The organism is Demequina aestuarii (assembly GCF_000975095.1).
GTDB classification, from domain to species: Bacteria; Actinomycetota; Actinomycetes; order Actinomycetales; family Demequinaceae; genus Demequina; species Demequina aestuarii.
Genome location: NZ_BBRD01000001.1, coordinates 52,714 through 108,286, shown reverse-complemented (window position 1 = coordinate 108,286; position 55,573 = coordinate 52,714). Strand labels below are relative to the sequence as shown.

Genomic DNA, 55,573 nt, shown 5'->3' with positions numbered 1-55,573 from the left:
TGCTGTCGCGCCTGCCCATCTCGATGTTCAACATCTCGTTCATCCTGATGGTGCAGATCCAATACGACAGCTACGAGATGGCCGGCCGCGTCGCCGCGATCGGCATCGTCGTGTGGGCCCTGCAGACGGTGCCCACGTCCAGGCTGGTCGACCGGCTCGGCCAGCGCGCGGTGATGCTGCCGCTGCTCGGGCTGCACATCATCGGCGTCACGCTGGGGATCTGGACCGCGATGAACAACGGCGCGGAGTGGATCCTGTGGATCGCCGTCATCGTGGCGTCGTTGTCCGGCCCGCTCGGGTCGTTGACGCGCGCCCGGTGGTCCAACATCTTGGAGACCGACGAGGACATCCACACGGCGTTCGCGCTCGAGGGCGTGCTCGACGAGGTGCTGTTCATCACCGGTCCGGCTCTCGCGACGATCCTGGCGACCACCCTATGGGCGCCAGCCGGTCTGGTCGTGTCGGCGGTCGGCACCGTGGTCGGCCTCACAATCCTGCTCTCGCAGCGCGCCACCGAGCCGCCGGCGCGGGGCCGGACCGGCGGCCGAGGGCTGGGGCTGGGGCTTCCCGGCGCCGTCATCGGGGCGGCGTTCATCACGCTCGGACTCGGAACCATGTTCGGGGCGTTCGACATCTCCACCGTCGGCTTCGCGGAGGAGCAGGGTCACAAGACCCTCTCGGGAGTCCTGCTGGGCATCGTGTCCGCCGGGTCGTTCGTGGGCGGCATCCTGTACGGGTCGCGTCACTGGAAGCTGGCCCTGTGGAAGCGCACCGTGTGGGGCACCGTCGCTCTCGCCATCGGTTTCGGACTGCTGACGCTGTCCACCAGCATGGTGATGTTCGCGCTGATCGGCTTCGTGGCTGGCGCCGCGATCGCACCCACGCTGACCAATGCCGACACCATCGTGCAGCGCGTGGTCAAGCGCGACCAGATCACCGAGGGCATGTCGTGGCTGCGGATCGGCATGGGCGTGGGCGTCGCCTTCGGCGCGTGGATCGCGGGCTACCTCGTCGACAACGTGGGCGCGCATGCCGGGCTGTATCTGGCGGCCGGGTCCGCGACGGCGATGGTGGGCATCGCGCTGCTCGCGTCACCGGTAATCAGGCGAGGCACCGACCGGCCGGATGCTCCCGACGCCCACTCGCCCGCCCTCAAGGACGCTGACGAGTGGGTCGAGCAACCGCCGATCCCGCCGAACCTCTGAGCCACTCAACGCCCGATGCGGCGGTCAGGGCAGTTCGTCAGGGCACCTGTGGCGCTGGCATGAGGTCCGTCCAGTCGTCGACATTCGGCGGTCGGGTGCCCTGAGCTTTCACGTCCTCCGTGTAGCTGCCGAGGTCGGTTCCCCCGTCCGAGACGACGTCCTCCGACACCTCAGCAACACTGCCAGCGGCGGGTTCGACTTCCCAGCGGGTGCCATCGACGCTCGAGCATTCCACAAGGATTGAGTCGCCGTTGGGCCCCAAAGGACGGCAGCTCGACGTCGCGTCGAGCGCCGCGAAGACAGTCCGTGTGAACGAGTCATCACCCAAGTCGTGGGCAATCACGATGTGAGTGCGCGCGATCGTCCCCTGACCACCCTCATGGGGGACCATGACGAGAGCGCGTTCGTCCGCGATCGATACCCAGGCCGAGCCCGCCACGTAGCCGGGAGAGACCGCGCCATCAGTGCCGCGGGCGTAGCGCGCAGCCGCGATGTCGAACAACGTCTCGTTCACCGCGCTCGACTCCCATTCGCCCGTGACGGGTGAGTACCAGGCCACTCCACTCGTCGCGCCGAGGAGGGGGTCGATGTCCACCCACAGCCGCGTGCCGTCCGGCGCGACCGCGCGGGGCAGGAAGTCGAGAGCAAGGCTCTCGTCCTCCACCGAGTGACGCGGTCCGGCGCCATCAGTGAAGTCATCCGTGTCCACCGCTCCCGTGAGCAGGTCGACCTCGGCCACGTCCCGCTCCTCAGAGAAGCCCTGCAGGCGCAGCCATGCCTTGCGGTGGCCCGGATCCCAGTCGACGATCGTCGCGTTGGCCGCGTCCCCCAGGTCCGCGATCCGGAATGCGGCGCCGTCGGGCGCGAGCAGATAGAGCCACTGGACTCCTTCGAAGCCCGGGCTCTTCCCCTCAGGGTGAGTGAACTCCAGCGTCGAGTAGATCGCCGTCGACCATGAGTCGTCGACCCAGTCCCAGAGCCACTCCGGCGCCGCGTAGGCGGTGGGCTCGCCCTCGTCCACCGGATCGGCCGGGGTCAGCGCGTCGAGCTCGGTCGGAGGCCACGTGGCCTCCGACGGCGACGGCGACGGGGAGGGGGCCGGGGACTCGGTGGCGGGCGCCGACGGAGGTGGCGTCGTGGCGGGGTCGGGATCGGATGACTGGCACGCGGCCAGCACCATCGCCGTGACGGCGATGAGGGCGACGGCTGCGGCGTCACGTCGACGACGTCGGTGGCTACCAGTCATGGACAGTCCCATCCGCGAGGCGATTGATCGGTAGGTAGGCAGGGTCATAGGCGTGCTCGCGCGCGGCGTCGCGGTCGATCTCGACGCCCAGACCGATTCTCTCGCCGGGGTGCAGGCGGCCGTCCTCGAAGCGGAACGAGGTGCGGAACACCTCGAGCGTCGCTTCTGAGTGGCGCATGTGCTCCTGGATGCCGAAGTTGTGAAGCGCCAGGTCCAGGTGCAGGTGTGCGGCCTGGCCCACGGGCGACACGTCCGTCGGGCCGTGGAACCCCGTCTTGATGCCGTAGATCGACGCAAAGTCCGCCAGCTTCTTGAGGTGGGTGATGCCTCCCGTGTGAGTGACCGCAGAGCGCACGTAGTCCACCAAGCGCTCGGTGATGAGCGTCTGGTAGTCGTGCACCGAATTGAACACCTCGCCGATGGCCAGCGGCACGGTGGTGTGGTCGCGCACGTAGCGCAGGGCGGTGGGGTCCTCGGCGGGGGTGCAGTCCTCGAGCCAGAACAGGTCGTACGGCTCGAGCGAGCGTCCCAGCTGAGCGGCCTCGCGCGGCGTGAGCCGGTGGTGCGCGTCGTGCAGAAGCGGCAGCTCGGCACCGAACTCGGAGCGCACGGCCTCGAACACGCTGGGCACGTGGCGCAGGTAGGCACGGGTGTCCCACGTCTCCTCGACCGGCCGCGCGCGACCCCCGGCGCCACGGCGTGCGGGCTCATAGTCGTAGCGGTCACCGTCCTCGGCACCGTCGCCATCGCCGGCCGATGCGGCCACGCCGTACACGCTGTCCAGGCCGGGTACTCCGGTCTGGACCCTGATCGCGCGGTAGCCCAGGTCGAGGTGCTCGCGGATCGAGTCGAACAGCTCTTCCGTGTCGCGGCCGGAGGCGTGAGCGTAGGCGAGTGCGCCCATCCGCGAGCGCCCGCCGAGAAGTTGGTAGAGCGGCAATTCCGCGACCTTGGCCTTGATGTCCCACAGCGCCATGTCGACGGCGGCGATCGCGGCCATCGTGACCGGGCCGCGTCGCCAGTACGCGCCGCGATAGAGGTACTGCCAGGTGTCCTCGATGTCCATGGCGTCGCGGCCCTTGAGCAGCGGGATCACATGGTCCGCGAGGTACACCGCGACGGCGAGTTCGCGGCCATTCAGAGTGGCGTCCCCCAGGCCGACCACACCGTCGTCCGTGGTGATCTGCAGGGTGACGAAGTTGCGTCCCGGCGAGGTGACGATGACCTCGGCGGACGCGATGGCGGTGGTAGGCATGCGCCCGACTCTATGGCAGGCGCGCCAGGCCAGACCAACGGTGCCAGGGCCGATGCGAGGAACCCCCATCGTGGCCGCCGACCTCGCCACGATTAGCATCCGCACGCTTCACCGTTGGCGCCTTGCGGTGCTGGCTTGCCGAAGTACAGGTCGTAGCGGGCGGCGTCGGCCGGATGCCCTGCCCACGGCTCGTCGTCGTCGACACGGCTCAGTGCCCCCGACCCGCCAAGCGTGATTCGTGCCTGGAAGCCGCGCTTGCCAGTCTCCTCGCGATAGCCGATCCCCACCATGACGGTGTCGGCACCCTCGAAGGCCGCTGAGTACACCGAGGCATCACGTCCGAGCTCGCGGACGACCGTCTCGGAGATGTGATCGGCATCGAGGTCGTACACAAGGAAGCTCTTTCCATCGCGGGACGCCTCGCCGGCCGCGGAGTCGACAGCGCGCTGCAGCAGCACCCGATTGCCGTCGGCCGTCGTCGTGAAGCCCACGAACTTCGGATCCTCGACGAAGTCATCGGCGGTCGGCTCCTGGTCGACGAGGGCGGTCGCCACCCAGCCGTCGTCATCCGCACCATCGCGCCATCGGTAATACTTGAACCCCGCATCCGACTCAGCGCGCCACAGTTCGTCACCGGCAGCATTCGACATCACGAAGCTGTAGTCGTGCGCGGTCTCGCCGTACACCGCCATCACCAGGTCGTCGACGTCACCAGTGCGAAGATCGACCACCGCCCCTCGACCGGTGTGCTCGTCGCCATCGACGTTGCGCCACCACATCGACGCCGTGCCCTGCTGCTCGCGCCACGACGTGACGCGAGGGCTCGCCCACATCCGCTCGGGGAGCTCGCGCAGTTCGAAGTGCACGTCCTCTGGGCTCACCAGATACAGCACGGCCGGTGGCAGCGGATTCTCGAAGTGACCGATGTTCCACGTCACTGACACCACGTCGAGAGCCCACCCCTCGCCCACCGCTTCCCACACCCAGTCCTCCATCACATGGGCGCGCGGGTACATCGTGGCCTCGCGATCGGCGTCCCCCGGCACGATCGCGCCGCGGTCGGCGGCGAGCGCCGGGTAGGCATCGTCCGCGATCCCGTCGGGGCTGTCGTCGAAGCGCGGGTCCGCGGACGGCTCGGTCGGCGTCATGGGCGAAGGAGAGATCGAAGGCTCTGGTGACGGGTTGTACGGCACACTCGACTCGGGCGACGACGAGAGATTGGGCAGCGCAGGCTCAGCGCGGTTCGTGGTCGTGAGGCCGTATGCACCCACGCCGATCGCACCGATCGCCAGCACGGCTGCCGCCCCCGTCGCGAGAGCTCGCACCTGACGGCGCCGCCGAGCGGACCTCCGCACCCGGGCCACGAGCTCGGGCCCCGTGGAGGGCAGCGACGCACGCACCGCCTCCCGCTCGCTCACCAGCATTCTCTGCAGCTCGTCCATCACCGTCACCTCGCCTCCACCGGGGCGAACGGCGCGCCTGCGTCGCTGTCCGTGCCCAGTGCCGTGTTCAACTTCTTGATGCCGTCATGCACGTAGCGCTTGACGGAGCCGACCGCGATGCCGAGCTCCGCCGCCGTCTCCTCGGCGGAGTGATGTTCCAGGTATCGCAACACCACGCACGCTCGCTCACGGGGCGTGAGCAGGTCGAGTGCGCGTTCGACGTCCGTCTTGTGCTCGGCCAGCAGTTCCGGTCCCGCCGCTGGATCGGACTCATGAGCTCCCACCCGCTGCACAGCCCTGCGCTCGGCGGCCCGGCGGCGAGTTCCGTCGATGAAGCGTGACGAGATCACCCGACGGGTGTAGGTCTCGGCCGCGATGAGCGAGGGGAATGTGCGCAATCGTCCGAACGTCGCGATGAGCGCATCCTGCACCAGGTCCTCGGCCTTCGCCGTGTCGCCCGTGAGCATGCGCGCATACGCCACCAGATGGCGATAGCGCTGCGCCATGAGCTCATCGAGCATCGGCTCCCAACGCGGCATCGTGTGACCCCCTCTTCTTCTCGGTACGTGCGTAGAACGAACTCGGTGTCCTCGCGGTTGGGAACGACTTTCGCGGGAGCCATCTGGCGCGACTGGGACCTTGGTCCTCGGACGGCCCATCGCACCCGCCATAGTCTCGGAGGTGTCGTCAGGTAGCTGGAGAAGCTGCCGACATCGACGTGGCGCAGGCGGCCATCCGGGGACTAGGCCGCCTGCGCCGCTACACGTCCGGGGTTCGGCGCCCCTCCTCCCTCCCCTGGGGCGCCGGGCCCGGATCGTTCTTCGATGAGGCACCGGTACCGTCACTCTCATGGACGACTCCACTGAGGTGCTCGCGGGCGGCAATATGAGCGGCCCCGTTGTACGCATCGGCGATCGAGTGCACCGCATGGCTGGCCCCCAAGCCGCCACCATCCACCGGCTGCTCGCTCACGTGCGCGCGCAGGGCGTCACCTGGGTGCCGCGCGTGCACGGCTTCGACGAGACCGGCCGCGAGGTCCTCGACTTCATCCCCGGCGACGTGGTCCACGACCTTCCCGAGTGGCTGTGGGACGAGACCGTGCTGGCGGCAGCCGCATCGGCCCTCCGCGCGTGGCACGATGCGACGGTCAGCTTTGAACGCACGCCCACGGACGTATGGTGGCAGCCGGCTCGAGAGCCGCAGGAGGTGATCTGCCACGCCGACTTCGCGCCCTACAACCACGTGTTCCGCGATGGCAGCTGGGTGGGTGCCATCGACTTCGACCTGTGCTTCCCGGGGCCGCGAGTGTGGGACCTGGCCTATACCGCGTACCGCTACGTGCCGCTCACTCCGCATACGGCCGATGCGGTCCCCGACGGGGACTCGTGGGGGCGCTCCGAGTTCTCCCACGACCAGCAGCGGCGGCGGCTCGCGGTGTTCCTCGACGCGTACGGGGCCGTCGACGGCACACCCGTGACGACCGCCGCGGTGCTCGCCGCGCTGCCCGAGCGACTCGAGGCGATGGCGGACTGGTGCGACGTTCAGGACAGCGCAGATCTGCGCCGCAACGGCGTGATGTACCGCTCCCACGCACGGTGGGTCGAGACGGGCGCACTCACGACGAACGGAGCCGCCCCTCAGCCCGAGTAACTCTCGGGCGCGCGTTCGCCCCTGGGGTCGATGAGGTAGTTGCCGTCGTCGCACTCGGCGACGACACGGGCGCCGACCATGGGCGCGATCTCCTCGCCGCTCGGACCTCGCGGTGCCCAGCAGGCCTGATCGTCAGGCAACTGGGGCGTCACCTCGGTGACTGTGTTGGCATCGATGTCGTGCCATAGCCACCGAGAGTCACCGAGGGTCCGACCCTCGTCTTCGCTCCAGTCCACGTCAAGCACCTCGTACACCGCGACCGAGAAATCGTCCGCGATCCACGATTCCGCCAGCCGTTCGCCCGTCCGGTCACCCCAGCCGTCGGCCCACTGGCGCTCGAGCCATGCGAACGCGAGACTCTCGATGAAGCCGCCGTTCTGGTCACGGAACATGACCACGTAAGGCGGCGCGAAGTACGAGATTCGCGCCCACACCTCGGCACCACTTGGTGCGTCGCCGACCCGGCGGACGGAGCCCATGCCGTCGTCCGTACGCAGACGCTGCGGGATGTCCGCTCCAGCCCAGTTCGACGCCAGTGAGCCATCCTGCAGGTCCATCTGCACGACTTCGAAGCCATCGCCCCCCTCATGACGCTCCAGCCACGCGATGCGCCGCGCGGGGTCCCAATGCCCCACGTAGATGCCGTAGTCCAGGCGCAAGGGGAAGAGACGCATGATCGTGCCGTCAGGCGCACTCAAGAGCAATGACTGCGCTTCGAGGTCGTACAGGGGCTCACCGACCTGGTGTGTCTCGAGTGTCCATTCCTCGTCCACGTACTGCCAGACCCACGCCTCCATGGCCCGCGCTCGCGGCTCCCCGGGGTGTTGATCGGTGAGATAGGGGGGCCTGTCGGCCTCGGGCACGTCGGACCACGTCTCTGGCTCGGCCGCGCGTGACGCATCGGGAACGGGAGTGGTCGGCGTAGGGGAAGGCTTCGGCGTCTGCACAGCGGTGGTGGAAGGACTTGGCGTGACCGCCGGCTCGGCTCCGTCGACCGCTGTCAAGGAGTAACCGGCGATCGCGAGCGCGGGCACGGCGACGAGCGCGACCGCTCCCACGGCCACCGCCCGGTGCCGACGGCGCGTGCGCACCGACCTGACCGCTGTCGCCGCTGCGCGGTCACGGTCAGCGTGCGACGCGGCCGCCGCTTCGGCCTGCAGGGCCGCATCGAACATCGAGAAGAGATCATCCGCCATGGCTGTGCCTTCCCTCTACCGGAACGGCCGGCATCTCCCGTCGGGGATCGGCCTCCGTCCCCAGCAGTTCGTTGAGCCGCTTCACGCCGTCGGAGACGTAGCGCTTCACCGTGCCTTCTGCGATTCCGAGGGCGTGCGCCGTCTCCGCGGTCGAGAGACGCTCGAGGTACCTGAGCACCACGCACGCACGCTCGCGCGGGGACAACTCCTGAAGGGCACGGGCGAGGTCCGTACGCAGCACCACGTCCTGTTCGGGCCCGGCGATCTCGCTGCCGGTGACGACCTGCAGGTCGGTGGCGAGTCGGCGCTGTCGGACGGACCGGCGCTTCTCGTCGATGAAACGCGACGCGATGGCTCGGCGCACGTAGGCTTCGGCGGCCTCGGTGCCAGGCAGGTGTCGCCCCGAGCTGTAGGTCGCGACGAGCGCCTCTTGCACGAGGTCTTCAGCGTTCGCTCGCTGCCCCGTCAGCAGCTGCGCATACGCCAGCAGGACGTGGTGACGCGACTGGACGAGCCCGTCCAGCTCCCGTTGCCATCGCCTCATGTGCGTGTCTGACTTTCCCTCATACCGTGACCACGTTCCTCACAGCCGATCGGTTGGGGCGAGTCTTGCATGACCTATGCGAGGGACATTGCGCCAGAGTCGATAGCCTCGATCCATGAGCCCCCGGATCGCCATCGTGACCACCGTCGAGATGCCCGTGCCCGACGCCGACGAAGAGCTGCTGCTTCCGCTCATGCCGGAGGCCGAGCTCGTGGCATGGGACGATCCGGGCGTCGACTGGTCCCGATTCGACCTGACGCTGCTGCGCTCGACCTGGAACTACACCGAGCACCTTGAGCACTTCCTCGCGTGGGCCGAGCGGGTGAGCCAGGTGTCACGCCTGATGAACCCGGTCGAGACCATTCGCTGGAACACCGACAAGCGCTACCTCGACGATCTCGCGGCGCAGGGCTTCGCGACCGTTCCGACGGTCTTCGTCGAGCCCGGGCAGGCGGCCGATGCGCGCGCCCTGGAGGCCCACGTCGTCGTCAAGCCCTCGGTGGGCGCCGGGTCGAGCGGCGCGAAGATGTTCCGCGACGACCCGGCCAGCGCATCGGCGCACCTCGATGCCCTGCACGCGGATGGGCGCACCGCGATGATCCAGCCGTACCTGAGCGCGGTGGACACCGCTGGCGAGACGGCGCTGATCTACGTGGGAGGCGAGTTCTCTCACGCCGCGCGCAAGGCGGCCATCCTGTCGAAGGGCATGTCCTGGTCGACGGGGCTCTACGCGGACGAGAAGGTCGTGGGCACCGACGCCACCGCGGCCGAGCGCATGCTCGCCGACCGCATCGTCGCCACCCTGCCCGATCTTGCCTATGCGCGTGTGGACCTGCTGCCCACCGACGCCGGTCCCGTGGTGCTCGAGCTGGAGCTCACCGAGCCGAGCCTCTTCCTCGCGCTGGGCGAGGGCGCCGCGGAGCGGGCGGCGACATCCTTCTGCGCCCTCGCGCTACCCCCGTCACTGTAGGAAGGTCTGTCGCACCCTCGCACTAGCCTGATGCTTGGCTTTCCACGCAACCCCGGAGGTACCACCACATGAGCGCACCGGTCATCGAGGCGCGCGCCCTGCGCAAGACGTACAAGGTGCGCGGCCGCGGCAAAGAGGCTCCGCGCACCGTGGAGGCAGTCAAGGGCGTCGACATCACGATTGACGAGGGCGAGATCGTGGGCTTCCTGGGCCCCAACGGAGCTGGCAAGACCACCACTCTGCGCATGCTCACCACACTGCTCAACCCCAGCGGCGGCACGGCGACCGTCAACGGCCACGACCTCGCCAAGGACCCGGTGAGCGTGCGACGCTCGATCGGGTACGTCGCCCAGATGGGCACCACCGATCCCAGCGCGGTCGCGGGTGAGGAGCTCGTGGACCAGGCCCGGCTGTACGGCATTGACCGCAAGGTCGCCGCCGATCGCGGCAAGGCGCTGCTGAGCGGTCTCGACCTGGACGGTATCTGGGAGCGCAAGTGCGGCACGCTGTCGGGCGGACAGCGGCGCCGCCTGGACATCGCGATGGGGTTGATCCACGAACCGCGCATCGTGTTTCTCGACGAGCCTTCGACAGGCCTGGACCCACAGTCGCGCGCGAACCTGTGGGACCACATCCGCCGCGTGCGCGATGACTTCCATACGACCGTATTCATCACCACTCACTACATGGACGAGGCCGACGCGCTGAGCGACCGCCTGCTGGTGATCGATCACGGGGAGATCGTCGGCAAGGGAACGGCCGAGGAGCTCAAGCGGTCTGTGGGGGGCGACCAGGTGCTGCTCACCTCGACGAGCGCCGATGCGGCGCGCGCCTTGGCGCGCGCGGCCACCGCGATCCTGGGCGACCTTCCCGCAGAAGTGGACGGAGACGAGGTTCGCCTGACCGTTCCGGACGGCGCATCGGCGCTGCCCAAGCTGCTGCGTGAGCTCGGAGCATCGCACGACGTGGAGGGCGTCGCGGTACGCCGTCCCACGCTGGACGACGTGTTCCTGACGATGACCGGGCGCTCGCTGCGCGACGAGGAGAACTGACATGACGATCGCTCGCGACACCTGGATCATCTTCACGCGCGCCATGCGGCTGAGCCTGCGCCAGCCCGTGTGGGTCGTGTTCGGGCTGCTGCAGCCCATCCTGTACCTCGCACTGTTCGGTCCGCTGCTCGAGACCATCGCCGACACCCGCGCCTTTGGCGAGGATGTCGACGCCTGGCAGATCTTCGTCCCCGGTCTGCTCGTGCAGTTGGGACTGTTCGGCGCGAGCTTCGTCGGCTTCGGGCTCATCTCAGAGTGGCGCTCCGGAGTGATCGAGCGCATGCGCGTCACACCTGCGTCACGAGCCTCGCTGCTGCTGGGCCGGGTCATGCGCGACGTGGTGGTGCTGCTGGTGCAGGGAACGATCCTGGTGCTGGTGGCGCTGCTGTTCGGGCTGCGTGCACCGTGGTGGGCGCTCGTCGCGGGCGTGGGGACAGTCGCTCTCCTGGGTGGGTGCTTCGCGTCGCTCAGTTACGCCGTGGCGCTCACGCTGAAGTCAGAGGACTCCTTTGCCCCACTGCTCAACGGCGTGGCGCTGCCGTTGCTGCTGCTGTCCGGAATCCTGCTGCCGATGTCGCTGGCCCCGCGCTGGCTGCAGCTGCTCTCCGACGCCAACCCTCTCAAGCACGTGGTGGAGGGCGTTCGTGCCATGTTCCGCGGAGAGCTCACCGACCCGGTGGCCCTGTGGGGCGTGGCCATCACGGTGGCCCTGGTGCTCTTCGGCATCGCCATCGGCACACGAGTGTTCCGGCGCCAGAGCGCGTAGTACGGAGTCCGGCACCCGGTGTCACGGCTCGACCAGCCCTGCCTCGTAGGCGACGATCACCGCCTGCACGCGATCCCGGACGCCCAGCTTGGCGAGGATCCGGCCCACATGGGTCTTGACCGTCGCCTCCGCGACGAACAATTCGGCGGCGATCTCTGCGTTCGAGTGCCCCGTCGCCACGGCTCGCAGCACCTCGGTCTCTCGTGGCGACAGAGCGTCCAGTCGGGTGTCGCCCGTGGAGGCGGGCGCATCGGCCTTGGGCAGGCGGTCCGCGAACATCTCGAGCATGCGCCGAGTGACGCGGGGCGTCATCACCGCGTCCCCGGAAGCAACGGAGCGGATCGCCTCCACCAGCTCCGCTGGCCGTGCATCCTTGAGGAGGAAACCGCTCGCGCCCGCGCGGAGCGCCCCGAACGCGTACTCGTCCAGGTCGAACGTCGTGAGCACCAGCACCCGGGTCTCGGGGTGCTCCGCGACGATGAGGCGCGTCGCCTCGATGCCGTTCATGCTGGGCATCCGCACGTCCATCAGCACCACGTCGGGGCGCAGCGCCCGCACCTGCGCGACGGCGGTCGTACCGTCTCCCGCCTCTCCGACCACGTCGAGATCGTCCTCACCCGCCAGGACGAGCGAGAAGCCCATGCGCACCAAGGCCTGATCGTCGACCAGGAGAACGCGCAGTCGGGGGGACGTCATGGGGCCTCCTCCACGGGCAGCTCAGCCGTCACGCGCCAGCCGTGGCCCAAGGGACCCGCATCGACGGTGCCGCCCAGGAGCGCCACGCGTTCGCGCATCCCGATGAGACCCAGGCCGGCGCCCTCAGACTCCGCGCCCCGCTCAGCCGCTCCCTGATCGACCACCGTCACGATCCACCGACCCGGTTCGTGACGGATCACCAGGCTCACCCCGGCGGTCCCCGGGGCGTGCCGCAAGACATTGGTGAGCGACTCCTGGACCACCCGGTAGAGCGCCAGGCGCACACCGGTGTGCTCTGGCAGTGCGAGTCCAAGACCCTCGGCGCTCACCGGCAACCCGGCGGCCCGGAATCCCTCGACGACCTCGCGCAGATCACGGCTCTCCCCGGCCGGGCCCATCGGAGCCTCCCCATCCGCCACGGCGCCGAGCACTCGGCGCATGTCGCTCAGCGCCGCGCGCCCCGTGCGCGAAAGCTCACCGAGCGCGACCCGGGCCTGATCGGGCTGACGGTCGAGTGCCACCGACGCGCCGTCGGCGAGTCTCACCATCACGGACACGCTGTGCGCGACCACGTCGTGCACCTCCCGAGCGATGCGGGCGCGTTCCTCGGCCCGCGCCACCTGAGCCTGCCGATCCCGGTCGCGTTCGAGAGCGGCAGCGCGTTCGACGAGGCCTGCCATGCGTTCCCGCCGCAGGCGCACGCTGATCCCGAAAGCGACGCCCACAAGCGCGAGCGTCACGATTCCGAACGTGTTCGTGATCCGTTCGTCCACCAGCGCGATCGACGTGCCGTCGTCTGTCCTGAATGCTGCGGGTGAGTCATCCTGCACGAGCCAGATCGTCACCGTCGCGCCAGCGACCGCCGCCGCTGCCGACCACCATGTCTCCGTGGGCGGCCGCGCCACGGCCAGGGCATACAGCGCGAGCGCAATGCCGAGCTCCGTGCCGCCGAGCTGCCCCACTGTCAGCAGGGACACTCCGGCCATGACCACGAATGCCGCGACGACCCACGTGGGGCGCCTGCGGCGCAGGAGAAGCGCACCTGCACCGGCCGCCGCCACAAGGGCGGCGACCGGTGCGCTGAGCGGGTGATACGGGTCGGGAGCGGCCAGGACGACATTGAGAACGTAGAACGCGGACACGGCGACATCCACCAGCCGCGGATGAGCGCGGAGGTAGCGGCGCACGGGGCCGAGCCGACGGCCGTCCGGCTCGACGACGTGAGCCCGTTCCGCGGTCACCGTGACCTCCCGTTCCGTCGATCAGCTATGCGTCGCGGCGTCGCAGCGACACCATTGCCAACGCGAGCAGTGTCACCGCCCAAGCCACGAGCACCCCGAAACTCACCCACGGGGTCAGGTTCGCGCCGGTGCTGGCCTCGTCGATCATTGCCAGAGTATCGCTGTCGAACAGCACCTTGCTGCCCGCGGTCATCGGCAGGAACGGGCTTACCAGGTCAAACAACTTCAGTGGGACCAACGCGATCACGTTCTCGATCACCAGCAGGAGACCGACCACCAGAGTCAGGCCTGCAGCCGTGTGGCGCAGCAGCGCCCCGATCCCGAGCGCCAGCAACGAGATGGCGACGAGGTACAGCGGCAGCCCCACCAGCATCCGTCCCACGTCCGGGTCCGCGAAGTCGAGCTCGATGCCCAGTGTGCTGTGGAACGGCATGGTGGCGACATAGGAGGCGACCATCGAGACCAGCGTCACCACGGCGATCACACCGCCGAGCACGATGGCCTTGGCCACCAGCACCATCCACCGGCGCGGAACCGTCGCGAGAGTCGTACGGATGGCACCGGTCGAGTACTCGCCACCCATCGCCAGGACGCCGAGAACGGCGACCGCAAGCTGAGCCAGCTGATAGCCGGCGCTCAGGTACTGCGCCACGTTGCCCTGGCCTGGGCCTGCGTCGACGAGCGCGGTCGTCGCACCCCACGCGGCCAACACGCTGACTCCCACGAGCAGCACCACCATGGCTACCAGCGTCCACACAGTGGAGCGCAGTCCTACGAACTTGATCCACTCGGCGACCACGGTGCGCCACAGCGTCACCGGACCTGTCGCCGTGCTCGTCGTCCCCACCGGGGCGGCCTTCTTGGTCAATACTGTCGTGCTCATCGTGATCCACCTTCGTTCTGGGACGCCATGGCGTCGGTCTCGTGCGTGTCCATCGGAGCGGAGCGGAACTCCACGTCCTCGGCGGTGAGCTGCAGGTAGGCGTCCTCGAGCGAACCGGCGATCGCCGTGAGTTCGTGCAGGGCCACCTGCGCATCGGCCGCAGCGTCGCCGACCTGCGCAGCGGAGAGCCCCGTGACCTCGAGGGAGTCGCGGCCGGTGGCGACAACCGTGGCCTGCTGCGAGCGCAGCACGGCCTCGAGTCGCTCCGCGTGAGGGCTCGCGACCCTGACCCGTTCTCCGTGCGCGGCCGCGATCAGGTCGGAGACCGGGGCGTCGGCGAGGACGCGGCCTCGGCCCACCACGATCACGTGATCCGCAGTGAGGGCCATCTCGGCCATCAGGTGCGAGGACAAGAACACGGTCCGGCCCTGGTCCGCGAGTGAACGGGCCAGTCGGCGCACCCACAGCACGCCCTCAGGGTCGAGTCCGTTGACCGGCTCGTCCAGGATCAGGGTCTGGGGATCCCCCAGCAGCGCCGCCGCGATGCCCAGCCGCTGCCCCATTCCTAGGGAGAAGCCGCCCACTCGCTTGTCGGCCACGCTCGCAAGGCCGGCGATGTCGATGACCTCGTCCACGCGGGTACGGCTGATGCCGTGGGTGGCCGCCATCGCCGTGAGATGGCGGCGCGCCGTACGGCCGGGGTGCACCGCCTTGGCGTCCAGCAGCACGCCGATCTCGCGCAGTGGTGCGCCGTGGTCGACGTAGCGGCGGCCGTTGACGGTCACCTCACCCTTGGTGGGCGCATCCAATCCCACCGTCATGCGCATGGTGGTGGACTTGCCCGCTCCGTTGGGCCCCAGGAAGCCGGTGACCCGGCCCGGCTCCACCGTGAACGACATGTCGGCCACCGCAGTCGTGGAGCCGTAACGCTTGGTCAGGCCTTGTGCCTCGATCATGATCTCTCCTCGTGCTCGGTTGCTTTCGAGCGTAGGAAGATCACGCGTGCGCCACGATGGCCCCAGGGTTGATTCTGGAAGCCGCGGGACGTACGACTTTCGGCGTACTGGTCAGCCCGCCGGTGGAGGGTGTGGCCTGGTCAGAAGGCGGCGCTACCGCTCGACTGGAGCCTCGTTGCCATAGGGATCCAGCAGGTACTCCGTGTCGCCGCACAGCGCGACGATGCGGTCGCCCTCGAAGGTCCCGGAGCGCGGCCCGTCCACGGGCCTGCAGTCGTCGCTCGGCACCGCGACCACGACGCCGTCGTCGAACTCCTCGGTGCCGAGGTCCTGCACCACCCACATCTCGTCCGCGAGGCGCTCAGTATCGGGGTCGATGAATACCCCGTGGTAGACGGCACGTTCAGAGGCCGGGTCGAACCACGCCTCGACACCTCGTTCGCGCGAGAGCCCCTGCTGCACCATGCGCCGAACCTGGTCGGAGATGAGGCTCTTCTCCCACTCCGTTCCAGTGCGCCAGAACACTCCGGTCGCGTAGCCGCTCGGATCGAACGAGACCCACAGCTCTCGCTCGTCGCCCATGTCCGCGCGGTACTCGATGTTGACCACGCCGCCGTCGACAAGGTTCGTCGAGCTCACGACGGAGCCCACGAAGTCCTCGGTGCTCTCAAGGGTGAGCAGGTCGTACTCGACCACCTGCTCGAGGTCGGATCTGCCGCCGCGCTCGATCCACGCCACCTGAAGCGCGGGGTCCCAGTGGACCAGGCCCATGTCGAAGTCGGTGCGGAGGTCGGAGATCTTGAACGTGTCCTCAGTGGGGCTCACCAGGTACAGCGCCTGGTAATCCGACAACGATGTGTCGTTGTCGCCCTCGCCCTCACGCACCACCGTGAGCGACCAGTCGTCGTCGACGAGCTCCCACACCCACCCCTCGAGGATCCGCGCGGGCGGCTCGAGCTCGTTCTCTGGACTGGTCATGGGGGGCAGCTCGTACGCGGTGCCCTGAAGCCACTCGGGCCTGCCGTCGTCCACGCCAGCGCCCTCCGCCTCGGGCGACGCCGTCACGTCAGCCGTCGGATCCCCGATGAATCCGTACTCCCCGAGGAGCCAGTACGCCCCGAGCCCTGCGAGCCCCACGACCGCGATCGCGACCACCACTCCCACCGGGAAGCGCCCAGCTTCGTTGCTCCTGCCACCCTTGCTCATGGGCTGATTGTAGGAAGCCCCCGGCACCCCAGGCCGAGGGCGCGCGGCCAGAACTGACTTGCGCGTGCATCGGCCGTTCGCCACAGTGTGGGGATGGCCACTCCCGCCCACACGACTCAGCGCACCAATCCGCTCACCGAACTCACCCTTCCCTCGCTGCGTTCGCGCACCTCGGCGAAGTGGCGGAGGTACAGCTCCGACGTACTGCCGCTGTGGGTCGCGGAGATGGACGTCGCGCCCGCGCCGCCGGTCCGCGAAGCGCTCGAGCGGGCGGTCACGAGCGGTGACCTCGGGTACCCGGCGGGCACGGCCTACACCGAGGCGCTGGCGGGATTCGCGGACGATCGCTGGGGCTGGTCGATCTCCCCCGGGCACATGGCAACGGTCGCGGACGTCATCACCGGCTACGTGGACGTCATCTCGATGCTCACCGAAGCCGGCAGCGACGTCATCGTGAACCCCCCGGTGTACCCGCCGTTCTTCTCCTACCTCAAGGCCGCTGGCCGGAACGTCATCGATGCCCCGCTCGGCGAGGATCTGCGACTCGACTTCTCTGCTCTCGAGGACGCGTTCCGCCGTGCCACCGATGGCGGCCGCCCCGCCGCCTACCTGCTGTGCAGCCCCCACAACCCCACGGGCGTCGCGCACACCCGCACCGAGCTCGAGCAGGTCGCGACGCTCGCCGACCGCTACGGCGTGCGCGTCGTGGCGGACGAGATTCACGCGCCTCTGGTCTACGCCGAGCACGAGTTCGTGCCGTACCTGTCCGTCGCGGGTGCCGAGAACGGCTTCTCCCTGATGGCCGCATCGAAGGCGTGGAACCTCGCCGGGATCCCGGCGGCCATCGTCATCGGCGGCCCCGCCGCGCAGCGCGAACTCGCCTCGTACGCATCGTCCCCCCACCACGGACCCACGCACCTGGGGACCATCGCGCAGACCGCCGCGTACCGGCACGGTGCCGCGTGGCTCGACGATCTGATGGCGGGGCTCGACGCCAACCGCCGGCTGCTGGGGACGCTCATCCATGAGCACCTCGCCGGCGCCGACTACCGGCTGCCAGAGGCCACCTACCTCACGTGGATCGACTGCCGGCCGCTCGAACTCGACGAGGACCCGTCCGCGCACTTCCTCGAGCACGCGCGAGTCGCGCTCAACTCTGGGCCGACGTTCGGCGCGGGCGGCGAGGGCCACGTGAGGCTCAACATCGCGACCCACCCCGACATCATCACGGAGGCCGTGCGCCGCATGGGCGCGTCCACGCACCTCGGCTAGGACGGCCGATGAGCGGAGGGCCGATGCGCGAGCGTCAGTCCTCGAGCGCTCCGTGCTCGGACGCCGGCTTGGTCCATACGAGGGTGTAGCGCCACAGCAGCTTCTGGGAGAAGACGCTGCCGGGCATCAGGCGTGCCGACTCGCGCTTCACGTCCCCATACGTGTGCGGAGGCGGCCACGCGCACGGCGAGTCGTGATGCCAGTAGCCGCGGACCAGCCGCTGGGCCTTGTCCACCACCGAAGCCGCCATCTCGCGCGGGATGTCGCGCCAGGTCGCCTTCGCGAGGCCCACCACGAGGACGGTGCCTCCCGGGGCCGTGAGCTCCTTGAGCCGCTCGAGGCCCTCGCTGATGTCCATGTGGTGCAGCGACGCGATCGCTGACACGACGTCGAACGACTCACGGGGCAGGTCCGCCTCGAAGACGTCTCCCTCGAGGTACGTGACGCGCGTGGTGTCCTGGGCACGGGCACGGCGAATGCTGTCGGCATCCTCGTCGATGCCGGTCACATCAAGGCCGCGAGCCGCGAGGGTGCGGGCGAACAGCCCCTCGCCGCACCCCACGTCCAGAGCGGTGCGTGCCGTCTCTGGAACCTCCTCGACCACCGCGCGCTGGTAGTGGATGTTGAGGTTCCACCGCTTGCCGTCGGCCTTGGGCTCGTCGTCGTCCATGGCGCCCATTGTGGCAGGGGCCATCGGTCTCCCCACCTCGACTCGCGTCGCTCTCGAGGGACATGAGTGCAGGAATCTGCCCCGTTCTGCCACTCATGTCCCGCCAGGGCGCAGCGGAGAGCGGGCCCGCGCACATCGGCCGGTCTCGCGGCGCGCACGTCGAATGACATGGCGACAGGCGAGCACGGGCATACGCTGACGGAGTGACGACGATGCGCATGCCGGTCGCCGAGGTGGTGATCGACGAGGAACTGGTGACGGTGCTGCTCGCTGAGCAGCACCCTGACCTGAGCGATCTCTCGATCGGCGCACGCTCCGAGGGCTGGGACAACGTCACCTATCGGCTCGGTTCGCAGCTCGCCGTGAGGATGCCCCGCCGTGCCTCTGCGGCCGAGATCACCGCGACAGAACTCGACTGGCTCCCGCGCATCGGCCACCACTGGGCGTTCCCTGCCCCGGTGCCGATTCGGGTGGGCGAGCCCGGCGGCGAATACCCGTGGCGCTGGAGCGTCGTGCCGTGGCTCTCCGGCCGACGAGCCTTCGACGCCCCCCTCACGGACGCTGGCGCACGCGACCTGGGAACGGCTCTCGCACAGGTGCACCGGCCCGTGCCGGACGATGCGCCGCTGAACCCCTACCGCTCGGGCAGCCTCGAGGACGTCGCAGAGGTCTTCGATGCGCGCCTGCGGGGCCTGGAGGAGACAGGAGAGCTCGCACTCGAGCACGCCGACGTGCTGCGCTCCATCGTCGAGGCGGCGGCGGACACCGTGGAACCCCCGCGCACCTGGAGCCACCTCGACATCCACGGAGCGAACGTGCTGACCCGCGACGGCAGGCTCGCTGGCCTGCTGGACTGGGGCGATGCGGGTGCAGCCGACCCGGCGACAGACCTCGGCCAGGCCTGCACGCTGGTGGGGTCGGTCCACGTGGAGGCACTGCTGCAGGCGTATGGCACCGCCGACGGGCCGATGCGCGTGGGGGCCGGGAGCCCTGGCCGTCTGCGGGTGGCGGCGCGGGCGGTGGCGTATGCGGTGACGCTGGCCTCCATCGCGGACGAGCCGTATCACTCCGCCGGCCTGCGGTCGCTGCAGGACTGGGTGGAGTCTTCGGCCGTCAGGGCCGCATAGCCGACTCGGCTTCGCGATAGCGTTCAGCCGGTCGCGCGCGCGATCCTTCGAGCGCGTCGGGCACTGCGCTGCCACGTGCGTGCGAGCGCCACCGGTGACGTGGTGAGAAGGTCCACGACCGACTGCTCGAGCGCAGCCTGGATCGCCGCGTCCCGTGCACCAGGCGACAGCTCCTCGCCGTGATCCCCCAGCGCCTCCACCACCGGAGCGATCGAGCTGCCGTCCTCCCACAGGTCGACCACTCGGGGGTCGACATAGGACGCGCGGGCGACGGCGGGGGTGTTGCCCAGCTGAGCGGCCACCTCCCTCATCACTCCCGCCACCGCCTTCCTTCGTTCGGTGGGGCTCATCTCTGCAGCGTCACCGGCACGAGCGAGCGCCTGCGCCGCGATGACGGTCCCGTGCCAGGTGCGGAAGTCCTTGGCCGTCGCATCGGGCTGAACGACCATCTGGATGTAGCCGTTGATGTCATCGCTCGTGATGTCGCGCCACGACACGGGCGTGCCGGCCTCGCGCCATGCCAGAAGCTGGGCGTCGTCGTCGCTGCGGCGCTTGAGAGTGGCGATGGCAGCCTCGGCCTCCGCGTCGCGCACCACCACGTGGCGTCGCTTGCCTGACTTGGCGACGTAGTCGAACTCCACGCCGTCGGACGTGACCCGCGCATGCTCCCGCAGGATCGTCGCGAGACCGTAAGAGCCGTTGTCCGCGGCGTACCCCTCGCCGCCCACGCGGAACAGGCCGCGGTCGAGCAGCCGGAACGCAATCCCCAGGACGTGCGCGCGCGACATGTCGTCTCGGCTCGCGTCCGCATCGGCGACCGCCCGAGCGGCAGGCAGCCCCGCCGCGACCTCGAGCACTCGCTCGTGCTTGGCGCGATCCCGGCGCTCTCGCCAGGCGGGGTGATACAGGTACTGACGGCGCCCCGCCTCGTCTGTGCCGAGCGCCTGCAGGTGACCGTGCGGCCATGGACAGATCCACACGTCGGTCCACGCGGGCGGAATGGCGAGCCCGCGGATGCGCTCCAGCACCTCGGGATCGCCGATGCGGTGGCCGGCCTCGTCGCGATACGTCCAGCCCTTCCCCGCTCGGCGGCGCGTCAGACCCGGCTCGGAGGGGCGAGAGCGGCGCAGGCGCGGCATGAGATGAGAGTAGGCGAAGAGGCGCCACGACCATCGACGGCGCACGCCGCGGCGCAGCCCGGGCCTGATGACTCTCCAGCGCGCGAGTGGTGGCGGCAGTGGACATCGAGCGGAGGGACGGGCCGTCAGGCTAGGGTCGGAAGATGGAGACGTTGAGATCCGAGCGCCTCACGCTGCGGCCGATGACGATGGACGACGCTGAGGACCTCGCCGAGCGCCGCTCCGACACCACCACGGCCCAGTACCAGGCATGGCGCGCGCCCTATCCGGTCGAGCGTGCGCGGGAGCTCATTGCAGACGTCACGTCCAGGCCGGGCCCGATGCCCGGTCATTGGTACCAGTTCGCCGTGGTCCGCACCCGGGACGACAGGGTGCTGGGCGACGTCGCCATCTGGCTGTCCGAGAACGGTCGCACCGCAGAGGTCGGCTTCACTCTCCACCCATGGGCGCGGGGCCACTACTACGCCACCGAGGCGACCGCGCGACTCGTGGACTATGCGGTGTTCGACCTGGGCGTGCACCGCGTCGAAGCCTCGACCCATCCCCACAACATCAGCTCGATCAAAGTGCTCGAGCGGATCGGGTTCATCCCCGAAGGCATCCGACGCGAGCGCTACTGGGTCGAGGACGAGGTGTCGGACGACGCGATGTACGGCATCCTCGCGCGCGAGTGGAAGGCGCGGCGGGACCAGGACTGACGATGGCTGGCGCGGCCGCTAGAAGTCGCCAGGAGCCACCTGGAGGCAGGTGAGGCCCAGCTCGTCGCGCCACATGTCGACCACGTGGTTGCGGTCGTCGAGCACGCACAGCACGTCGAACCGGGGCACGATCTCGCGCTCGAAGATCTCCCGCTTGACCACGCCATCGGAGCGCTCATCCGCGTCGGGCCGGAGGTGGAGTCCCTCGTACGGCACCGGCAGGTGGGCGCTGAGCCACCACTCGGTCTCCGCTCGCGACACCTCCTTGCGGCCGGAGATCACGACGATGGCATGCCCCGCGAGGTGCAGCGCTCTCACCACCTCGAGCACGGGCTTGTTCGGAGCGTCCAGGTGGTACCCCGTGGTCGCGAACGGGTGGCGATCGCCCATGTGCGCCAGGGTGCCGTCGAGGTCGACGAGGACGGCCGAGGGCAGGGCGGAATCGGGCGCTGTCGTCATGCACCCATCTTGACGCAATCGCCCCAGCGCGCAGAACGTGCGTGACTAGGCTGACCCCATGTCCCCCACTGAACCGATCTACATCGCGGATGAAACGGTACGAGCACTCATTGATGAGCAGTTCCCGGAGCTCGCCGGTCGTGAGTTAGGGCGCCGGTACACGCTCGAGGATCAGTTCGCCATGAGGATCGGCGACGACTATGGCGCGATCTTCCCGCGACTTCCGGGCAGAGACGAGCACTACGCGCGCGTCGTCGACCTCATCACCCCGCATGTGGACCGGTGGACCTTCCCCTCCAGCCACCCCATCGCGACGGGTGTCCCTGGCCATGGCTTCCCCTACCACTGGGCCCTGGTGCCGTGGATCTCGGCGTCGACCGCGGGGTTCGTGCCGCTGCATGTCGAGTCCGCGCGCCCGCTGGGCGAGACGCTGCGCCAGGTGCACGCCCCGAGCCCGCCCGGTGCGCCGCTGAACCCTCGGACGGGACTGGGGCTCCCTGACCTCGAGGACCACTTCTCGTCGATGCTCGCCTTCGCCTGCGATCGCGGGGCTCCCGAGAACCGCATCATCGACGCCGCTGCCGCCAGGGCCATCTTCGAGGCCGGCGAGGCCGCCTCGCGGGAGGTCTCGTTCACCTGGACCCACGGACGGCTCGAGCCCCGCGCGATCCTCTCCGATCGGGGATCGTTCGCGGGGATTCTGCTGTGGCACAACTTCGGTGCGGGGGATCCTGCCGCGGATCTGGGCTATGCCGCGAACCTGCTCTCCCGTGACATGCACCCGCACTTCTGGGCGGGCTACGGCGAGATCTCTGAGCCCACCGCCACCCGCGCGCGGGCGTTCCAGGTGTTCGCCGCGCTTCGGCACATTCAGATCGACGACCCCTTCCTGATGCGCATGGCGTGGGAGCGGCTCATTGAACTGGGGCTGGTGCACGAGGCCTGACGCCTTCCCCGGGCGTGTTCCCGCTGACATAGTGGCCTCATGCGAAGGCTCAGTCGCGGTTCCCTGCTCATGGCCGCAGCGGCCGTGGTCGCCGCGACGAGCGCGTGCGCCGCTGGCCCTGCCGAGGACTGGGACGAACCGGCGGACTACACCTACGAGGCGACCATCACCGCCTTCGGCCCGGCCCACGGCGAGTGGCGCGTCACCGTACGCGATCACGAGGTCGTCGAGGTCGAGGGTCTGGACGAGTGGAGCCAGATCGACGAGTTCACCACCATCGAGTCCTTCGACACCCTCGCGGACTACGTGTCGAGATACGACGAGGCTCGTGCGGAGGGGGCCCACAGCGTTGCGCTGACGCAAGCCACGGATGGGACGCCCACCGGCTACTCGGTGGATTGGGACGAGAACACTGTCGACGACGAGTACGACGCCCGCTTCAGGGCCGTCGCTCCCACGGAGAGCACGGCCGGCGCCGTGCCAAACTGAGCGCATGAACATCTACGAGACTCCGCTCCCGGGCATCGGCGTCCGGTATGAGTTCCAGGCCGAAGGCGGCGACCACGTGGGCGTGGTGGTCCGTCGCGACGGAAAACGTGACATCGCGCTGTACGACCGCGAGGACCCCGATTCGTGCAAGGGCACGGTCGAGCTCTCCGAGGGCGACGCTTCCAAGGTCGCCGAGCTGCTGGGCGGCACCAACATCACCGCCCGCCTCGACACGCTCAGCCACATGGTGGAGGGACTGTCCATCGAGTGGGTCACGATGCCCGCCGCAGGCGGGCTGACGGACAAGACCATCGGCGACGGTCGCATCCGCACGGAGACGTCCGCCTCCGTCGTCGCCGTGATCCGCGGCGACGACGGCATTCCCGGGCCCGAACCCGACTTCACCCTGCGCGCAGGGGACACCGTCCTGGTCATGGGCGGCGCCGACGCCGTGCGCAGCGCCACCTCGATCCTGACGGGATAGCGATGCTCGCCATCGCGCTGCCGCTGGAGGTGCTCCCCGAGCCGGAGACCAGCCATGCGGGCGCGGTGCTGATCGAGCTCGGGGTCATTCTGCTGGTGCTGGCCGTGCTCGGACGCGTCGCCGCCCGGCTCGGCATCCCCTCGATCCCGCTGTACCTGCTCGCCGGTCTGGTCATGGGCGACGGCGGCTTCATCCCCGTGAGCGCCGGCGAGGAGTTCCTCGCGGTCGGCGCTGAGATCGGCGTGGTGCTGCTCCTGCTCCTGCTCGGCCTCGAGTACTCGCCCGAGGACCTGCGCAACGGACTCAAGTCGAACTGGGCGGCCGGCCTGCTGGACGGCGTCGCCAACGCGGTGCCCGGCTTCGCGGTGGGCCTGATGCTCGGATGGTCTCCCACGGCCGCTCTGCTGCTCGCCGGTGTCACCTACATCTCCTCGTCCGGCATCATCGCGCGCCTGCTCAATGACTTCGAGCGCGTCGCCAACCGCGAGACGCCCATCGTGCTGAGCCTGCTGGTGATGGAGGACATCGTGATGGCGGTGTTCCTGCCCATCGTCGCGGTCCTGCTGGTAGGAGCCTCGCTGCTGCAGGGCGCCATCGCCGCGGGCGTCGCGCTGGGGATCGTCGCGCTCGCCTTCGTGATCTCCATGCGCTTCTCCCACCACGTGTCACGACTCGTGCACTCGCGCTCTCGCGAGCTGCTGCTGCTGGGCGTCCTCGGCCTGACCTTCCTGGTCGCCGGGCTGGCCGATGCGGTCCAGGTCTCGGCAGCCGTCGGCGCGTTCCTGCTGGGCCTCACGCTGTCGGGACAGGTCGCCGACGATGTGCGCACCCTGCTGCCGCCGCTGCGCGACGTGTTCGGCGGACTGTTCTTCGTGTTCTTCGGCCTGATGATCGATCCGCGCGATCTGATCCCGGTGCTGCTTCCCGCGCTCGCGCTCGCGCTCGTGACGGCGGTGACCAAGATCTACACGGGGATGTGGGCCGCCAAGCGCAACGGCATCGGCCCCAAGGGCCAGTGGCGCACCGGCCTCTCCCTCGTGCCGCGCGGGGAGTTCTCGATCGTGATCGCGGGCCTCGGGGTGGCGGCAGGAGCCGAGTCCCAGCTCGGCCCCTTCACGGCCGCGTACGTGCTGATCCTCGCCGTGGTGGGTTCGCTGCTCATGCGCTTCGCCGACAAGATCCCGCCGCCGGGCACCTGGGGTGGGCGACAGCAGTCGGCGCCGTCCGTCGCGGCCCCGTCACCCGCGCGCGCCCGGCACATCCCGCCCACCTAGCGCCATGCGGGAGAACTCCACCCGCGCACCGTCCGGGCAGAATGGCTCCATGATCCGTGACGCCACGACCGCCGACGCCGCTGCCATCGCCGCGCTCTACAACCCGTACGTACGGGAGACCGTCATCACCTTCGAGTACGACGAGGTGTCCACCGAGGACATGGGGTCACGCATCGCGCGCGTGCAAGAGCTGAACCTGCCGTGGCTGGTGCTCGAGGACGAGGGCTCCGTCATCGGCTTCGCCTACGCCGCCCAGTACCGTCCCCGCGCGGCCTACGTGCACTCGGTCGAGACCACCATCTATCTCGCCCACGGCGCTGGCGGTCGCGGGCTCGGACGCGAGCTCTACGACGCCCTCATCGCGCGGCTGCGCGCGGGCCACGCGCATTCCGCGATCTCGCTGATCGCTCTGCCCAACGACGCCTCGGTCGCCCTGCACCTGGCGACCGGGTGGAGCGAGGTCGGCCAGCTGCGCGACGTGGGCCGCAAGTTCGACCGGTGGATCGACGTCGCCTACTACCAGCTGGACGTCAGCTCCACGTAGCCCCGCGCTCCGGCGGGGATCCGAACAGGGCTTCTCGTCGCCTGAACTGCTGGTGGTCATCGTGATCATCGGAGTGCTCGCTGCGGTCGCCGTTCCGCGCTACCTGGATCACTCCACGAAGGCGAATGACGCCGCGGCACACTCCGATGCGACGAGCCTCGGCACGCTGGTACGAGCCGCCTGCCCGTCAGGATCCCCATCACACGCGCGAAGGCCCGGTCCCCCTCGCGGGGAGCCGGGCCTTCGACGTTGCTCAGGCGAGCGTCGACTACACGCCGCGGACGGCGCGCGTCGCCTCCAGCATGTGCGTCAGCGTCTCGGTGGTCTCCTCGTAGCCGCGCGTCTTGAGACCGCAGTCGGGGTTGACCCACAGCTGCTTGCCGGGGATCGAGTCCTTGGCCAGCTGCAGCAGCTCGGTGACCTCCTGCGTCGACGGCACGCGAGGAGAGTGGATGTCCCACACTCCCGGCCCGATCTGACGCTCGTAGCCGTGGCTGCGGATGGCGGGGAGGACCTCCATGCGCGAGCGAGCCGCCTCGATCGAGGTGACGTCGGCATTCAGGCCGTCGATCGCGTCGATGATCTCGCCGAACTCCGAGTAGCACAGGTGGGTGTGCACCTGGGTGTCGTCCTTCGCTCCCGAGGTCGCCAGACGGAACGAGTTGACCGACCAGTCGAGGTACGCGGACTGCTCCGACTTCTTGAGGGGCAGGAGCTCGCGCAGGGCGGGCTCGTCGACCTGGATGATGCCGATGCCGGCCGCCTCCAGGTCCGCGATCTCCTGGCGCAGCGCCAGGCCCACCTGGTTGGCGGTGTCACCCAGGGGCTGGTCGTCGCGCACGAACGACCAGGCGAGGATCGTCACCGGACCGGTGAGCATGCCCTTGACGGGCTTGTCCGACAGCGACTGCGCGTACTCGGCCCAGCGCACCGTCATGGGCGCCGAGCGGGCCACGTCGCCCCACAGGATCGAGGGGCGTGTGCAGCGCGAGCCGTAGGACTGCACCCAGCCGTTCTTGGTGACGTCGAAGCCCTCGAGCAGCTCCGCGAAGTACTGCACCATGTCATTGCGCTCGGCCTCGCCGTGCACCAGCACGTCCAGCCCCAAGTCCTCCTGGAGGCGCACCACGGAGGCGATCTCATCCTTCATCGCCTGCTCGTAGTCGGCGTCCGTGAGCTCGCCCTTGGCCCACGCGGCGCGAGCCTTGCGGATCTCGGGGGTCTGCGGGAACGAGCCGATGGTCGTAGTGGCGAGCTCCGGCAGGTGGAAGCGGTTGGCCTGAGCGGCCGCGCGCGCCGCGTACGGCCCACGCTCGAACCATCCCGGGTCCACCTCGGCGAGGGCATCGCGCACATCGGCCCGGTTGGTGCCCGGGTGCTCGCCGCGGGCCTTCAGGGCGGCACGCGCCTCCCCGAGGGCGCCGGCGACGGCGTGCTCGCCCTGCTCGCGGGCCGCGGCGAGGGTGACGATCTCCGCCACCTTCTCATCCGCGAACGCGAGCCAGCTCAGCAGCTCCTCGCCCAGGTGCTCCTCGCCCTGCAGGGTGTGCGGGACGTGGAACAGGCTGGTGCTCGACGAGACGGTGACGGTCGCGCCGAGCGCGGCGACCGCATCGGCCTTCCGCAGTGCCTCGTCGAGGTCGGTGCGCCAGATGTTGTGGCCATCGACGACGCCCGCGACGATGGTCGCGCCGGTGAGGTCGACGTCGGCCGGAACCGAGCCGCGCACGAGGTCGATGCCGATGGCGTCGACGCCCGCGTCCTTCAGGACCGGGAGCGCGTCGCCGAGCGAGTGGTACGGCGCCGCGACGAACAGGGCGGGACGCTCGGAGGCGCCGACGAGGGTCTCGTAGACCTTCGTCGCGTTGGCCAGGACGTCGGCACGGTCGGCGTCGATGTCGGAGACCAGGACGGGCTCGTCGATCTGGACCCACTCTGCACCCGCTGCCGTGAAGGCGGCCAGCAGCTCGACGTAGACCGCGAGCAGGTCGTCCAGGCGCTCGATGGGATCGAAGCCCGTCGGGGCGTCGTCGCTCGGCTTGGACAGGTACAGGAAGGTCAGCGGGCCGGTGATGACCGGGCGGGTGACGAAGCCGGCCTCCTTGGCCTCGACGAACTCGTCGACCCAGCGCGTGCTCGCGAGCGTGAACTCGGTCTCGGGGCCGATCTCGGGAACCAGGTAGTGGTAGTTCGAGTCGAACCACTTGGTCATCTCGAGCGGGGCCTTGTCGCCTTCGCCGCGCGCGATGGTCGAGTAGCCGGCCAGGTCGAGCCTGCCGTTCTCGTCCCGCAGCTGCGAGAAGCGCGTGGGGACGGCGCCGAACGTGACGGCGGCGTCGAGCACATGGTCGTAGAACGAGAAGTTCGAGGGGATCGACGAGTCGGCGCGGCCCAGGCCGAGCGCGGCGAGGCGCTCGCGGTTGGCGGCGCGCAGCTCCGTCGCGACGGACTCGAGGTCCGCCTCGGACGAGGCGCCCTTCCAGAACGACTCGAGGGCCCGCTTCAGCTCGCGCATTCGGCCGATGCGCGGGTAACCAAGGATGGTGCCGCCGGGGAAGGCGGGCGCAGGGGCAGATGCATTGGTGATGTCAGACATGGTTCCTCGTGGAGGTTAGGTGCGCGGCGGGCTCGCCATTGCGCTTGGTCGACGCGTGCGTTCAGCGCCGATGCGTTCGTGCGAGAGTCTAGCCGCTGCGAGCGCGCCTGGCTATGCGGCATTGAGACGCGATGTCCGCATGGTGAGACAGTGCGTCACGAGCGGAGGGAGTCAGACGAGCCTCGCCGGGGTGCGAGGATGGCTCCCATGGAAGAAATCACCGACAAGCAGGTCACTCTCACGCGCGAGGCCGAGGGCGTCTACCTGGCCCGCAACGCCGAGGGGGCCGAGTACCGGTTCGGCTACAACGTCGACGGAGCGCTCAGCTCGATCGAGCTGCTGATGGTCGCGATCGCCGGCTGCTCCGCCACCGATCTGGACATGATGACGTCGCGGCGCGCCGAGCCCACCAAGTTCGACGTCACCGTGGACGCGCAGAAGGTCGCCGGCTCGTCGCCCGCGTTCCTGCGCAACATCGAGGTGCTGTTCGACGTCGCCTTCCCCGAGGGCGAGGACGGCGACAAGGCCCGCGCGCGCATCGGCGCCGCGCTGAAGGCCGCCGAGGAGAAGACGTGCACGGTGTCCCGCACCGTCAGTGCCGGCTCGCCCGTGACCCTGACGACCGCCGACGGGACCGCCTGAGCCGTCCCCGCATCGGCCGTGTCGCTAGTGGCCGATGCTGCGCAGCGGCAGCTGCGAGACGAGTTCCAGCGCGGCCTCGTGCTTGTTGAAGGTGATGACGTGGATGCCCGGGGCGCCCGCGTCGAGGAGATCGCTCGACAGTCGTGCGGCATGCGCCACTCCGGTGCTGCGAGCCGCGACGTCATCCTCGGCCGCCTCGAGATCCGCGACGAGCGCATCCGGTGTCGGCACGCCCGTGAGCTGTGCGGCCCGATTCGCGCGGGTCACCGACACCAGCGGCATCACCTCGGGGATGATCGGCAGACCGATGCCGTCTGCGGCGGCGTCTGACACCAGCGCGCGGTAGTGGCCCACGTCGTAGAACACCTGCGTGATCGCGAAGTCCGCGCCGGCGTCCTGCTTGGCACGCAGCACGTCCAGGCCCTGCTGACGCCACTGCGGGATCGCGTGCTGGGCAGGGAACGCCGTGACCCCGATGCTGAGGTCGTCGACGCCGTGCGCCCCCGCCACCTCCCGCAGAAGGGTGACGAGCTCGCTCGCGTAGAGCAGGCCGTCCGGGTGAGGGCGCCAATCGGCCTGGCCCTGAGGGGGATCGCCGCGAAGTGCGAGAAAGTCGCGCACACCTTCGGCGAGGTAGGCCTCGATCACCGCGGTGAGATCCGCGCGCGACTGGTCCACGCACGTGAGGTGGGCGAGCGGCGGGATCGTGTGCGCCTCGGCCAGCCGCTGGACCACCGAGCGAGACGTGCCCTGCGTGGAGCCGGAGGCACCGTACGTGATGGACATGAAGTCGGGGTCCGTGGCCGCGAGGGTGGTCAGGGTCGCCTCGAGCGTCGCCTCTGCCGTCGGGGTGCGCGGAGGGAACAGCTCGTAGCTGAGCGTCGGCGCGCGGTGGCGGAGGAGATCACGGATGGTCATGGCGCTGGCCACGATAGTGCGGCGGAGTGGCACGGCGCCACCGCGTGCGTGCGGGCGGGTGATGGGCCGGTGTGGCGGGGATGCGCTGTGACCCTGCGGCGTGGTCTCGGGTGGGGGCACACTCTGTCCCCACCGCCCGGCGTGACGGGCCCGGTCCACTGGCCCTCCAGGACGGTCGGGGCGCATCGGCCGCCGCTGCTCCACACTGGACCAATGATCACGGAGACGAATGACCTCATCCGCTGCTTTGGGAACGGAGACCCGTTGTACGAGCGCTATCACGACGAGGAGTGGGGCCACGAGATCCATGGCGATGCCGAACTGTTCGAGCGCATGGTGCTCGAGGGCTTCCAGTCGGGGCTGTCGTGGCTGACGATTCTGCGCAAGCGGGAAGCGTTCCGCGAGGCTTTCGCGGGCTTCGTGCCGGCCGCGGTCTCGCAGTTCGGCGACGACGACGTGGCCCGGCTCATGCAGGACGCCGGGATCGTGCGCAACCGACGCAAGATCGAGTCCGCGATCACCAACGCGAGCGCGGTGGTGGCGCTGGGGGAGGCGGGGCGCTCTCTCGATGAGGTGGTGTGGTCGCACCAGCCGCCTGCGCGCGCTGAGGCGCCGAAGACCTGGGAGGACGTTCCCGCCTCCACTCCCGAGTCCGCGGCGCTCGCGAAGGAGCTGAAGTCGTTGGGCTTCGTCTTCGTGGGCCCCACCACGATGTACGCGCTGATGCAGGCATGCGGGCTCGTCGACGATCACGTGGCGGGGTGCGTGGCCGCGTCGAGGTGACGAACGGGGCTGCTCGCTATCGCGCGAAGGCCAACCCGACCGACCGCACGCCCACCACCACCTCGCTGTCAGGCTGCCACCGCTGGTCGCCGAGCACGCGCGCCTGCACCGGCTCCTCGCATGCGGGAAGATCCATCGTGACCACGGCGTCGTGCCCGAAGTAGGCGACGTCGCGGATCAAGGCGCGCACGCCCTCCCCCGCGCGCCCCGGGCCCGCACCGGCCGCGCGCAGCGACAGCTGCTCCGGCCTGAGCACCAGATCCACCGTGTCCCCCGCCTGCGCCATGTGGCCGTCAGCCAATGTGGCGTGCACCGCCCCCAAGGGACCGACCACGGCGCCGTCCTCCCAGATGCCCGGCAGCACCAATGCGCCTCCGACGAACTGGGCAAGCCATCGGGACACGGGCTTCGCATAGATCTCGGCGGGAGTGCCGGCCTGCACGAGCCGCCCCTCGTCCACCACGACCACCTGGTCCGCCATGGACAGCGCCTCGTCCTGATCGTGCGTCACCAGCACCGCGGTGGTCTGCGCGCGCCTCAGCACCTGCCGGACCTGCCCACGGACCTCGGCACGCAGCGCCGCGTCGAGCGCCGAGAACGGCTCGTCGAGCAGCACCACATCCGGCTCCGTCGCCAATGCTCGCGCCAGGGCCACCCGGTGGCGTTGCCCACCGGACAACTCCCCTGGCATGCGGGTGGCGTAGTCGGCCATGCCGACCATCTCCAGCAGGTCGAGCACCTCCTGCGCACGCCGTCGTGCACGAGGCAGCCCGAATCCCACGTTCGCGAGCACGTCGAGGTGGGGGAAGAGCGCGGCATCCTGGGGCACGAGCCCAATGCGCCGTCGCTCCGGCGCCACGTACACGCGGGGCCCGGACAGCACCGTGCCGTCGACGACCACCGCACCCTCGATCGGCCGATTCAGACCCGCGATGACGCGCAGCAGGGTGGACTTGCCCGAACCCGACGGGCCGAGCACGGCCGTGAGACTGCCGTGCGGCACGATGAAGGACACCCCTCGCAGCACAGGCACGGAGTCGTAGCCCGCGACGATCTTGCGCACCTGCAGCTCACTCACAGCGTCTCCTCAGGCCGACGTCTGCCGCCGGCGACTTCTCGCGTCAACAGCAAGGCTGGCACGGCGGCGACCAGGATCAGCACCAAGGCGTACGGCGCGGCTGCGGCGTAGGCCGTGCCCGACGTCAGTCGCCAGAGGGACGTCGCCAGCGTCTCGGTGCCCGTGGGGCGCAGCAGCAGGGTCGCCGGCAGTTCCTTCATGGCGGTCAGGGCGACCAGCAGCACGCCGGCCCCGATGCCGGGCCATGCGATGCGGGCCGTCACCCGGGCCCACACCCGCGCGGGCGACAAGCCCATCGTGCGGGCTGCGTCCTCCAGCCCAGGCTCCACCTGACCGATGCTCGAGCGCACCGCCCCCACCGTCTTGGGCAGGAACAGCACGCCGTATGCGAAGGCCAGCATCCAGATCGACTGATAGAGCATCGGCGCCACGTTGAGCGAGAAGAACACGAGAGACAGCCCGACGACGATCCCCGGCAAGGCGAGGCCCAGGTAGCTGGCCGACTCGGTGACGGTCGCCAGCCGTGAACGGAAGCGGGCCGCGAGAATGCCGATGGGCAAGGCGAGCGCCAGCGCCACGACCGCTCCCGCCCCCGCCAGCCCCACGGTGGACACGGCGTCCGCCAGGAGGTCACCGGGCCTGACGGCCGTGGACGTCTCAGTCCTCAGCACCAGGTACTTGGCGAGTGCACCGAGCGGCACCCCGAGCGACAGCGCCGCCACGACGGCAAGGCCGCCGTGTGCGACCCACGCCCATCGGCCCAGCGCCACGGGGACCGGGGCGGTGCGCGCCGCCACCGTGGATCCCACTCGCGCCCGGGCACCGCGCAGGCGCCTCTCAGCCACCACGAGCACGATCCCCATCGCGGCGAGCACCAGGGACATCACGGCCGCGAGGGTGCGGTCGAAGAGCGATTCGTAGGCGACCTGGATGGCCCAGGTGAAGGCCGGGTAGCGCATGAGTGCGACGGACCCGAAGTCGCTCAGCACGTACAGCGCGACGAGCAGGACGCCGGCCAGTGCGGCGGGACGAATCTGCGGCCACGTGGCCTCGAAGAAGGCCCGCCAACGGGTACGGCCCAAGGTGCGGGCCACGTCCTCGCTGGCCGCATTGGCGAGCCGCAGTGCGGCGATGGTGGGCAGCGTCACGAGGGGCACATTGCACAGCGTGAGGACGATGAACGCCCCCCAGAATCCGCGCACCTCAGTGGTGGCGATCCATCCGAAGGCGGCGACGTAGGACGGCACGGCGAGCGACAGAGAGGACACCACGAGCCAGATGCGGCGGCCGGGCAGGTCCGTGCGCACCAGCAGCCAGGCGATGGCCACCCCCAGCACCAGGCATGCCGCCGAGACGGCGAGCACCAGGCCCACGGTGTTGACCATGAGAGTGGCGATCCGCGGGCTCCACAGCGCCTCCACGACCTCGGTGCGCTCGGCCTGGGCGACCCTGACGACCAGGTAGATCAGCGGGATTGCCGCCAACGCTGCGGCCATCGCCGCCGAGGCGCGCAGCGCCAGGCGTCCGCCGGGCAGGCGCAGATGACGACGGGGGGCCAGAGTCGCCTCTGAACCCCCCGTCGCCACGTGCCGTGCAAGGCGCATGCCTCTCCCTACAGGAGGCCGACCTTCACGAGCAGGTCGGTGGTCTCGCCCAAAGAGTCGAGGTCGGACAGGTCCAGCTCCGGGTTGGTGAGCGAATCGAGTGCGGGCAGACCCTCGGGCGCTGCCACGCCATCGATCAGGGGGTACTCGAAGGTGGTGTCCACAAAGTACTGCTGAGCGGACTCTGAGACCAAGTACTCGATGAACCGCAGCGCGTCGGCATCGTCCTGTGCACCACTGAGCAGCCCTGCCCCGGTGACGTTCACGATGCCACCGGCGTCCCCCGCCTCGGGGAACGCCAGCTGGGCGCGCATGTTCTCGGCGCCGACCTCGGCTGCCATCCGGTACCAGTAGTAGTGGTTGATCAGGCCCAGCTGGATCTCGCCGGCGTTGGCGGCCTCCAGGATGGGCGTGTTCTTCGCGTAGATCTGCACGTCGTTGGCTTCCATGCCCTCGAGCCAGGCCTGAGCCACGTCCTCGCCCTCGAGGACGCGCAGAGCGGTGACGAAGGACTGGAACGACGCGTTGGTGGGGGCGATGCCCACCTGGGAGGCCCACTGCTCGTCGGTGAGGGCGGCCACCGTGGTGGGGACGTCGTCGGCGCTCAGCTGCTCGCTGTCGTAGACCATGACGCGCGCGCGACCGGTGACGCCGACCCACGAGCCGTCCGTCGACGTGAAGCCGGCCGGCACCGTCTCGGTGATGCTCTCGGGCAGCGTGGCGAACATGTCGGCCTTGGCGACGGCACCCAACGCACCTGCGTCCTGGGCCAAGAACACGCCGGCGGGACTTGCATCGCCCTCCTCGAGCAGCAGCGCCGCCAGTTCGGTGCTGCCCGCGTAGCGCACATCCACGCTGATCCCGGTCTCGGACTCGAACTGCTCGATCAGCGGATCGATCAGCTCCTGGTCACGACCCGCGTAGAGCGTGAAGGCATCGTCGGCCACCGCAGACGAGTCGGGCGAGGCGCCCGGGGTCGGGGCGGTGTCGTCGTCGGCGGTGGAGCACGCGCTGAGCGCGAGTGCCGCAAGGGCGGCCGTCGCGATGGCGGCGGGGCGCAGGGCAATCATGGGTGGCCTCTCGAAGGGGGTGTCGCACGGAAGTGAGGCAACCCTAATATGGATTTCGCAACACGCCAATTGCGTAACTTGCTGGCGGGTGTGGCGACCGACGGCCCGCAGCACGCTCAGGCCCGCACGCCACCCGCGCACTGCGCATCGGCGCAGGTGAGTGTTGACTGTTCACGGTGGGGCAGGCGATTCTGAACCACACGGCCACGGAGCCCTTCTCCCACGCCGAACCCATCTCCGTCGCACACGGCTGAGTGAGCAGCACGAGATCAGAGGATCAGCGCATGATCACCACAGGCGTCCAGGCAGGTGCCGTCAACGTGCGATCGATCGCCACGGCCGTCCCGCCGACCGTCCTCGAGCAGGAGAGAGTGCGCGACCTGTTCCTCGGCCAGGCCGATCTGTCAGGTCTGTCACGCCGCCTGGTCAGCTCCGTCTTCGACGCCTCGGCGATCGAGCGCCGCCACACCGTCGTGGACGAATTCGGGGGCGCGACCTCGAGCGCTGCCGCGTTCTACGACGCACCGAGCCAGACGATCCTCACCCCGTCCACCGGGATCCGCAATGCGGCGTACGCACGCGAGGTGCCGCCGCTGCTGACGGAAGCCGCAGCACGCGCGATCGACCAGGCGCCGGGTCTCGAGCGGTCCGACATCACCCACGTCATCACCGTGTCCTGCACCGGGTTCTTCGCGCCCGGGCCCGACTACGTCCTGGTGCGGGACCTCGGCCTCGCCCCCTCCACCCGGCGCCTGCACATCGGCTTCATGGGGTGCTACGGCGCATTCCCGGCGCTGCGCGCCGCCGTCTCGACGTGCCTGGCCGAGCCCAGCGCCACAGTGCTCATCGTGTGCGTCGAGTTGTGCACGCTGCACGTCCGCTCATCGAACGACCCGGACACGATCGTCGCGTCGTCGGTCTTCGCCGACGGCGCTGCGGCGGCGGTGGTCTCCGCACGGCCCGCGCCCGCCGGCTCGGCGGTGCTCACCATCGACGCCCAGGAGACGATGCTGACCGATGGCGGCGAGACCGACATGGCCTGGACGATCGGGGACCTCGGGTTCGAGATGGTCCTGTCCCGCTACGTGCCGCGCATCATCGAGGATCAGATCGTCGGCGCGCTCCTGCCCCTCCTGGGCAGTGATCGCGCGTCCGCCGCCACCGCGTGGTCGCAGATCGACCGGTGGGCGGTGCACCCCGGCGGGCGCGCAATCCTGGACCGCGTGCAACGCGCGCTCGGACTCACCGAGGAGCAGATGGCGCCCTCGCGAGCGGTGCTGCGCGACTACGGCAACATGTCGAGCGCCACGGTCCTGTTCATCGTGAAGCAGCATCTCGACGACGACGGACAGGAGACGGCGCGCCCTCCGGCACCCGAGCGCATCGCCGCGATGGCGTTCGGGCCCGGCCTGACCGTCGAGTCCGCACTGTTCACGCGGCGGGTGACGTGATGAAGTCCGGAGGGATGGCGCATCGGGACACCGAGTCACGAGAGTTCATGGACGAGCCGGATTGCGACCCTCACCGCCTCGAGCGCACCTACCGGCATTTCACCACTGTCAATCGGCTGGTCTCGGGCTGGCGGCGGATCTACCGGTCAAGGATCCGGCCGCACCTGACCGCCCACACCCCGACCACGGTGCTGGACATCGGCTTCGGCGGCGGGGACATCCCCCGCGCGCTCGCACGCTGGGCTGCCGCGGATGGGCTCGCGCTGCGCATCACAGCGATCGACCCGGACCCGCGCGCGATCCTGCACGTCCGCGGGCTGCCCACCGCGGATGTTCACTTCGAGCAGGCGTCGAGCGCACACCTGGTCGCCCGGGGCGACGAGTTCGACATGGTGATCTCGAACCACGTCCTCCACCACCTCGACGCGCGGGAGGTCGGCCCATTGCTGGACGACAGTCTCGCCCTGTCGCGTCACCTGGTGATCCACAACGACCTGTCGCGTGGACGCCTCGGCTATCACCTGTACGCGGCGGCGACGGTGCCACTCGCGCGACGGTCGTTCGTGCACCAGGACGGACTGCTGTCGATCCGCCGCAGCTACCGGCCGCCCGAGCTGCGCGCGCAGGTGCCGCCGCAGTGGCGGGTCGAGCCGATGTTCCCCCAGCGGCTGCTGCTCACCCATGACAGAGTCGGACGATGAGCCAGCCTCCGGACGGACGGGCGACCCGGACCCTGGTCACCATGGCGGCCGCCAGCTACGCGACGAATGCCGCCTTCGGCCTGGGAGTGGCGACCGGCGTGATCGACAACCGGCGCATTCACTGGGTCCACCACGGGCTGTTCATCGCCACCGGCACCCTGACCGTGATCGCACTCGCCGCGAGCGCCGTTGAGCGCAGGCGCGCCGGTCTGCCGCTGCTGCTCGCGGTCGGCCCGCTCTCGGCACTGCCGTATGCCGGCGGACGGATCGGCCGCCACGCGACCGTGGCCGGCATGGCGGCGCCGTCGTTCGTGACGGCGCTGATTCTCGCCTGGAGGAGGCACTGATGGACTTTCTCGACGTGGTGCGTCGACGCAAGACGACCAATGGGGCGTTCCTGCCCGACCCGGTCTCCGAAGAGCATCAACGGCTCCTGATGGAGGTCGCAGGACGAGCGCCGTCGCAGCTGAACAGCCAGCCGTGGCGGTTCGTGATCGTGGAGGAGCGCTCGACGATCGAGCGCATCGCGCGCATCAGCGGGGAGAGCATGACCGAGGCGATGTCGAATGGCACGTTCTTCGAGCGCTACAAGCCCTACTTCCGCTTCAGCAAGGCGGAGATGGAGCGCCGGCGTGACGGGATGCTCTTCGACCGGCTCCCCGCTCCGCTGCGCCCCTTCACCAACCAGGTGTTCACGTCCCGCGGGCAGAAGCTGATGAACACCATGCGCGTGCCGCACACCCTCGGAGAGGAGAACCGCAAGCTCGTCTCGGGCTCTCCGCTGCTCCTGGGGGTGATGCTCGACAGGTCCGAGTACCGGCCCGGCGAACTGTCCTCGTTCTACTCGGTGTTCAGCATGGGAGCCGCGATGGAGAACGTCTGGCTCACGACCGTCGAGCTCGGCATGGGAATCCAGTTCATCTCGTTCCCCATGGAGGTCCCTGGGCGGTGGGACGAGATCGTGGCACTGCTCGAGGTTCCGGACGATCTCGAGCTCATGGCCGTCTACCGACTGGGCTACGTGCCCGACGAGCAGCGCCGACCCCCGATCGACTGGACCAGCAGCCAGCGAAAGCTGCCCTCGCAGTACGTCTTCCGGGGCACCTGCACCACGCCCCAAGAAGGATGGGACGAGCCCGAGAGGGCCGATGAGGCCTGACGAGCGCCCCCCACAGTGCCGCGCGACTGCGGTGAAGAGAGGTCAGCAGTAGGCGCGACGGTGGCGATCGGTGGCGTCCTCGAGCAGGGCGTCCACGATGCGCTTGTCAGCGGGCAGCCACGCCACATCGCGCCAGCCTCCCGGCTCCAGCACCCGGAGCTCGTCGTGGTCCTGCAGCGGGCGCGGCTCGACCGTCGCCCCGTCCGCTCCTGGCAGGATGCGGGCCCACCAGACCCGCATCACCAGGCGCTCCACATCCGCATCACCAGGGCGAAGCATCCACACCGGTGCGTCGCCGCACTGGTCCTCGATGCCGCGCCCGTCGTCCGTCCCCGGGATCTCGTCGCCGATCTCGATCTCGACGCCCAGCTCCTCGCGCAGCTCTCGCCGCAGCGCCTGCTCGGCGCTCTCGCCTCGCTCGACCTTGCCACCGGGGAACTCCCAGAGCCCGGCGAGCGCATCGGGCGCCGTCCGTCGCGCCGCCAGCAGGGTGCGGGGCACCAGCAGGTCGTCGGTGATCGCCGCCGCGACGACGAGCCTGGTGGAGGAGCGGCCGCCCATGTCGCTACGCCGTCGTGTCCGCGTAGGCCGCCGCGTCAAGCAGGCTGGAGGGCTCCTCCGCGAGCGTGACGGTGAAGATCCAGCCCTCGCCATAGACGTCGGAGTTGATGAGATCGGGCGCCGACTCGAGCGCGGGGTTCACCTCGGCGACCGTGCCGGAGACCGGGGAGTACAGCTCGCTCACGGCCTTGGTGGACTCGAGCTCTCCGCACACCTGGCCCGCGACCACTGTCGCACCGACCTGGGGCGCCTCCACGTAGACCACGTCGCCGAGCGCATCGGCCGCGTATGCCGTGATGCCCACGGTGACGACGGAGCCCGCCGAGACGTCGCCGCGCACCCACTCGTGCTCCACCGAGTACTGCAGGTCCTCAGGAATCTCCGGCATGACGGCCCACCTTTCGCTTGTGACACGTGGCCTTCGAGACCATGGGCACGAGGCTAGCCGCCCCGCGTGTAGAACGGTAGCGCCACCACGCGCATCGGCTCCCGGCGTCCCCTGACGTCCACGACGACCTCGGTGCCGATCTCGGCAAGCCGCGGTGGCACGTACGCCATGGCGATCGGGTGTCCGAGCGTGGGCGACGGAGCGCCGGAGGTGACGATGCCGATCTGGTGGTCGTCCGCATCGGTCACGGGGTAGCCCGTACGCGGGGATCGCCGACCATCGCCGGCCAGTCCCACCAGGACCTTCTGCGCGCCTTCGTCGCGTGCCCGCTCGAGCGCGGCACGGCCCACGAAGTCTCCGCGGTCCGGACCGCCCTCTCGCCCGAACGCGACGACGCGGCCGAGACCGGCCTCGAAGGGGTTGGTGTCGTGGCTGAGCTCACGCCCGTACAGCGGCATGCCCGCCTCGAGTCGCAGCGAATCGCGGGAGGCGAGTCCGCACGGCGTCAGGCCCGCAGCGTCACCGCGCTCCATCGCCAGGCGCCACACGGCACGCGCCTGGTCCGCGGGCACGAACAGCTCGAAGCCGTCCTCCCCGGTGTACCCCGTGCGCGCCGCGAACGCGTGGATGCCGCCCTCGAGCAGCACGTTGGAGGCCTTGTAGTACTTCATCGCGCCGATGTCCTCCGCGCCGAGCTCGCACATCGACGCGGTGATGGACTCGGCGGCGGGCCCCTGAATGGCGATCAGGGCGATCTCGTGCGTCTCGTCGTCGATCGTGGCCTCGAAGCCGCCCTCGTGGATGCGGGACCGCAGCTGCGAGAGCACCACGTCGCGGTTGGCGGCGTTGGCGACCACCATGAAGTGGTCCCAGTCGCGGCGGTAGACGATGACGTCATCGATCACGCCCCCGTCCGGCGCGCACATCATCGTGTACTTCGCGCCCCACAGCGGAACGCGGCTCATCTGCCCCACGAACGCGTAGTCGAGGGCGGCCGCAGCATCCGCGCCTCGCACCATCAGTTCACCCATGTGCGAGAGGTCGAACAGCCCTGCAGCGGTGCGGACCGCCTGGTGCTCGGCGATGTCCCCTTCGTACCGCATGGGCATCTGCCACCCCGCGAAGTCGACCATGGTGGCGCCGTCGGCGATGTGCTCGGCGTGGAGGGGAGAGGTGTCGGTGCTCACGTCACCAACTTACGGGACGGCGACGGCGAGCGGCCGATGCGCGGGGCAGCATCAGCGCGCCTCGAGCACACGCGCCCGGAACAGGATCGCGTCGAAGAATCGCACCATCGTGTGAGCGACGTCGCCCAGTGGCGTGAAGCAGGACACCAGCGCGACCCTGGTGGTGCCGGGGTACGGGAGCCAGTAGTCGGCGCGCAGGTGCCGCACGCGGGTCGCAGGATCCTCGGGGTGGAGGAGCTGCTCGTCGATCGTGACCACCCGCAGCGCCGTCGCTCCGGCTGCCGGCACCTCGACCACCGCCGCGTCGTTGCCGCCCGCCCACGCGGCCAGCAGCCCGTCGCGCAGCAGTGTCAGCGGATCGTCGCCCGCAGCGATCGCCGTCGCCGGGATCTGCATGTCCTCCGGCTCGAAGACGGTGATCGTGGCCGGCACCTCGACCCCCGGAGCCAGCTCGTCCGCCACGAACACCGCCCGGGCGCGCTGCGCGACAGCGGTGTCGACCACCTCGCGGAGCCGTCGCCGCACCGCGGCGCGCGCGCTCGCGTCCTGGTCGCGGTGGCCGAATCGCCGCAGCACGTATCCGTGCACCTGGCGCGCCACCTCCGCAGGGTCATCGGACCCGAATCGCGTCCACGTCCCCGGGAGAGCAAGCTCGAAGGCAGGGGCAGGGGTCACGGCATGTTGGACGCGGAGCCCGCGAGGTCCGCGTCGACCTGTTCGAACGACTCCGCGACGGTGACCACGGACTGTGCGAGCGCGTCGAGGGCGTCGATGAGCTCGGTGCGGCGAGAATCCCAGCCCGAGTAGAAGTCGCGCACCCGGCTCTCGAGCGCCGGCTCGCCGACGACGCTCGCGATGCCGCCCGTGTCACGGGCCGCTGCTGAGAACACGTCGTGCGCCTGCGCATAGCTCGACCTCAGCTGCTCGAGGTAGCCGTCGTCGAGGCGCAGGTCCGCCGTCACTGCTCCGCCTCCGGGGACTCGTAGGCGCGCAGCGCGTCCGCGGTCAGCGACAACGATCCGGAGCCGAGATCCACCGGTGCCTGCGCTCCAACCTCTCCGAGGGCGGGAACCGCCGCCTCCATGTCGATGGTGCGCGCGCCACCCACCACATGGAGGACGTAGCCGGCATTGGCGGAGTCGCCAAGCTCGTCCCGAGCGATGACCAGAATGGAGTCGAGAGCCTGCGTCTGCTCGTCGGCGCCGAGGCCGTCGACGAACGTCACATCTGTCCAGAACTGCTGGTTCGTGGGCAAGCCGGGTCGGCTGACGTCCGTCACCGACTCGGCGACATGCGGCAGCGTCATGATGGCCTCGTCGGCCCGCTGCGCCTCGTCGTCGCCTGATGCGCAGCCTCCGAGCACGGACGTCACGATCGCCATGATCACCACACCTCCTGTCCACTTTCGTCTTCTCTGCGACATCTCAGTCCTCTCGTTCTACCGACTCGTAGGCGCGCAGCGCGTCCGCCGTCAGCGACAGCGACCCCACCTCGAGATTCGACGGCCGCTGTGTGCCGATATCGCCCAGGGAGGCGACCACCGCTTCCATGTCGATCACCGTGCTGCCGCCGGAGACCTGCAAGATGAAGCCCGCGTTCGCCGCCGGAGCGATCTCCTCGCGCGCGATCGCCAGCACCTCGTCGATGGTCTCCTCCTGCTCGGACTGCGACACCCCGTCGACGAACGTGAGATGAGTGGTGAACTGCCGGTTGGTCGGCACGCCTGGACGGCGCACGATGGTCGCGGACTCGCTGACGTGCTCGAGATCCCCGATCGCCTCATCAGCCCTCCGTGCCTCCTCGTCCCCCGAGGCGCATCCGCCCAACACTGACGCCACGATCGCCATCGTCACCACTCCTCTCGCCCACACGCCTCGCGCACGGGTCCGCCCGGTCGCACTCACGGTCTCACCTGCCGCCCGCATCGACCGGGGGCGTGGGTGCCGGTCCGGGCGACGGCGTGGGGTGCGGCGCCATGGCCGGAGCCGGGTCTGTCCGGGTGTACTCGAATACGTGCACTTCTTCCGCCACGCCCTCGCCGAAGTCCGCGAAGAACACCTCGTCCCCCGGTCGCAGCTCGGGCTGCAGACGCGCGGCCTGCTGAGAGTACGACATCGCATCGTGAGCGAGGGTGCCCTCGAAGTGCTGCACGAACTCCGGGTGCGGAGCGAGCACGTCGGCCGGCGTCAGCCGCACGCCCTCGAGCCCTGACACCAGGTCGGGATGGGTGAAGACGGTGGTCCGCGCGCCCTGTCCCGTCAACTCGTTGCGGTACTGATCCATGGGGCTGCCGCCCGCGACCACGGACACCTCGCGGTCCGCGAGCCTGGGGTCGATCGCAATCTCGCCGGACGTCATCCCGCCCTGCGACCACCCCGCGAGCATCACGGGAGCGTCCGAGTCGAGCGCTCCCGCCCGCTCCATGGCATCCCACACCGCCTGCTCCATGGCCGTGTCCTGGCCGGGCGCCAGAGCGTGGAGCACATTGGTCGGAAGGTCGTTCAGCGCGGAGCCCGTCATGCCCCACTCCTGGGTCGACGGGATCTGGACGCGCCACCCGACGATGGCGCCGGTGTCCTCGTCGCGCAATGCCACCACTTTGATCATCGTGGCGGCCTCATCCCGACGTTCCCAGTCAATGAAGCGACCGTCGGCGTCGTACACGGGACGACGCGCCGTCGCGGCATCCACCCATGCCAGGTCCTCCAGCAGCGCGGCGTAGGAAGGGCCGACCGGCGGCAGAGTGTCTTGGTCCGGGTTCGGGGATCGCATCTCGAGCGGATAGTCGTCGCCCCGATGCATGCCTGACGAGTCGGTGATGCTCGACACCAGCAGCAGCGTGCCGGCGATCGCCGCGAAGGCGATCACGGCGACGGTGAAGATGCCCACGAGCGCGATGACGGGGAAGACGATCGCCGCCAGGGCGACCGCGGCCAGCACGGCGAGGAACACGATCAGGAGGCCGGCGTACTGGGCGAGGAACTCGCCGATGGCCGCCAGCGCGTCGCCCAGCCAGCGTCCGAAGTCCGCGAGGCCCTGGCCCACCCAGGAGAAGAACGCGCCGATGTCGTCGAGCAGGGACGTGTCGGTGCCCTCGGTGGCGTCACGAATCTGCGCGACGGCCACGGCCGCAGCGGCCTGCTGCCGGTCGCGTGCGGTACGCCACCGCCCTTCCACCTCCGCGAGCGCCCCCTCGGCGCGGTCCAGCCGGCGGCGCGCCGTGTAGAGCTGCTCCTCGTAGGCATCCACCGCGGCCGTCGGTGCGCCGTCGCTGGCGGCTCCGGCAACGAGCTGTGACAGCCGAGTCACCGCCTCCTGAGCGGAGTCGCGCTCCGCAAGCGCGGCGGGTGCCTCGTCGAGCGCCGCATCGGCCTCCCGGTGCGCGGCCTCCATCTCGACCACGTACGTGCGCAGGGCCACAGCCGTGCCCTCGTAGCGGTCGCGCGCGCTCTCGATCTGCACGGCAGCATCCAGGCTGCGCGCGTAGAGCTCATCCGCCGCACGCCCGGTGAGCTGCACGTTGGTGTCGTACAGCAGCGCGATGGCCTCATCGATGGCGGCGACATCCGCCTCGAGGGTCGTCACCTCGGATCGCAGCGCGACCGGGTCACCGGGCAGCGTGTCCACTGCCGTCATGAGTGCTCCCTCAGCTCCGCGGGCAAGAGGTGGCAGCGGCGATCACGCCGCCGTCACCGCTCCCCGCACGAACGCCGATCAGCGACCGAGCTGCTTGGCGAGCTCCTCGTCGGTCTGCTGGAGCACCTGGGCGGCGGTCTGCAGGAACTGCGCCATGCCGTCGATGCCCTGGATGGTCTGCGTGGCACCGGAGTTGAACTCCGAGTACGCCGCATCGAACGCACCCGAGGCGCTCGAGGTCGTGAAGCCGTCGGCCACGAGCTGGGAGACCAGCGACCGCAGGTTCTGCAGGTTCTGCTCGATCTCCGCCTGTCCGGCACGGAGCTTGTCCGAAGCCGCCGTCATCTGCTCGTAGGTCACGTTGAGATTCGCCACGCGAGTGCTCCTTCATTCTGTGTCAGGCCATCGTCGTCGGCGGACCTCCCGCCTCGCTCCACATCCAAGCAGGGCGCCGACCGGCCCGCAACGAGGGGCGAGTCGACTTCGTCACTCTCGTCCTGTGTCTCGACCTGCGACTCGCCGAGTCATTAGCATGGGCCTGGCGAACTCACGGGAAGGGGGGGCATGGCAGGGGGAACTCTCCGCGTCGACACCGCAGCAGTGCGGGATGTCGCGACGGATCTGACGACGGTGCATCGCGAGTTGACCGGTGCCGGCGACCGCAGCCACGCCGTGGCCGATGCCGTCGGGCATGCCGCGCTGGGCGACAGCCTGCGGCGCTTCTCGGACGCATGGGACGACCGGCGCCAGGAGCTCGCCGAGCAGATCACTGTGCTGCGCGACGCCGCGACGGGCATCGCGCAGTCGTTCGACGACGTGGACTACGAGCTCGCGAGCGCTCTCGCCGAGGACGGGTCATGAGCGCACTCGCGCCGGTGCCCGGCGACGTCCCCACCGTGCAGCGCACCGCCTCGTCCTACACCGATGTGGCCGATGCGGTCAGGGAGGCCGCCAGCCAGCTGCGCGCCCTCGCGGGGGACGCCTCCATCGCAGCCAGCGACGCGGTCGCCGCGCTCGCCGCGCAGGCAGGCGACACCGCGGACCGGCTCGACAAGTTGCACGAGCGATACCGGGTGGCGGGCTCGGCGCTCACCACCTACGCGGGCGAGCTCGACGCCGTGAAGACGGAGGCCGATGCGGCGATCTCGCGTCACGGCGTCGCCGCCCAGGACCTCGCCGAGGCCGAACGGTGGGTGGCGCACTATCGCACCGAGCGGCTGGTGGCCACCGATCCGACCCAGGCGGACGAGGCGCATGCGCGCCAGCGCCACTGGGAGGGGCAGCGTGACGAGGCGCACGCCATCATGCAGTCCGCGGCGCGTGACGTCGAGGAGGCGCATGCCCGTCAGGACACCGCGGCCCGCACAGCCAAGGACGCGATCGACGAGGCCGTGGACAGCGACGGGCTCAACGACTCGTGGTGGGACAACGTCAAGGGCTGGGTCTCCGAGAACGCGGAGTTCCTGAAGTCGCTCAAGACCGCGCTGTCGTGGATCACGACCGGGCTGACGTTCCTCACGTTCGTCTTCCCCGTGCTGGCACCGTTAACGCTGCTGTCGGCGGCGTTGACCGTGGGCCTTTCGGGCCTGCTGGCGGCCAGCGGCGAGATCTCCTGGGCTGAGTTCGGCCTCGACGCACTCCTGCTCGTCACCGCGGGCGTGGGCGCTGTCGCCGGCCGCGTCGTGTCCCAGACCGTGACGGGCCTCAAGGGCCTGCGCGTCGCACGGCTGTCCGCCCAAGGAGGCGCGCGCAGCCCGATACGTCAGGTGACCGGGTCCTTCAATCGCCTGTCGATCCCCACCCGTACCGTGCCGCAGAAGATCACCCAGATGCTCACGAACGGCCGCAAGTTCCGAGGCGTCGCGAACGCTCACGCGCATCGGATCTTCACGCAGGCGAAGGTCGGCGCCGGACCTCTCGACGATTTCTTCATCGGCCACGGCATGGCGGCCATTCGCAGCGCGCGCATCACCGCAATGATCCAGGGAGCGGCCCGCACCACAGATTCGGCCGCTGCGTATGCTGACCTGCCTGCAGGCCTGTTCGACTCACTCGGCCTGGAGCCTGTCGCGGAGGGACTGCGTACGGTGAGCGAGGTGCGCGACAACGTGCACGCATCCACCACCATGTCGATCGGGGCCTCACAGTGAGAATCGGCCTGCCGCAGCGATCCCGGTGGAAGGATCCCGAGGAGCGCGCCTACACCCTGGTGTTCATCGCGTTCGCCTGGATCGCAGCGCTGGGCTTCGGACTGGTCTCCATCGCGATGGTCGTGGGAATCGCGACCGGCACCGCAGTTGACGGCCTTGAGGAACCCAACGATGAGTTCCCCGGCTTCCCGCTGTTGAGTCCCACGATGGTGGTGCCTGCCGTGCTGATCGCCGCCGCACTCATCGTGTCGTTCACGCTCCCCTTGAAGAAGGCGATGGGCCTCAACCGCTCCGAGATCGTCTTCTCGGCTTTCATGGGTGTGACGATCCAGACTGTGATGCTGGGCCTCGACCAGCGATACCTCACGGGAGTGTTCGGCTGGCTTGCCGTCGCAGCGTGGCTGCTCTTCCTCGCCGTCTTCGCAGCGGCCGTGCTGCGCATGGTCGCGGGGTGGCTCCGCCTCGTGCCGGAGTCCTGGCGCAGCGAGGCCGCCCGCACCGGGAAGGGTCGCGGTCGCCCGACCAGGGCGAGCGGGTGACGCCGGACGGCACGCCGGTGCCGGAGGACGACGGGCCCGGCCCAGACATGGGCTACACGGTGGTCCTGCCCGCCGGTTGGGTGATGCTGCCCACCGGCGAGGGTGCGGACCGCGCGATCGATGATCTGGTGCGCACGCTGGTCGCCGAGGCCCCCCGCGACTCTCGGCGAGCACGAGGCGACGCCCTGCGCCGGGCGATCTCTCCCCTGGTGGCCGAGGCACGTGCCGCGCAGGCACGCGACGTGATCCTTCCCGTCGCCCAGCCGTGGGTGGTGCCGGCAAGCGCGTCCCTCACCATCGGCACGGTGCCCGCCCACGCCGAGGTGGCCAGCGCTCACGACCTGCACGTCGCCGGAGCCACCCGCGGAGAGGCCTCCGTCACCGCGACGCCCGCCGGTCCCGCGCTCCGTGAGCTGGTGCTCGTCCCGCCTCGCGAGGAGGAGGAGCGCGTCACCAGCCGCCGGGAGGTCACCTACAGCTGGGTGCCGCGACCCGGCACCGTGGTGATCGCCACTCTCGTGGTCACCGCGACGCAGTTCGACGGCTCGGAGCAGATCTCCCTCGCCCTCCAGGACCTCGGCGAGGCCGTGATGGGCTCGATCGCATGGACGGATCCGAGCACGCCTGAGACCGTGACCGCCGACGAGGACACACATGCGACGCCGTAGAGAGCCCACCCTCCACATCGACGCCAACTTCGATCTGTGGCTGCCGGTCCCCAGCTCCTGGCCGTGGGAGCACCATGCGGACGTGGACGCGTGGGCGAACGCGGTCGCCATCGCTTTCGGCGATGCGTACGGCTGGGACGACGCGACCCGTCAGTGGTGCCGGGAGTCCGTCCGCACGCTGTCCACCGAAGCCCCGGAGGACGAGACGCGCCTGGCGATCATCGATCCCGAGGGCCGGTGGCTGTTCTTCGCGAGCGTGCTGTGGGCGCCCACCGACGAGTCGGTCACCGTCGCGCAGCTCGCTGCGGCGGACGACGAGAACGCGGTGCGGGCGATCGAGACCACGGACGTCGTCACCGACGGCCTGGGAGCGGGCGTGCGCACGGTGCGGTATGTCGACGACCAGACCGGCTCGCGCGCCATCGTGGGGATCATCCAGCACGCCTTCCGCACGGACGGGCTGGACATCATGGTCATCGCCTCGAGCCACGACGTGATCCTGCTGCAGGAGCTCGAGCCCGAGATCGACGCCCTGGCACAGTCGCTCAGCGTGAGCTGAGCCTGCCGCCGGCACCGTCAGCACGACCGGCCACAGACCGCCGATGCGCGGGCGGGGCGCGGTGGCATGTGCGCCGGCGGGTGGTGCCCGCTACTCGCGGATCGGCGACACCGCCCAGCTCGGCACCGATGCCGGGGTTCCGGCCGTCTGCTCACGGGTGGCCTGTGCGGCCTGCGCCGATGCGGACGGCCCAGCGCCCGCATCGGCCACAGGCGCCTGGTCACCGTTCGCGGAGGGGGCGCCCGCACCGTCGAGCCAGTCCGGGCGCTCGCCCTGCACCGAAGGGTCGTCGGCGGGGAGGGGCAGCGGCACCTGCAGCCGCGCGACCCGGCCCGAGGCCGCCCACAGTCCGCGGCCCTGACCGAACTCCGCACGGCTGACGCGCGGGAACGAGGTCTTCAGGATGGCGTCGCCGTCGGGGGTCTCGGGACGCAGCACCATGCCGCGTCGAGCCGATCGCAGTTCCGTCTTGAGCGCTCCGTAGCCGCCGAAGTCGCTGCTGTCGCTCTCGGCGATGATCAAGAGGTCGCCCATGCGCGCCCGCCGCAGCCAGCCCTGCAGGCGGGAGTCGGACGGCGTGTCCGCGAAGTCCGCCGCGGACTCCACGACGAGCGCGATCGGGTGCTCGCCCGCGACTGCCCGCTCGATCGCCTCGTCCAGGCCCTCGAGCTCCTGTGCCTCGCCGGCAGCGGCCGTCCAGCCCTGCCAACCGCGCAGCTGCGAGCGGCGCGCGCCGAGGTAGTAGAGCGGCATGTCGCGTCGCCATCGCCGCAGCGACTGCGCGAGTGACATGAGAGCCGTCGAGCGGCCGCTCTCGGGCCCGCCCGCGACCAGCATCACTCCGCGGGGCTCGAATCCGTGCGGGGCGAGAGCGACGTCGGTGAGACCCACAACCGGCTGCCCGTCGACCGCCGCCGGCATCTCCGCCAGCGAGTACTCGGCGGGCAGGGCACGCACCGGTTCTGCGGCCGGCCGGGACGCGGACGGCAGCGTGGGGGCGATGGCGACGATGCGCTCCGCCAGCTCGCGCGCATTCGTGAGCCCACCGAGTGCGGCGACTTGGCACTCCATGCCCGCCACCACGCCGCGGCCCGCAGGCGACTCGGGGTTGAGCACGTCGCGGGGAGCGCCCAGGGCCGAGTAGCCGTCCTGGTCCGCCAGGCGCAGCACCAGGCGCTTCTGCATGGTCGACTGCATCGCATTGCTGATGCCCGCCGCGCGATCAGCCGTCACCACCACGTGGACGCCGACGGCGCGACCGTCCTGCATGACTTGCTGCAGCGAGGTGTAGGAATCGGCCCGGCCCGGCACTCCCTCGTAGTCGGCGCGGAAGGCCGGAAAGTTGTCGACCAGCAGCAGTACGCGCGGCTCGTGCGGCTGCGACTCCAGCGACCGGTACTCGGCGAGGGTCGAGGCATTCGCCGCGCCGTAGCGGGCCGTGCGGTCCTCGACCAGCCCGCGGAGCATCCGCATCAGGCGGGTCACGCGCTCCGAGTCATCGCCCGAGATCACGGAGCCGACGTGCGGCATGGCCTCGAGCATCCGCAGTCCCGACCCGCCTGCGTCGAGCGCATAGACGTGCGCCGCACCCTCGGTCACGTGCCCTGCCGCGATCGCCAGCGCACGCAGCGTCCCGGTCTTGCCGGACCCGCTCGCGCCGAAGATCGCGAGGTTCTGGTCAGCGTCCGGATCGAAGGTCACCGGCGCCTGACGCTGACGCTGCGGAATGTCCACGACGCCGAACGGAAGACGCGCATCCGAGCCGCCCACGATCTCCTCGAGGGCGATCGAGGCCGGGAGCTCGTCGAGCCACGGTCGGCGAGGCGGGCGCAGACGTGCGGCCCGGAACCCTCCCACGATGGTGGCGACCAGACGCTGCTGGTCGGTGGGCGTCGAGGCGCTCGCCGTCGCCGTGGTGGGCGAGGGAGGGCGCTCCCACGGCACCAGCGGACCGAACACGAACGAGGCGACGTCGGGCCGCACATCCGGCGGCGCATCGAAGCTGCGTCCGCCGGCGTACGCGGACTGGAACTGGGTGAGGCGGCCCGGCCCCGACTTCAGCGCGCCACGGCCCGGCAGCTCGGGCGGGAAGGTCGCCGCGGCCTTGGTGCCGATGACGTCCATCGAGTCGGACTCGTCGGCCATGCGCAGCGCCACGCGCAGGTTGGTGTTGGCCCTGAGGTTGTCCTTGATGACGCCTGCGGGCCGCTGCGTCGCCATGATGAGGTGGATGCCGAGCGACCGGCCGCGCTGCGCGATGTCCACGACGCCATCGACAAAGTCAGGCACCTCACTTACAAGCGCGGCGAACTCGTCGATGACCAGCACCAGCGCGGGTGGGCACTCCGGATCGCCGCGCTTCTCCAGCGCGATGATGTCCTTGGCCCCCTTGCGCTGGAACAGTTCCTCCCGATAGTGCAGTTCCGCTCGCAGGGACACCAGTGCGCGCCGCACCAGATGTGGGCTGAGGTCGGTGACCAGCCCCACGCAATGCGGCAGGTCCGTGCAGTCCGCGAATGCGGAGCCGCCCTTGTAGTCCACGAACAGGAACGTCACGCGCTGCGGGCTGTACTCGGCCGCCATGCCGAGCACCCACGCCTGGAGGAACTCGCTCTTGCCTGCGCCCGTCGTGCCGCCCACCAGGGCATGCGGACCCTCGCCCCGCAGGTCGATGTGGAGAGCGCCCTGCGCCGCCTGGCCCACGAGCGCGCGCAGGCGCGGCTGATAGCCGGCCGGCGGCATGCCCTCGGGTCCCACCAGTGAGCCGTTCTGCGACCATCGATCCACGACCGCATCGCCACTGGTGGCGAGGTTGCGGCCCAGCAGGTCGAGCATCGTGACCGTGGAGGGCAGATCCGAGGCGTCCACGGACCGGGCGGAGGCGTCGCGGACCCGTGCCAGGGCACGCGTGAACTGCGCGAGGTGGGCGTCGCTGAAGCCCTCGACCTGGAGCGGCGCGATCACGGTGCCGAGCCGCACGAAGGACGCGGACGCGATCGCCTGCTCGTCGAACGACACGAAGGTGCGGCAGGTCGCCGGGAGGGACTCGCGAGAGTGCGCGAGCCACACCGGGTAGATCCCGCGCATGGCGGCACGCTCCATCAGCTGGAGCAGGCGGGCGCGGTCGATCGGCGCGTCGTCACCGATGACGACCACGATCGCGGGCAGCGGCGCGGTGGAGCCTGACGAGTCGCTGCCCTTGGTGCCGACCTGCGAGCCCACGCGCAGCGCCGCCGACTCGGGGCCGATGGCACCGAGGGGTACCGGCGCGTCACGGCCACCCGTGCGCTGCGCGATGATCTCCTCGAGCCGCGACACCACGTCGATCGCGCCCTGCGGCGTGGCGCCGAAGGGTGCCCCCAGCACCGGCTCCGCGGCCGCGGCATGCGGGAGCCACTTGAGATCCTCCAGCTCCGCCGCCCAGCGCTGGCCCATGATGCCGGCCACCACCACCTCGGTGGGCGCATGCAGGCCGGCGATCTGCGCGAGGAGCCCCCGCGCATAGGCAGCGGTGTATCGCGACGGACCCACGATGCCCAGCGCTCCAGCCTCGGCGAGGTCCTCGACGATCGGCACGTCCTCCACCGATCGGTAATCGTCCACGAGTGCGTCGAAGCGCTCCTCGTACTCGGGCAACGCACGGTCGCGACCCTCGGGCTCCTTGACCGTCACCCGAGACGGCGCAGCCCCGAGGCCCAGCCGCACGAACAGGAACGACCAGTGCTCGGGACGGCGCGTCCACAGCGGCTCACCGATCTCGAGGGCGGCGGTGTTGATGTCGTGCAGTGACGGGGCCTCGTCGTGACGGGCGAGGATCTCCTCGGCCCGCTCGCGCTCGAGCCGGGCCGACAGCCGCTCGAGCTGCCGCTCGAACGCCTCGATCGCCTGCTTGAGCTGACGTCGCCGGCGCGAGGCGCCGGTCGCCCAGTTTCCCAGCATCATCGCCGGTGACATCGCGACGAAGATCAGCGACAACGGGGAGCGGGTGACCGCGTAGACCGCGAGGCCGACGACCATGGGCATCAGCACCATCAGCCACGGGAAGGACTGCTTCTCGGACGGCACCGGCAGCGCCGCGCCCTCGAGCTCATGCGTGGGGAAGCGCAGCTCCACGCGGGGCATGCGGGTGAAGTCGCGACCCTTGACACGCGCGCCCGGCTCCTCGGGCCGGTTCACCATGGTCACCGCGAGGGTGGTGCCGCCCAGAGTGACGGGCGTCCCCTCCGTGATGTCCGCCCGCGGCACCAGCGCGTCGTCGAGCAGGACGCCGTTGGCCGAGTTGAGGTCGATGATCTCGACCTTGCCCGGCGTGGCGTGGATGCGCGCGTGGGTCTTCGACACCGTGGCGTCCGCGAGGGTCACGTCGCAGTCGTCCCCGCGCCCGAGTGTGGTGGTGCCCTGGTGCAGCGTGAGCCGGGTGCCATGGCCGGGTCCCGCGACGATGGTGAGCGACCCGACCTCTGCGCGCACCGCATGCTCCTGGGGGATCACCCTCAGGTGCACGCCGGAGCCGATGTCGAGGTCCTCGAGCGTGTCCCGTGCATCGAAGCTCTCGACCTCGTGGGAGCCGTCGGTCGCACGCACCTCGAGCGCCAGATCGCGACGATAGGACTCGTGGTCGTACTCGCGTCGCGGGTCGTCGCGCACGATGCTGCGCGCGAGGTCCTGCACGGTCGCACCCGGCGCTGCCGAGACGACGATGTCCTCGAGGTCGCCCGTGGGCCGTTCCAGTCTCGCCCTGAACCTCATGCCGCCTCGTCCCTCCTCCGGTGGGGCGGTGCCCCGCTCTCTTCTGCCGTCATGATCCCGCCACGATCCATACCGTCGCGATCACGGCCGCCGTCGCGACTGCCGCACCGATGGCCGTGCCGACGAGAGTGATCATGAGCCGGCGCCGCCGCTCGCGCTCGCGCCGCCGTGCCGCCTCCGCCGGCGCGAGCACTCGTGCCGAGGCACCCTCCTGGCGGTCCGGGTGCGACGCGGCCAGGTGCGCCTCGTCGGCCCGCGCATCCGCGCTGGGAGGGGCGTTCAGCCGGCGCGGCGCATAGGCCGGCTCCGTCGTGCCGAACGCCCCCGGGGCGGTGATGGCGGGCGCCCGGCCAGGCGGCAGGGGACGGTGACGCGCACCACGGTGAGCAGGGACGTCGAACTGGGTGGCCTCGTCGGCGGCGGGGAGGGAGCCGTGGCGGGACGCGAGTCGGGTCGATTCGTCGTCGACGCCGGACCTCCGTGCGGCGAGCCTGGTCGCGTCGTCCGGCGCTGCGCCGTCATCCTCCTCAGCCGCGAGCCCGGGTCGCCGGCGCGGCGACAGTCGCGTGGCGTCGTCGGGTTCCTCCGACACATGCGTGTGCGGGCGCGCGGAGATCCGTGTCACGTCGTCGCTGTCGTCGTCGCCACCGCCCTCGAGCCCGACCTCGGGCTCGGCCTCCACGGGTCGTCGGCGCGACACCACCGTCGCATCGTCCACCGCGTCGCGGTCGACCCCTTCACCTCGCCGCCCATGGTCCGTGTGGCCCGGGTCCCGCTCCGCGCGGTTCACGCGTGCTCCCTGCGGCGGTGGGTGACCGTGGTGTCGTCGTCCTCGTCTCCCCAGATCGGCCACGGCTCAGCAGCGGCACCATCAGGGGTGTGGGCGTGGAGCGTATCCGCGACCACCACGGTGACGTTGTCGCTCGCCCCCTCCTCGAGAGCGGCCTCGACCAGGCGCGTGGCAGCGTCCTCGGGGCCACCCGCGAGCGCGGCGATCGACGCGATCCGCGCATCGTCCACCGCCTTCATGAGCCCGTCGCTCGCGATGATCAGCCGGCGACCCGGCACGGCGGGCAGCAGCCATGCGTCGCAGCCGCGCCGTCGGTCGCCCACGGCGCGCGTGACGATATTGCGCTCCGGATGCACCTGCGCCTGGGCGAGGGTGATGTCGCCGCGATCGACCAGCTCCTGAACGAAGGAGTGGTCCACCGTGACCTGCCCGAGCACTCCCTCATCGAGAGCGTAGACACGCGAGTCCCCCACGTTCACCACCATCCACCAGGGAGCGCCGTCGTGCTCCACCGCGACGGCTCCCGTCAGCGTGGTGCCCGACTCCCCCCCGAGGCTCGCGGACAGCTGCTCCACCGCCGCATGCGCGTTGTCCACGGCGGTCACGACGTCCTCAGGCCGCACCGGGTCGCGGTCGACGAGCGGGCGCAGCGCGTCGATGGCCGTGCGGCTCGCTGCGGCACCAGCGAGGTGTCCGCCCATGCCATCCGCCACGACGTGCACCGGACCGGCGCTCAGGAACGCGTCCTCGTTGCGCTCGCGTGGCCCGGGGTCAGTCGCGCCGCCGCCTGCCGTCCATGCCTGGTTCATCGTTCCGGCTCCCCGGTCACGATCCGCGCGACGAGGTCACCGAGCACCAGATCGCCGTCCACGGGCTCGCCCGCCTCGTTCTCCACCGCACGCTCGCCGCCATCAGCATCCCTCAGGTACGTGCCGTTGGTGGAGCCGAGATCGCGCACCCACCACCCGTCGTCGCGGCGGAACAGCGTGGCGTGGCGCTTGGACAGCGTGCGGGTGCGGTCGTGGACGCCGAGCACGCCAGGGCTCTGCGCCGTGGTCGCGCGGCCCAGCGTCACGGCGTCACCGGTGAGCGGGTATCGTCCGCCGCCCTCGACCTCGAGCGCCCACGCAGGCCGACGACGCCGGGCGATCACGGTGTGGTCGTCGACCTCGACGGCGTCGGGAGTGGTGGTGGGCTGAGGCGAGGGCGTCATGGCCGCGGAGGGCTCGTCGCTCGCCCGGTCCCCGACGGACGATGCGCGGACACCCGGAGCGACGCCCGGTGGCAGGGGCGGCGGAGAATCGGTCCGGGGCGCCGACGGCGCCGATGCGCGGGAGGCCTGGTCGTCGACCGCAGCGGCCTGCGGGGGCAGAGGGGTGAGGGGCACAGCGGGCGGGTCCTGTGCTGCTCTTGCCTCCGGGTGACGCTGGGACAGCTCCGCGGTGAGCGGCGGCATGGCCGACCCGGGAGAGGACGATGCGCCCTCCACGGGGGTGACGGCCGACGTGGGCGTCGCGGACAGGTCGGGCCTGCTGTCGGGGGTGGACGGGTCCTCGGACGAGGACCCGGTCGGGGCGCCGAAGACGCTCGCCCAAGCGGGGCGTGCCCGGTCATCTGACGAGGATGCCGCCTCCGGTGCGCTGGGCGACGCGTCCGTGGCCGGTGGCGTGGGCGGCGTCGTCGCCTCCGGCACTGCCGATGCGGACCGCGCGGACTCCTCCGCCTGCGACGACGCGGTCGGTGCGGGCTCGCTCGGGCGCGGTGCGGCAGCGGCAGCGGGAGCGGAAGAGGAAGTGCCCGAGGCGTAGGGCGACAGCTGGCCCACGTATGGCGACGCCATCGACGGCGGGCCCGCCGGGTCGTCCGGCTGGGCCGGAGGGGCGTCGTCGGGCCGCTCGGCCGCGGAGGACGCGTGCGTCGTCGCCTCAGCGCTCTGCCATGCCGCGGTGCTCGGCGCGGGTGCCGGAAAATCAGCGGTCGGCCAGGGCACTGCGGGCGCCGACTGCTGATCGGGCCGTGCGGCGGGCTCGGACTCCCGGTCGCTCTCGGGCCGGGGGACGCCAGCGGGGTCCGGGGAGGATGCCGTGCTCGCCGCCGCATCGGCGGGAACGCGCGGCGCGGACGGCCGTGATGGTGGCTCGCCAGGCGGCGAGTACGGCACCCCCGAGGCGTCCCAGCCCGGGGGCAGGTGTGACAGCGGCCCCTCGGAAGGGGTCTCACGACTCACCGGTTCTGCGCTCGAATCGTCCGTCGGCGCATGGTCGGCGTCAGGGTCGGACGGAGGCGAGGCGACTCTGGGTGTCGACAACGGATCCGTACCCGCGCCGCGGTCACCCATGGCCGGACCGTGGGTCTCGCCAAAGCCGGCCCAGCGCGATGCGATGATCCGTGCCGCCTCGTCGGGGTCGCGCGGCTCGGGAGCTGCCAAGCCATCGGCGCGCAGCGCGAACGGCGACCGCGTCGCACTCGATGCGGCCGCGTCGGTGCGCTCCGCGGAGTCGGGCTGCCCGCCAGACGTGACGGCCGGGCCATCCGTCCCGCCGGAGCCCGCCGATGGAGGGCTGGACGGCCCGGACGCGGCCGCATCGGCTTCCGTCGTGGCCCCCAGCGGACCACCCTCGCTCGTCGGCCGCGACACGGGACCTCGTGCCCCGGCGCCCGCGGCGGCCGCACTGGCGGTGACGCCGTGCCCGGTGGCCTGGTACGCACCCCAGCCGAGCACGGAGGACCAGATGGCCGGTGCCAGCGCCGCGAGCCAGGTGAGGGCGCGTGGTGCACGCATGCGGAGCTCGACGATGCCCGCCCCGTAGATCCACATGACCCAGCCCACCAGCGAGCCGAGGAGCCACAGGGTGAGCCCGGCGATCAGCGCGATGCGGACCGCCGGAACCACGGCGTCCGCGGCGACCATGACGATCAGAGAGACCACGGCGG

56 protein-coding genes (1 of these 56 cut by a window edge) are annotated in these 55,573 nt (G+C 70.3%); 24 read left to right on the top strand and 32 right to left on the bottom strand.

From position 1 onward, the window contains the following. Positions 1 to 1,205 carry the 3' portion of an MFS transporter gene (locus tag AOP72_RS00470; protein WP_193746327.1) on the top strand. The gene continues 64 nt to the left of window position 1, outside the view, so the window shows 1,205 of its 1,269 coding nt (coding positions 65–1,269); its start codon lies off the left edge, out of view; the stop codon is at positions 1,203 to 1,205. A 37-nt stretch (positions 1,206 to 1,242) separates the two neighbouring features. Here AOP72_RS00470 and AOP72_RS00465 read toward each other — a convergent pair whose 3' ends face one another. From AOP72_RS00465 to AOP72_RS13490, 4 genes are all read right to left on the bottom strand, one after another. Then, on the bottom strand, positions 1,243 to 2,451 hold the full coding sequence (locus tag AOP72_RS00465) for a hypothetical protein (protein ID WP_152650191.1): 1,209 nt from the start codon (positions 2,449 to 2,451) through the stop codon (positions 1,243 to 1,245). After that, the gene (gene manD, locus AOP72_RS00460; RefSeq protein ID WP_062130887.1) at positions 2,441 to 3,706 is read right to left on the bottom strand and encodes a D-mannonate dehydratase ManD; all 1,266 of its coding nucleotides are present in this window, start codon (positions 3,704 to 3,706) and stop codon (positions 2,441 to 2,443) included. The genes AOP72_RS00465 and manD overlap by 11 nt, the downstream gene beginning before the upstream one ends. Positions 3,707 to 3,798: 92 nt before the next feature. Beyond that, positions 3,799 to 5,148: a hypothetical protein gene (locus AOP72_RS00455; RefSeq protein WP_152650190.1), complete on the bottom strand. Its 1,350-nt coding sequence runs from the start codon at positions 5,146 to 5,148 to the stop codon at positions 3,799 to 3,801. A gap of 5 nt (positions 5,149 to 5,153) precedes the next feature. Next, the gene (locus AOP72_RS13490; protein ID WP_193746326.1) at positions 5,154 to 5,687 is read right to left on the bottom strand and encodes an RNA polymerase sigma factor; all 534 of its coding nucleotides are present in this window, start codon (positions 5,685 to 5,687) and stop codon (positions 5,154 to 5,156) included. 310 nt (positions 5,688 to 5,997) lie between these two features. On the opposite strand from AOP72_RS13490, the gene AOP72_RS00445 reads away from it, so the two are divergent. Next, positions 5,998 to 6,798 (top strand): phosphotransferase, encoded by an 801-nt coding sequence (locus tag AOP72_RS00445; protein WP_062130876.1) that lies wholly within the window; start codon positions 5,998 to 6,000, stop codon positions 6,796 to 6,798. Here AOP72_RS00445 and AOP72_RS00440 read toward each other — a convergent pair. Together AOP72_RS00440 and AOP72_RS00435 are read right to left on the bottom strand one after the other, a co-directional pair. Then, positions 6,786 to 7,994 carry a hypothetical protein gene (locus AOP72_RS00440; protein ID WP_062130873.1) on the bottom strand — a complete coding sequence of 403 codons (1,209 nt, stop codon included), beginning with the start codon at positions 7,992 to 7,994 and terminating at the stop codon, positions 6,786 to 6,788. The two genes, AOP72_RS00445 and AOP72_RS00440, sit on opposite strands and share 13 nt — an antisense overlap. After that, positions 7,984 to 8,538, bottom strand: coding sequence for an RNA polymerase sigma factor (locus tag AOP72_RS00435; RefSeq protein ID WP_062130870.1), 555 nt, complete (start codon positions 8,536 to 8,538; stop codon positions 7,984 to 7,986). Before AOP72_RS00435 ends, AOP72_RS00440 begins: the two co-directional genes overlap by 11 nt. 115 nt (positions 8,539 to 8,653) lie before the next feature. On the opposite strand from AOP72_RS00435, the gene AOP72_RS00430 reads away from it, so the two are divergent. The 3 genes from AOP72_RS00430 to AOP72_RS00420 all read left to right on the top strand — a co-directional run bounded on the left by AOP72_RS00430 (position 8,654) and on the right by AOP72_RS00420 (position 11,326). Further along, entirely contained in the window at positions 8,654 to 9,508 is an 855-nt protein-coding gene (locus tag AOP72_RS00430; protein ID WP_062130867.1) for an ATP-grasp domain-containing protein, read from the top strand. A gap of 68 nt (positions 9,509 to 9,576) precedes the next feature. After that, positions 9,577 to 10,560 carry an ATP-binding cassette domain-containing protein gene (locus tag AOP72_RS00425; RefSeq protein ID WP_062130864.1) on the top strand — a complete coding sequence of 328 codons (984 nt, stop codon included), beginning with the start codon at positions 9,577 to 9,579 and terminating at the stop codon, positions 10,558 to 10,560. 1 nt (position 10,561) lies between these two features. Then, a complete protein-coding gene (locus AOP72_RS00420; RefSeq protein WP_062130860.1) occupies positions 10,562 to 11,326 on the top strand; it encodes an ABC transporter permease in 765 nt (254 codons plus the stop codon). A gap of 21 nt (positions 11,327 to 11,347) precedes the next feature. On the opposite strand, the gene AOP72_RS00415 is transcribed toward AOP72_RS00420, so the two are convergent. From AOP72_RS00415 to AOP72_RS00395, 5 genes are all read right to left on the bottom strand, one after another. Then, complete coding sequence (locus AOP72_RS00415; protein WP_062130857.1) at positions 11,348 to 12,022, bottom strand: response regulator; 675 nt, start codon at positions 12,020 to 12,022, stop codon at positions 11,348 to 11,350. Next, a complete protein-coding gene (locus AOP72_RS00410) occupies positions 12,019 to 13,263 on the bottom strand; it encodes a sensor histidine kinase (protein WP_062130854.1) in 1,245 nt (414 codons plus the stop codon). Before AOP72_RS00410 ends, AOP72_RS00415 begins: the two co-directional genes overlap by 4 nt. A 25-nt stretch (positions 13,264 to 13,288) precedes the next feature. After that, on the bottom strand, positions 13,289 to 14,146 hold the full coding sequence (locus AOP72_RS00405; protein WP_084631054.1) for an ABC-2 transporter permease: 858 nt from the start codon (positions 14,144 to 14,146) through the stop codon (positions 13,289 to 13,291). Further along, positions 14,143 to 15,102 (bottom strand): ABC transporter ATP-binding protein, encoded by a 960-nt coding sequence (locus AOP72_RS00400; protein ID WP_062130847.1) that lies wholly within the window; start codon positions 15,100 to 15,102, stop codon positions 14,143 to 14,145. Before AOP72_RS00400 ends, AOP72_RS00405 begins: the two co-directional genes overlap by 4 nt. A 153-nt stretch (positions 15,103 to 15,255) precedes the next feature. After that, positions 15,256 to 16,308, bottom strand: a complete 1,053-nt coding sequence (locus AOP72_RS00395; RefSeq protein WP_152650187.1) for a hypothetical protein — start codon at positions 16,306 to 16,308, stop codon at positions 15,256 to 15,258. Positions 16,309 to 16,401: 93 nt separating this feature from the next. Here AOP72_RS00395 and AOP72_RS00390 point away from each other — a divergent pair, with 93 nt between their 5' ends. Beyond that, entirely contained in the window at positions 16,402 to 17,580 is a 1,179-nt protein-coding gene (locus AOP72_RS00390) for a MalY/PatB family protein (RefSeq protein WP_062130842.1), read from the top strand. A 34-nt stretch (positions 17,581 to 17,614) separates the two neighbouring features. Here the strand turns inward: AOP72_RS00390 and AOP72_RS00385 are convergent, their stop codons facing one another. Then, a complete protein-coding gene (locus tag AOP72_RS00385; protein WP_084631794.1) occupies positions 17,615 to 18,250 on the bottom strand; it encodes a class I SAM-dependent methyltransferase in 636 nt (211 codons plus the stop codon). Between the two features lie 212 nt (positions 18,251 to 18,462). Here AOP72_RS00385 and AOP72_RS00380 point away from each other — a divergent pair, with 212 nt between their 5' ends. Further along, complete coding sequence (locus AOP72_RS00380) at positions 18,463 to 19,377, top strand: phosphotransferase (RefSeq protein WP_062130836.1); 915 nt, start codon at positions 18,463 to 18,465, stop codon at positions 19,375 to 19,377. Positions 19,378 to 19,400: 23 nt separating this feature from the next. Here AOP72_RS00380 and AOP72_RS00375 read toward each other — a convergent pair whose 3' ends face one another. Further along, positions 19,401 to 20,516, bottom strand: coding sequence for a DNA topoisomerase IB (locus tag AOP72_RS00375; RefSeq protein WP_084631792.1), 1,116 nt, complete (start codon positions 20,514 to 20,516; stop codon positions 19,401 to 19,403). A gap of 143 nt (positions 20,517 to 20,659) precedes the next feature. On the opposite strand from AOP72_RS00375, the gene AOP72_RS00370 reads away from it, so the two are divergent. After that, positions 20,660 to 21,214 (top strand): GNAT family N-acetyltransferase, encoded by a 555-nt coding sequence (locus tag AOP72_RS00370; protein WP_062130833.1) that lies wholly within the window; start codon positions 20,660 to 20,662, stop codon positions 21,212 to 21,214. Positions 21,215 to 21,232: 18 nt separating this feature from the next. Here the strand turns inward: AOP72_RS00370 and AOP72_RS00365 are convergent, their stop codons facing one another. Next, entirely contained in the window at positions 21,233 to 21,673 is a 441-nt protein-coding gene (locus tag AOP72_RS00365; RefSeq protein ID WP_062130830.1) for a phosphatase domain-containing protein, read from the bottom strand. Positions 21,674 to 21,731: 58 nt separating this feature from the next. On the opposite strand from AOP72_RS00365, the gene AOP72_RS00360 reads away from it, so the two are divergent. From AOP72_RS00360 to AOP72_RS00340, 5 genes are read left to right on the top strand one after another with little or no spacing between them, the layout of a single operon-like run. Next, positions 21,732 to 22,619 carry a phosphotransferase gene (locus AOP72_RS00360; protein WP_062130827.1) on the top strand — a complete coding sequence of 296 codons (888 nt, stop codon included), beginning with the start codon at positions 21,732 to 21,734 and terminating at the stop codon, positions 22,617 to 22,619. 39 nt (positions 22,620 to 22,658) lie between these two features. Next, positions 22,659 to 23,108 carry a DUF6174 domain-containing protein gene (locus AOP72_RS13330; protein ID WP_152650185.1) on the top strand — a complete coding sequence of 150 codons (450 nt, stop codon included), beginning with the start codon at positions 22,659 to 22,661 and terminating at the stop codon, positions 23,106 to 23,108. 4 nt (positions 23,109 to 23,112) lie between these two features. After that, the gene (locus AOP72_RS00350; protein ID WP_062130821.1) at positions 23,113 to 23,592 is read left to right on the top strand and encodes a cation:proton antiporter regulatory subunit; all 480 of its coding nucleotides are present in this window, start codon (positions 23,113 to 23,115) and stop codon (positions 23,590 to 23,592) included. 2 nt (positions 23,593 to 23,594) lie between these two features. Next, on the top strand, positions 23,595 to 24,866 hold the full coding sequence (locus tag AOP72_RS00345) for a cation:proton antiporter (RefSeq protein WP_062130818.1): 1,272 nt from the start codon (positions 23,595 to 23,597) through the stop codon (positions 24,864 to 24,866). Positions 24,867 to 24,915: 49 nt separating this feature from the next. Continuing rightward, positions 24,916 to 25,410: a GNAT family N-acetyltransferase gene (locus AOP72_RS00340; RefSeq protein WP_062130815.1), complete on the top strand. Its 495-nt coding sequence runs from the start codon at positions 24,916 to 24,918 to the stop codon at positions 25,408 to 25,410. A 268-nt stretch (positions 25,411 to 25,678) separates the two neighbouring features. Here the strand turns inward: AOP72_RS00340 and metE are convergent, their stop codons facing one another. Then, positions 25,679 to 28,006 (bottom strand): 5-methyltetrahydropteroyltriglutamate--homocysteine S-methyltransferase, encoded by a 2,328-nt coding sequence (metE, locus tag AOP72_RS00335; protein WP_062130812.1) that lies wholly within the window; start codon positions 28,004 to 28,006, stop codon positions 25,679 to 25,681. Positions 28,007 to 28,213: 207 nt separating this feature from the next. Between metE and AOP72_RS00330 the strand changes: the two genes are divergently transcribed. After that, on the top strand, positions 28,214 to 28,648 hold the full coding sequence (locus tag AOP72_RS00330) for an OsmC family protein (RefSeq protein WP_062130809.1): 435 nt from the start codon (positions 28,214 to 28,216) through the stop codon (positions 28,646 to 28,648). A 24-nt stretch (positions 28,649 to 28,672) separates the two neighbouring features. Here AOP72_RS00330 and AOP72_RS00325 read toward each other — a convergent pair whose 3' ends face one another. Continuing rightward, entirely contained in the window at positions 28,673 to 29,566 is an 894-nt protein-coding gene (locus tag AOP72_RS00325; RefSeq protein WP_062130805.1) for a methylenetetrahydrofolate reductase, read from the bottom strand. Positions 29,567 to 29,779: 213 nt separating this feature from the next. Between AOP72_RS00325 and AOP72_RS00320 the strand changes: the two genes are divergently transcribed. Continuing rightward, the gene (locus AOP72_RS00320) at positions 29,780 to 30,349 is read left to right on the top strand and encodes a DNA-3-methyladenine glycosylase I (RefSeq protein ID WP_062130803.1); all 570 of its coding nucleotides are present in this window, start codon (positions 29,780 to 29,782) and stop codon (positions 30,347 to 30,349) included. A 16-nt stretch (positions 30,350 to 30,365) separates the two neighbouring features. On the opposite strand, the gene AOP72_RS00315 is transcribed toward AOP72_RS00320, so the two are convergent. Genes AOP72_RS00315 through AOP72_RS00305 form a run of 3 tightly spaced genes read right to left on the bottom strand, consistent with a single transcriptional unit; the run spans position 30,366 to position 34,101 of the window. Then, entirely contained in the window at positions 30,366 to 31,427 is a 1,062-nt protein-coding gene (locus AOP72_RS00315; protein ID WP_062130800.1) for an ABC transporter ATP-binding protein, read from the bottom strand. Next, positions 31,424 to 33,031, bottom strand: a complete 1,608-nt coding sequence (locus AOP72_RS00310) for an ABC transporter permease (RefSeq protein ID WP_202965628.1) — start codon at positions 33,029 to 33,031, stop codon at positions 31,424 to 31,426. The genes AOP72_RS00315 and AOP72_RS00310 overlap by 4 nt, the downstream gene beginning before the upstream one ends. 8 nt (positions 33,032 to 33,039) lie before the next feature. Next, a complete protein-coding gene (locus AOP72_RS00305) occupies positions 33,040 to 34,101 on the bottom strand; it encodes an iron ABC transporter substrate-binding protein (protein ID WP_062130798.1) in 1,062 nt (353 codons plus the stop codon). 284 nt (positions 34,102 to 34,385) lie between these two features. On the opposite strand from AOP72_RS00305, the gene AOP72_RS00300 reads away from it, so the two are divergent. From AOP72_RS00300 to AOP72_RS00285, 4 genes are read left to right on the top strand one after another with little or no spacing between them, the layout of a single operon-like run. Continuing rightward, the gene (locus AOP72_RS00300) at positions 34,386 to 35,552 is read left to right on the top strand and encodes a type III polyketide synthase (RefSeq protein ID WP_062130795.1); all 1,167 of its coding nucleotides are present in this window, start codon (positions 34,386 to 34,388) and stop codon (positions 35,550 to 35,552) included. Beyond that, on the top strand, positions 35,552 to 36,253 hold the full coding sequence (locus AOP72_RS00295) for a class I SAM-dependent methyltransferase (protein ID WP_062130792.1): 702 nt from the start codon (positions 35,552 to 35,554) through the stop codon (positions 36,251 to 36,253). The genes AOP72_RS00300 and AOP72_RS00295 overlap by 1 nt, the downstream gene beginning before the upstream one ends. Then, entirely contained in the window at positions 36,250 to 36,600 is a 351-nt protein-coding gene (locus AOP72_RS00290) for a hypothetical protein (RefSeq protein ID WP_062130788.1), read from the top strand. The genes AOP72_RS00295 and AOP72_RS00290 overlap by 4 nt, the downstream gene beginning before the upstream one ends. Continuing rightward, positions 36,600 to 37,412 carry a nitroreductase family protein gene (locus AOP72_RS00285; protein ID WP_062130785.1) on the top strand — a complete coding sequence of 271 codons (813 nt, stop codon included), beginning with the start codon at positions 36,600 to 36,602 and terminating at the stop codon, positions 37,410 to 37,412. Before AOP72_RS00290 ends, AOP72_RS00285 begins: the two co-directional genes overlap by 1 nt. A 42-nt stretch (positions 37,413 to 37,454) precedes the next feature. Here AOP72_RS00285 and AOP72_RS00280 read toward each other — a convergent pair whose 3' ends face one another. The 9 genes from AOP72_RS00280 to AOP72_RS00240 form a co-directional block, all read right to left on the bottom strand. Beyond that, entirely contained in the window at positions 37,455 to 37,973 is a 519-nt protein-coding gene (locus AOP72_RS00280; RefSeq protein ID WP_062130782.1) for a (deoxy)nucleoside triphosphate pyrophosphohydrolase, read from the bottom strand. A gap of 4 nt (positions 37,974 to 37,977) precedes the next feature. Further along, on the bottom strand, positions 37,978 to 38,361 hold the full coding sequence (gene gcvH, locus AOP72_RS00275; protein WP_062130779.1) for a glycine cleavage system protein GcvH: 384 nt from the start codon (positions 38,359 to 38,361) through the stop codon (positions 37,978 to 37,980). A 53-nt stretch (positions 38,362 to 38,414) separates the two neighbouring features. After that, positions 38,415 to 39,548, bottom strand: coding sequence for a glycine cleavage system aminomethyltransferase GcvT (gene gcvT, locus AOP72_RS00270; protein ID WP_062130776.1), 1,134 nt, complete (start codon positions 39,546 to 39,548; stop codon positions 38,415 to 38,417). A 51-nt stretch (positions 39,549 to 39,599) separates the two neighbouring features. Then, entirely contained in the window at positions 39,600 to 40,223 is a 624-nt protein-coding gene (locus tag AOP72_RS00265; protein WP_152650184.1) for a hypothetical protein, read from the bottom strand. Then, positions 40,220 to 40,510, bottom strand: a complete 291-nt coding sequence (locus AOP72_RS00260; protein WP_062130768.1) for a hypothetical protein — start codon at positions 40,508 to 40,510, stop codon at positions 40,220 to 40,222. Before AOP72_RS00260 ends, AOP72_RS00265 begins: the two co-directional genes overlap by 4 nt. Continuing rightward, complete coding sequence (locus tag AOP72_RS00255; protein ID WP_152650183.1) at positions 40,507 to 40,929, bottom strand: hypothetical protein; 423 nt, start codon at positions 40,927 to 40,929, stop codon at positions 40,507 to 40,509. Before AOP72_RS00255 ends, AOP72_RS00260 begins: the two co-directional genes overlap by 4 nt. Positions 40,930 to 40,972: 43 nt before the next feature. Next, on the bottom strand, positions 40,973 to 41,395 hold the full coding sequence (locus AOP72_RS00250) for a hypothetical protein (protein ID WP_152650182.1): 423 nt from the start codon (positions 41,393 to 41,395) through the stop codon (positions 40,973 to 40,975). Positions 41,396 to 41,456: 61 nt separating this feature from the next. After that, positions 41,457 to 43,184 (bottom strand): hypothetical protein, encoded by a 1,728-nt coding sequence (locus AOP72_RS00245; RefSeq protein ID WP_062130758.1) that lies wholly within the window; start codon positions 43,182 to 43,184, stop codon positions 41,457 to 41,459. 78 nt (positions 43,185 to 43,262) lie between these two features. Further along, positions 43,263 to 43,559, bottom strand: a complete 297-nt coding sequence (locus AOP72_RS00240; RefSeq protein ID WP_062130755.1) for a WXG100 family type VII secretion target — start codon at positions 43,557 to 43,559, stop codon at positions 43,263 to 43,265. 189 nt (positions 43,560 to 43,748) lie between these two features. On the opposite strand from AOP72_RS00240, the gene AOP72_RS00235 reads away from it, so the two are divergent. From AOP72_RS00235 to AOP72_RS00215, 5 genes are read left to right on the top strand one after another with little or no spacing between them, the layout of a single operon-like run. Further along, entirely contained in the window at positions 43,749 to 44,045 is a 297-nt protein-coding gene (locus AOP72_RS00235) for a hypothetical protein (RefSeq protein WP_062130752.1), read from the top strand. Further along, positions 44,042 to 45,334, top strand: a complete 1,293-nt coding sequence (locus AOP72_RS00230; protein WP_062130750.1) for a hypothetical protein — start codon at positions 44,042 to 44,044, stop codon at positions 45,332 to 45,334. The genes AOP72_RS00235 and AOP72_RS00230 overlap by 4 nt, the downstream gene beginning before the upstream one ends. Continuing rightward, a complete protein-coding gene (locus AOP72_RS00225) occupies positions 45,331 to 45,873 on the top strand; it encodes a hypothetical protein (protein ID WP_062130746.1) in 543 nt (180 codons plus the stop codon). Before AOP72_RS00230 ends, AOP72_RS00225 begins: the two co-directional genes overlap by 4 nt. Then, positions 45,870 to 46,541, top strand: a complete 672-nt coding sequence (locus tag AOP72_RS00220; protein ID WP_062130743.1) for a hypothetical protein — start codon at positions 45,870 to 45,872, stop codon at positions 46,539 to 46,541. The genes AOP72_RS00225 and AOP72_RS00220 overlap by 4 nt, the downstream gene beginning before the upstream one ends. Continuing rightward, positions 46,528 to 47,100 carry a hypothetical protein gene (locus tag AOP72_RS00215; RefSeq protein ID WP_062130740.1) on the top strand — a complete coding sequence of 191 codons (573 nt, stop codon included), beginning with the start codon at positions 46,528 to 46,530 and terminating at the stop codon, positions 47,098 to 47,100. The genes AOP72_RS00220 and AOP72_RS00215 overlap by 14 nt, the downstream gene beginning before the upstream one ends. Before the next feature lie 90 nt (positions 47,101 to 47,190). On the opposite strand, the gene AOP72_RS00210 is transcribed toward AOP72_RS00215, so the two are convergent. The 4 genes from AOP72_RS00210 to AOP72_RS00195 all read right to left on the bottom strand — a co-directional run. Then, on the bottom strand, positions 47,191 to 51,849 hold the full coding sequence (locus AOP72_RS00210) for a type VII secretion EssC family protein (RefSeq protein ID WP_084631045.1): 4,659 nt from the start codon (positions 51,847 to 51,849) through the stop codon (positions 47,191 to 47,193). Positions 51,850 to 51,898: 49 nt separating this feature from the next. After that, positions 51,899 to 52,639, bottom strand: coding sequence for a hypothetical protein (locus tag AOP72_RS00205; protein WP_062130737.1), 741 nt, complete (start codon positions 52,637 to 52,639; stop codon positions 51,899 to 51,901). After that, positions 52,636 to 53,448 carry a PP2C family protein-serine/threonine phosphatase gene (locus tag AOP72_RS00200; protein ID WP_062130733.1) on the bottom strand — a complete coding sequence of 271 codons (813 nt, stop codon included), beginning with the start codon at positions 53,446 to 53,448 and terminating at the stop codon, positions 52,636 to 52,638. The genes AOP72_RS00205 and AOP72_RS00200 overlap by 4 nt, the downstream gene beginning before the upstream one ends. Further along, on the bottom strand, positions 53,445 to 55,573 hold a 2,129-nt coding region (locus AOP72_RS00195), incomplete at its 5' end, for an FHA domain-containing protein (RefSeq protein WP_193746325.1). The genes AOP72_RS00195 and AOP72_RS00200, both read right to left, overlap by 4 nt.

Bases quoted from the DNA above. Each gene is read 5' to 3' on its own strand.
- AOP72_RS00465 (WP_152650191.1), bottom strand. From the start codon at position 2,451: ATGACTGGTAGCCACCGACGTCGTCGACGTGACGCCGCAGCCGTCGCC.
- manD (WP_062130887.1), bottom strand. From the start codon at position 3,706: ATGCCTACCACCGCCATCGCGTCCGCCGAGGTCATCGTCACCTCGCCG.
- AOP72_RS00455 (WP_152650190.1), bottom strand. From the start codon at position 5,148: ATGGACGAGCTGCAGAGAATGCTGGTGAGCGAGCGGGAGGCGGTGCGT.
- AOP72_RS13490 (WP_193746326.1), bottom strand. From the start codon at position 5,687: ATGCCGCGTTGGGAGCCGATGCTCGATGAGCTCATGGCGCAGCGCTAT.
- AOP72_RS00445 (WP_062130876.1), top strand. From the start codon at position 5,998: ATGGACGACTCCACTGAGGTGCTCGCGGGCGGCAATATGAGCGGCCCC.
- AOP72_RS00440 (WP_062130873.1), bottom strand. From the start codon at position 7,994: ATGGCGGATGATCTCTTCTCGATGTTCGATGCGGCCCTGCAGGCCGAA.
- AOP72_RS00435 (WP_062130870.1), bottom strand. From the start codon at position 8,538: ATGAGGCGATGGCAACGGGAGCTGGACGGGCTCGTCCAGTCGCGTCAC.
- AOP72_RS00430 (WP_062130867.1), top strand. From the start codon at position 8,654: ATGAGCCCCCGGATCGCCATCGTGACCACCGTCGAGATGCCCGTGCCC.
- AOP72_RS00425 (WP_062130864.1), top strand. From the start codon at position 9,577: ATGAGCGCACCGGTCATCGAGGCGCGCGCCCTGCGCAAGACGTACAAG.
- AOP72_RS00420 (WP_062130860.1), top strand. From the start codon at position 10,562: ATGACGATCGCTCGCGACACCTGGATCATCTTCACGCGCGCCATGCGG.
- AOP72_RS00415 (WP_062130857.1), bottom strand. From the start codon at position 12,022: ATGACGTCCCCCCGACTGCGCGTTCTCCTGGTCGACGATCAGGCCTTG.
- AOP72_RS00405 (WP_084631054.1), bottom strand. From the start codon at position 14,146: ATGAGCACGACAGTATTGACCAAGAAGGCCGCCCCGGTGGGGACGACG.
- AOP72_RS00400 (WP_062130847.1), bottom strand. From the start codon at position 15,102: ATGATCGAGGCACAAGGCCTGACCAAGCGTTACGGCTCCACGACTGCG.
- AOP72_RS00395 (WP_152650187.1), bottom strand. From the start codon at position 16,308: ATGAGCAAGGGTGGCAGGAGCAACGAAGCTGGGCGCTTCCCGGTGGGA.
- AOP72_RS00390 (WP_062130842.1), top strand. From the start codon at position 16,402: ATGGCCACTCCCGCCCACACGACTCAGCGCACCAATCCGCTCACCGAA.
- AOP72_RS00385 (WP_084631794.1), bottom strand. From the start codon at position 18,250: ATGGACGACGACGAGCCCAAGGCCGACGGCAAGCGGTGGAACCTCAAC.
- AOP72_RS00380 (WP_062130836.1), top strand. From the start codon at position 18,463: ATGCGCATGCCGGTCGCCGAGGTGGTGATCGACGAGGAACTGGTGACG.
- AOP72_RS00375 (WP_084631792.1), bottom strand. From the start codon at position 20,516: ATGCCGCGCCTGCGCCGCTCTCGCCCCTCCGAGCCGGGTCTGACGCGC.
- AOP72_RS00370 (WP_062130833.1), top strand. From the start codon at position 20,660: ATGGAGACGTTGAGATCCGAGCGCCTCACGCTGCGGCCGATGACGATG.
- AOP72_RS00365 (WP_062130830.1), bottom strand. From the start codon at position 21,673: ATGACGACAGCGCCCGATTCCGCCCTGCCCTCGGCCGTCCTCGTCGAC.
- AOP72_RS00360 (WP_062130827.1), top strand. From the start codon at position 21,732: ATGTCCCCCACTGAACCGATCTACATCGCGGATGAAACGGTACGAGCA.
- AOP72_RS13330 (WP_152650185.1), top strand. From the start codon at position 22,659: ATGCGAAGGCTCAGTCGCGGTTCCCTGCTCATGGCCGCAGCGGCCGTG.
- AOP72_RS00350 (WP_062130821.1), top strand. From the start codon at position 23,113: ATGAACATCTACGAGACTCCGCTCCCGGGCATCGGCGTCCGGTATGAG.
- AOP72_RS00345 (WP_062130818.1), top strand. From the start codon at position 23,595: ATGCTCGCCATCGCGCTGCCGCTGGAGGTGCTCCCCGAGCCGGAGACC.
- AOP72_RS00340 (WP_062130815.1), top strand. From the start codon at position 24,916: ATGATCCGTGACGCCACGACCGCCGACGCCGCTGCCATCGCCGCGCTC.
- metE (WP_062130812.1), bottom strand. From the start codon at position 28,006: ATGTCTGACATCACCAATGCATCTGCCCCTGCGCCCGCCTTCCCCGGC.
- AOP72_RS00330 (WP_062130809.1), top strand. From the start codon at position 28,214: ATGGAAGAAATCACCGACAAGCAGGTCACTCTCACGCGCGAGGCCGAG.
- AOP72_RS00325 (WP_062130805.1), bottom strand. From the start codon at position 29,566: ATGACCATCCGTGATCTCCTCCGCCACCGCGCGCCGACGCTCAGCTAC.
- AOP72_RS00320 (WP_062130803.1), top strand. From the start codon at position 29,780: ATGATCACGGAGACGAATGACCTCATCCGCTGCTTTGGGAACGGAGAC.
- AOP72_RS00310 (WP_202965628.1), bottom strand. From the start codon at position 33,031: ATGCGCCTTGCACGGCACGTGGCGACGGGGGGTTCAGAGGCGACTCTG.
- AOP72_RS00305 (WP_062130798.1), bottom strand. From the start codon at position 34,101: ATGATTGCCCTGCGCCCCGCCGCCATCGCGACGGCCGCCCTTGCGGCA.
- AOP72_RS00300 (WP_062130795.1), top strand. From the start codon at position 34,386: ATGATCACCACAGGCGTCCAGGCAGGTGCCGTCAACGTGCGATCGATC.
- AOP72_RS00295 (WP_062130792.1), top strand. From the start codon at position 35,552: ATGAAGTCCGGAGGGATGGCGCATCGGGACACCGAGTCACGAGAGTTC.
- AOP72_RS00290 (WP_062130788.1), top strand. From the start codon at position 36,250: ATGAGCCAGCCTCCGGACGGACGGGCGACCCGGACCCTGGTCACCATG.
- AOP72_RS00285 (WP_062130785.1), top strand. From the start codon at position 36,600: ATGGACTTTCTCGACGTGGTGCGTCGACGCAAGACGACCAATGGGGCG.
- AOP72_RS00280 (WP_062130782.1), bottom strand. From the start codon at position 37,973: ATGGGCGGCCGCTCCTCCACCAGGCTCGTCGTCGCGGCGGCGATCACC.
- gcvH (WP_062130779.1), bottom strand. From the start codon at position 38,361: ATGCCGGAGATTCCTGAGGACCTGCAGTACTCGGTGGAGCACGAGTGG.
- AOP72_RS00255 (WP_152650183.1), bottom strand. From the start codon at position 40,929: ATGGCGATCGTGACGTCCGTGCTCGGAGGCTGCGCATCAGGCGACGAC.
- AOP72_RS00250 (WP_152650182.1), bottom strand. From the start codon at position 41,395: ATGGCGATCGTGGCGTCAGTGTTGGGCGGATGCGCCTCGGGGGACGAG.
- AOP72_RS00245 (WP_062130758.1), bottom strand. From the start codon at position 43,184: ATGACGGCAGTGGACACGCTGCCCGGTGACCCGGTCGCGCTGCGATCC.
- AOP72_RS00235 (WP_062130752.1), top strand. From the start codon at position 43,749: ATGGCAGGGGGAACTCTCCGCGTCGACACCGCAGCAGTGCGGGATGTC.
- AOP72_RS00230 (WP_062130750.1), top strand. From the start codon at position 44,042: ATGAGCGCACTCGCGCCGGTGCCCGGCGACGTCCCCACCGTGCAGCGC.
- AOP72_RS00215 (WP_062130740.1), top strand. From the start codon at position 46,528: ATGCGACGCCGTAGAGAGCCCACCCTCCACATCGACGCCAACTTCGAT.
- AOP72_RS00210 (WP_084631045.1), bottom strand. From the start codon at position 51,849: ATGAGGTTCAGGGCGAGACTGGAACGGCCCACGGGCGACCTCGAGGAC.
- AOP72_RS00200 (WP_062130733.1), bottom strand. From the start codon at position 53,448: ATGAACCAGGCATGGACGGCAGGCGGCGGCGCGACTGACCCCGGGCCA.